Origin of the sequence: Paenibacillus sp. NPDC058177, from assembly GCF_042883835.1 — a bacterium.
GTDB lineage: Bacteria > Bacillota > Bacilli > Paenibacillales > Paenibacillaceae > Paenibacillus_AQ > Paenibacillus_AQ agri.
Genome location: NZ_JBHVVB010000003.1, coordinates 565139 through 622809, shown reverse-complemented (window position 1 = coordinate 622809; position 57671 = coordinate 565139). Strand labels below are relative to the sequence as shown.

The 57671-nt window shown below is 48.4% G+C and carries 48 protein-coding genes, 5 tRNA genes, 1 pseudogene and 2 CRISPR repeat arrays (2 of these 56 running past the window's edge); of the genes and pseudogenes, 45 read left to right on the top strand and 9 right to left on the bottom strand.

What is annotated here, in order from left to right; translation table 11 throughout:
* The 11 genes and pseudogenes from ACFVU8_RS16750 to cas2 form a co-directional block, all read left to right on the top strand.
* Nucleotides 1–35 carry the end of an ABC transporter substrate-binding protein gene (locus tag ACFVU8_RS16750; protein ID WP_387428593.1) on the top strand. 1252 nt of this gene lie to the left of the window's left edge, so the window shows 35 of its 1287 coding nt (coding positions 1253–1287); its start codon lies off the left edge, out of view; it ends in the stop codon at nucleotides 33–35.
* Nucleotides 36–148: 113 nt separating this feature from the next.
* Complete coding sequence (locus ACFVU8_RS16745; RefSeq protein ID WP_175370089.1) at nucleotides 149–1042, top strand: carbohydrate ABC transporter permease; 894 nt, start codon at nucleotides 149–151, stop codon at nucleotides 1040–1042.
* Complete coding sequence (locus ACFVU8_RS16740) at nucleotides 1039–1863, top strand: carbohydrate ABC transporter permease (protein ID WP_387428591.1); 825 nt, start codon at nucleotides 1039–1041, stop codon at nucleotides 1861–1863. Before ACFVU8_RS16745 ends, ACFVU8_RS16740 begins: the two co-directional genes overlap by 4 nt.
* A 361-nt stretch (nucleotides 1864–2224) precedes the next feature.
* A CRISPR array of direct repeats spans nucleotides 2225–4853; the repeat unit is 32 nt; unit sequence GTCGCTCCCTACGCGGGAGCGTGGATTGAAAC.
* 526 nt (nucleotides 4854–5379) lie between these two features.
* Nucleotides 5380–7839, top strand: a pseudogene (gene cas3 / locus ACFVU8_RS16735) (CRISPR-associated helicase Cas3').
* A 398-nt stretch (nucleotides 7840–8237) separates the two neighbouring features.
* Nucleotides 8238–8927, top strand: coding sequence for a hypothetical protein (locus ACFVU8_RS16730; RefSeq protein WP_387428588.1), 690 nt, complete (start codon nucleotides 8238–8240; stop codon nucleotides 8925–8927).
* A 118-nt stretch (nucleotides 8928–9045) separates the two neighbouring features.
* The gene (cas5c, locus tag ACFVU8_RS16725; RefSeq protein ID WP_387428587.1) at nucleotides 9046–9765 is read left to right on the top strand and encodes a type I-C CRISPR-associated protein Cas5c; all 720 of its coding nucleotides are present in this window, start codon (nucleotides 9046–9048) and stop codon (nucleotides 9763–9765) included.
* Nucleotides 9762–11684, top strand: a complete 1923-nt coding sequence (cas8c, locus tag ACFVU8_RS16720) for a type I-C CRISPR-associated protein Cas8c/Csd1 (RefSeq protein ID WP_387428584.1) — start codon at nucleotides 9762–9764, stop codon at nucleotides 11682–11684. The genes cas5c and cas8c overlap by 4 nt, the downstream gene beginning before the upstream one ends.
* A gap of 15 nt (nucleotides 11685–11699) precedes the next feature.
* Nucleotides 11700–12563, top strand: coding sequence for a type I-C CRISPR-associated protein Cas7/Csd2 (cas7c, locus tag ACFVU8_RS16715; protein ID WP_387428582.1), 864 nt, complete (start codon nucleotides 11700–11702; stop codon nucleotides 12561–12563).
* A complete protein-coding gene (cas4, locus tag ACFVU8_RS16710; protein WP_387428579.1) occupies nucleotides 12553–13212 on the top strand; it encodes a CRISPR-associated protein Cas4 in 660 nt (219 codons plus the stop codon). Before cas7c ends, cas4 begins: the two co-directional genes overlap by 11 nt.
* A complete protein-coding gene (gene cas1c, locus ACFVU8_RS16705; RefSeq protein ID WP_387428577.1) occupies nucleotides 13209–14240 on the top strand; it encodes a type I-C CRISPR-associated endonuclease Cas1c in 1032 nt (343 codons plus the stop codon). The genes cas4 and cas1c overlap by 4 nt, the downstream gene beginning before the upstream one ends.
* Before the next feature lie 9 nt (nucleotides 14241–14249).
* Nucleotides 14250–14540 carry a CRISPR-associated endonuclease Cas2 gene (cas2, locus tag ACFVU8_RS16700; protein WP_066367384.1) on the top strand — a complete coding sequence of 97 codons (291 nt, stop codon included), beginning with the start codon at nucleotides 14250–14252 and terminating at the stop codon, nucleotides 14538–14540.
* 168 nt (nucleotides 14541–14708) lie between these two features.
* Nucleotides 14709–16867: direct repeats of the CRISPR family, unit length 32 nt; unit sequence GTCGCTCCCTACGCGGGAGCGTGGATTGAAAT.
* Between the two features lie 343 nt (nucleotides 16868–17210).
* Here the strand turns inward: cas2 and ACFVU8_RS16695 are convergent.
* Complete coding sequence (locus ACFVU8_RS16695; RefSeq protein ID WP_387428574.1) at nucleotides 17211–17792, bottom strand: CGNR zinc finger domain-containing protein; 582 nt, start codon at nucleotides 17790–17792, stop codon at nucleotides 17211–17213.
* A 159-nt stretch (nucleotides 17793–17951) separates the two neighbouring features.
* Between ACFVU8_RS16695 and ACFVU8_RS16690 the strand changes: the two genes are divergently transcribed.
* The gene (locus ACFVU8_RS16690; RefSeq protein ID WP_379465487.1) at nucleotides 17952–18443 is read left to right on the top strand and encodes a DinB family protein; all 492 of its coding nucleotides are present in this window, start codon (nucleotides 17952–17954) and stop codon (nucleotides 18441–18443) included.
* A gap of 552 nt (nucleotides 18444–18995) precedes the next feature.
* Nucleotides 18996–21197: a discoidin domain-containing protein gene (locus tag ACFVU8_RS16685; protein WP_387428572.1), complete on the top strand. Its 2202-nt coding sequence runs from the start codon at nucleotides 18996–18998 to the stop codon at nucleotides 21195–21197.
* A 151-nt stretch (nucleotides 21198–21348) separates the two neighbouring features.
* Here ACFVU8_RS16685 and cmpA read toward each other — a convergent pair whose 3' ends face one another.
* Both cmpA and ACFVU8_RS16675 read right to left on the bottom strand, forming a co-directional pair.
* Nucleotides 21349–21480 (bottom strand): cortex morphogenetic protein CmpA, encoded by a 132-nt coding sequence (cmpA, locus tag ACFVU8_RS16680; RefSeq protein ID WP_139084739.1) that lies wholly within the window; start codon nucleotides 21478–21480, stop codon nucleotides 21349–21351.
* 105 nt (nucleotides 21481–21585) lie between these two features.
* Entirely contained in the window at nucleotides 21586–21948 is a 363-nt protein-coding gene (locus ACFVU8_RS16675) for a hydrolase/acyltransferase (RefSeq protein WP_066367416.1), read from the bottom strand.
* Between the two features lie 119 nt (nucleotides 21949–22067).
* On the opposite strand from ACFVU8_RS16675, the gene ACFVU8_RS16670 reads away from it, so the two are divergent.
* The gene (locus tag ACFVU8_RS16670; RefSeq protein WP_379465542.1) at nucleotides 22068–22532 is read left to right on the top strand and encodes a SprT family protein; all 465 of its coding nucleotides are present in this window, start codon (nucleotides 22068–22070) and stop codon (nucleotides 22530–22532) included.
* A gap of 350 nt (nucleotides 22533–22882) precedes the next feature.
* Nucleotides 22883–29692: an S-layer homology domain-containing protein gene (locus ACFVU8_RS16665; protein WP_387428569.1), complete on the top strand. Its 6810-nt coding sequence runs from the start codon at nucleotides 22883–22885 to the stop codon at nucleotides 29690–29692.
* 74 nt (nucleotides 29693–29766) lie between these two features.
* On the opposite strand, the gene ACFVU8_RS16660 is transcribed toward ACFVU8_RS16665, so the two are convergent.
* Nucleotides 29767–30195 (bottom strand): Lrp/AsnC family transcriptional regulator, encoded by a 429-nt coding sequence (locus tag ACFVU8_RS16660; protein ID WP_387428567.1) that lies wholly within the window; start codon nucleotides 30193–30195, stop codon nucleotides 29767–29769.
* 127 nt (nucleotides 30196–30322) lie between these two features.
* Between ACFVU8_RS16660 and ACFVU8_RS16655 the strand changes: the two genes are divergently transcribed.
* The 5 genes from ACFVU8_RS16655 (at nucleotide 30323) to ACFVU8_RS16635 (ending at nucleotide 33174) form a co-directional block, all read left to right on the top strand.
* Nucleotides 30323–31075 (top strand): MBL fold metallo-hydrolase, encoded by a 753-nt coding sequence (locus ACFVU8_RS16655; RefSeq protein ID WP_387428565.1) that lies wholly within the window; start codon nucleotides 30323–30325, stop codon nucleotides 31073–31075.
* A 1387-nt stretch (nucleotides 31076–32462) separates the two neighbouring features.
* A tRNA-Asn gene (locus tag ACFVU8_RS16650) sits at nucleotides 32463–32538 on the top strand.
* Between the two features lie 7 nt (nucleotides 32539–32545).
* Nucleotides 32546–32637: transfer RNA gene (locus ACFVU8_RS16645), tRNA-Ser, on the top strand.
* 375 nt (nucleotides 32638–33012) lie between these two features.
* A tRNA-Glu gene (locus ACFVU8_RS16640) sits at nucleotides 33013–33087 on the top strand.
* A gap of 4 nt (nucleotides 33088–33091) precedes the next feature.
* Nucleotides 33092–33174, top strand: a tRNA-Leu gene (locus ACFVU8_RS16635).
* Nucleotides 33175–33231: 57 nt separating this feature from the next.
* Here ACFVU8_RS16635 and ACFVU8_RS16630 read toward each other — a convergent pair.
* On the bottom strand, nucleotides 33232–33864 hold the full coding sequence (locus ACFVU8_RS16630; RefSeq protein WP_387428563.1) for a hypothetical protein: 633 nt from the start codon (nucleotides 33862–33864) through the stop codon (nucleotides 33232–33234).
* A gap of 37 nt (nucleotides 33865–33901) precedes the next feature.
* On the bottom strand, nucleotides 33902–34099 hold the full coding sequence (locus ACFVU8_RS16625) for an XRE family transcriptional regulator (RefSeq protein WP_379465481.1): 198 nt from the start codon (nucleotides 34097–34099) through the stop codon (nucleotides 33902–33904).
* A 145-nt stretch (nucleotides 34100–34244) separates the two neighbouring features.
* Here ACFVU8_RS16625 and ACFVU8_RS16620 point away from each other — a divergent pair, with 145 nt between their 5' ends.
* From ACFVU8_RS16620 to ACFVU8_RS16610, 3 genes are all read left to right on the top strand, one after another.
* Nucleotides 34245–34607, top strand: coding sequence for a helix-turn-helix domain-containing protein (locus ACFVU8_RS16620; protein WP_379465480.1), 363 nt, complete (start codon nucleotides 34245–34247; stop codon nucleotides 34605–34607).
* Nucleotides 34608–34690: 83 nt separating this feature from the next.
* Nucleotides 34691–34773: transfer RNA gene (locus ACFVU8_RS16615), tRNA-Leu, on the top strand.
* 86 nt (nucleotides 34774–34859) lie between these two features.
* A complete protein-coding gene (locus ACFVU8_RS16610) occupies nucleotides 34860–35219 on the top strand; it encodes a DUF1304 domain-containing protein (RefSeq protein WP_312876308.1) in 360 nt (119 codons plus the stop codon).
* A 103-nt stretch (nucleotides 35220–35322) separates the two neighbouring features.
* Here ACFVU8_RS16610 and ACFVU8_RS16605 read toward each other — a convergent pair whose 3' ends face one another.
* The gene (locus ACFVU8_RS16605; RefSeq protein WP_175370613.1) at nucleotides 35323–35802 is read right to left on the bottom strand and encodes a glutathione peroxidase; all 480 of its coding nucleotides are present in this window, start codon (nucleotides 35800–35802) and stop codon (nucleotides 35323–35325) included.
* A 182-nt stretch (nucleotides 35803–35984) separates the two neighbouring features.
* Here ACFVU8_RS16605 and ACFVU8_RS16600 point away from each other — a divergent pair, with 182 nt between their 5' ends.
* The 13 genes from ACFVU8_RS16600 (at nucleotide 35985) to ACFVU8_RS16540 (ending at nucleotide 48229) form a co-directional block, all read left to right on the top strand.
* A complete protein-coding gene (locus tag ACFVU8_RS16600) occupies nucleotides 35985–36404 on the top strand; it encodes an organic hydroperoxide resistance protein (RefSeq protein WP_175370614.1) in 420 nt (139 codons plus the stop codon).
* A gap of 264 nt (nucleotides 36405–36668) precedes the next feature.
* Nucleotides 36669–36950, top strand: a complete 282-nt coding sequence (locus ACFVU8_RS16595; protein ID WP_066373018.1) for a hypothetical protein — start codon at nucleotides 36669–36671, stop codon at nucleotides 36948–36950.
* 182 nt (nucleotides 36951–37132) lie between these two features.
* Complete coding sequence (locus ACFVU8_RS16590) at nucleotides 37133–37507, top strand: thiol-disulfide oxidoreductase DCC family protein (protein WP_387428786.1); 375 nt, start codon at nucleotides 37133–37135, stop codon at nucleotides 37505–37507.
* 156 nt (nucleotides 37508–37663) lie between these two features.
* Nucleotides 37664–38839, top strand: a complete 1176-nt coding sequence (locus tag ACFVU8_RS16585) for a CpaE/TadZ family protein (protein WP_387428561.1) — start codon at nucleotides 37664–37666, stop codon at nucleotides 38837–38839.
* Nucleotides 38832–40088: a TadA family conjugal transfer-associated ATPase gene (locus ACFVU8_RS16580; RefSeq protein WP_387428558.1), complete on the top strand. Its 1257-nt coding sequence runs from the start codon at nucleotides 38832–38834 to the stop codon at nucleotides 40086–40088. The genes ACFVU8_RS16585 and ACFVU8_RS16580 overlap by 8 nt, the downstream gene beginning before the upstream one ends.
* The gene (locus ACFVU8_RS16575) at nucleotides 40085–40915 is read left to right on the top strand and encodes a type II secretion system F family protein (RefSeq protein ID WP_387428556.1); all 831 of its coding nucleotides are present in this window, start codon (nucleotides 40085–40087) and stop codon (nucleotides 40913–40915) included. The genes ACFVU8_RS16580 and ACFVU8_RS16575 overlap by 4 nt, the downstream gene beginning before the upstream one ends.
* Nucleotides 40916–40928: 13 nt before the next feature.
* On the top strand, nucleotides 40929–41801 hold the full coding sequence (locus ACFVU8_RS16570) for a type II secretion system F family protein (protein ID WP_387428553.1): 873 nt from the start codon (nucleotides 40929–40931) through the stop codon (nucleotides 41799–41801).
* 14 nt (nucleotides 41802–41815) lie between these two features.
* Nucleotides 41816–42001, top strand: a complete 186-nt coding sequence (locus ACFVU8_RS16565; RefSeq protein ID WP_066373036.1) for a Flp1 family type IVb pilin — start codon at nucleotides 41816–41818, stop codon at nucleotides 41999–42001.
* On the top strand, nucleotides 42001–42669 hold the full coding sequence (locus tag ACFVU8_RS16560; protein ID WP_387428783.1) for a TadE/TadG family type IV pilus assembly protein: 669 nt from the start codon (nucleotides 42001–42003) through the stop codon (nucleotides 42667–42669). Before ACFVU8_RS16565 ends, ACFVU8_RS16560 begins: the two co-directional genes overlap by 1 nt.
* A 99-nt stretch (nucleotides 42670–42768) precedes the next feature.
* Nucleotides 42769–45024, top strand: coding sequence for a hypothetical protein (locus ACFVU8_RS16555; protein ID WP_387428551.1), 2256 nt, complete (start codon nucleotides 42769–42771; stop codon nucleotides 45022–45024).
* Between the two features lie 18 nt (nucleotides 45025–45042).
* Nucleotides 45043–46047: a TadE/TadG family type IV pilus assembly protein gene (locus ACFVU8_RS16550; protein ID WP_387428549.1), complete on the top strand. Its 1005-nt coding sequence runs from the start codon at nucleotides 45043–45045 to the stop codon at nucleotides 46045–46047.
* A 3-nt stretch (nucleotides 46048–46050) separates the two neighbouring features.
* The gene (locus tag ACFVU8_RS16545; protein WP_387428546.1) at nucleotides 46051–46560 is read left to right on the top strand and encodes an A24 family peptidase; all 510 of its coding nucleotides are present in this window, start codon (nucleotides 46051–46053) and stop codon (nucleotides 46558–46560) included.
* 19 nt (nucleotides 46561–46579) lie between these two features.
* Entirely contained in the window at nucleotides 46580–48229 is a 1650-nt protein-coding gene (locus ACFVU8_RS16540) for a DUF6382 domain-containing protein (RefSeq protein ID WP_387428543.1), read from the top strand.
* Nucleotides 48230–48264: 35 nt separating this feature from the next.
* On the opposite strand, the gene ACFVU8_RS16535 is transcribed toward ACFVU8_RS16540, so the two are convergent.
* Together ACFVU8_RS16535 and ACFVU8_RS16530 are read right to left on the bottom strand one after the other, a co-directional pair.
* The gene (locus ACFVU8_RS16535) at nucleotides 48265–49167 is read right to left on the bottom strand and encodes a TIGR01777 family oxidoreductase (RefSeq protein WP_387428540.1); all 903 of its coding nucleotides are present in this window, start codon (nucleotides 49165–49167) and stop codon (nucleotides 48265–48267) included.
* 53 nt (nucleotides 49168–49220) lie between these two features.
* Nucleotides 49221–49685 (bottom strand): DUF2621 domain-containing protein, encoded by a 465-nt coding sequence (locus tag ACFVU8_RS16530; RefSeq protein WP_387428537.1) that lies wholly within the window; start codon nucleotides 49683–49685, stop codon nucleotides 49221–49223.
* A 169-nt stretch (nucleotides 49686–49854) separates the two neighbouring features.
* Here ACFVU8_RS16530 and ACFVU8_RS16525 point away from each other — a divergent pair, with 169 nt between their 5' ends.
* From ACFVU8_RS16525 to ACFVU8_RS16485, 9 genes are all read left to right on the top strand, one after another.
* Nucleotides 49855–50982, top strand: a complete 1128-nt coding sequence (locus ACFVU8_RS16525; RefSeq protein ID WP_387428534.1) for a deoxyribonuclease IV — start codon at nucleotides 49855–49857, stop codon at nucleotides 50980–50982.
* 48 nt (nucleotides 50983–51030) lie between these two features.
* Nucleotides 51031–51930, top strand: a complete 900-nt coding sequence (gene purU / locus ACFVU8_RS16520; RefSeq protein WP_387428532.1) for a formyltetrahydrofolate deformylase — start codon at nucleotides 51031–51033, stop codon at nucleotides 51928–51930.
* 240 nt (nucleotides 51931–52170) lie between these two features.
* Nucleotides 52171–52935: a CpaB family protein gene (locus ACFVU8_RS16515; RefSeq protein WP_387428529.1), complete on the top strand. Its 765-nt coding sequence runs from the start codon at nucleotides 52171–52173 to the stop codon at nucleotides 52933–52935.
* A gap of 13 nt (nucleotides 52936–52948) precedes the next feature.
* Nucleotides 52949–54013 (top strand): CpaE/TadZ family protein, encoded by a 1065-nt coding sequence (locus tag ACFVU8_RS16510; protein WP_387428527.1) that lies wholly within the window; start codon nucleotides 52949–52951, stop codon nucleotides 54011–54013.
* Complete coding sequence (locus tag ACFVU8_RS16505) at nucleotides 54010–55446, top strand: ATPase, T2SS/T4P/T4SS family (protein WP_387428524.1); 1437 nt, start codon at nucleotides 54010–54012, stop codon at nucleotides 55444–55446. Before ACFVU8_RS16510 ends, ACFVU8_RS16505 begins: the two co-directional genes overlap by 4 nt.
* Nucleotides 55447–55458: 12 nt before the next feature.
* Nucleotides 55459–56508: a hypothetical protein gene (locus ACFVU8_RS16500; RefSeq protein ID WP_387428522.1), complete on the top strand. Its 1050-nt coding sequence runs from the start codon at nucleotides 55459–55461 to the stop codon at nucleotides 56506–56508.
* An 11-nt stretch (nucleotides 56509–56519) separates the two neighbouring features.
* Entirely contained in the window at nucleotides 56520–57389 is an 870-nt protein-coding gene (locus ACFVU8_RS16495) for a hypothetical protein (RefSeq protein WP_387428520.1), read from the top strand.
* Between the two features lie 58 nt (nucleotides 57390–57447).
* Complete coding sequence (locus ACFVU8_RS16490; protein ID WP_175370636.1) at nucleotides 57448–57657, top strand: hypothetical protein; 210 nt, start codon at nucleotides 57448–57450, stop codon at nucleotides 57655–57657.
* 6 nt (nucleotides 57658–57663) lie between these two features.
* Nucleotides 57664–57671, top strand: the beginning of a protein-coding gene (locus ACFVU8_RS16485; RefSeq protein WP_175370637.1) for a hypothetical protein. 136 nt of this gene lie beyond the right edge of the window; only the first 8 of its 144 coding nucleotides appear in the window; the start codon lies at nucleotides 57664–57666; its stop codon lies beyond the right edge, outside the window.

Below are 57671 nucleotides of genomic sequence, written 5' to 3'. Positions count from 1 at the left end.
ATGCTCAGGCTCAGGCAGAGACGCAAATCAAGTAAATCACGTAAGTAATTGAGCATATGAGCATTATGTAACCCTTGGGCGCTGCGGCATCGTGAGATCCAAAGCGTCCGGCGGGTTATTTTGCAGCCAGAGAGGAGACCTTGCTACGATGAATGCTAAGAAACGTGGGCTAAGCATGACCGCTAAGTATAATTTGACAGGATGGGGCTTTGTCCTGATTTCTGTAGTTATGATTGGCTCATTCTATTTCTATCCAATGATTCAGGCGCTTTTCTTGTCATTTAAAACAGGAACAGGCACCAACCTCACCTATACAGGGTTTTCCAACTATACGCGCTTGTTCTCGGATACGACCTTCAGAACAGCGCTATTTAACACCTTTATCTATCTAATTGTTCAGGTGCCATTAATGATTCTGCTGGCAATGTTCATCTCTGTACTGTTGAATGACTCCAAGCTTAAATTCCGCGGGTTCTTCCGTACGGCGATCTTCTTGCCTGCTGTAACTTCTCTCGTCGCTTACTCTGTTGTGTTCAAATATTTGTTTGGATCCGATGGCCTGATTAATGCGATGCTGCTGAAGCTGTCGATTATTTCTGCTCCCGTGGAGTGGATTACTGACCCGTTCTGGGCCAAAATTACGATTATTATCGCCATTACATGGCGCTGGACCGGATATAACATGATTTTCTATTTGTCTGCCCTGCAAAATATCGATGGCTCCATTTATGAAGCTGCACGTATTGACGGTGCTTCTGCCTTTAAACAATTCACCCAAATTACAGTGCCGCTTCTCAAACCGGTTATCCTGTTCACTTCTGTTACATCCACGATTGGTACACTGCAAATTTTCGATGAGATCGTGAATATTACTAAAGGCGGACCGGGTAACTCCACAATGTCCATCTCGAACTATATCTATAACCTGTCGTTTAAATACACGGCTGACTTTGGATATGCGGCGACAGTATCCTATGTGATCGTCATTCTTATTGTTCTGCTGTCGTTCCTTCAATTTAAAGTGGCAGGTGATAAGAAATGAGAAATCCAAAACGTATATTCACCTATGTGTTCCTGAGCATTGCTACCTTCATTTCGGTATTTCCGTTCCTGTGGATGATCATCAGTGCAACGAATAAATCTGTAGATGTGACCAAAGGCAGACTTCTGCCGGGCAACTATCTATTCGAGAACTTAACGAAGCTGATCGAAACGACCGATCTATGGACAGCGCTCTGGAACTCAGCTAGAATCTCTGTCCTGACTACAATCCTGTCGATTATCATCGCCTCACTTGCAGGTTACGGCTTCGAGATGTTCCGTAGTAAAGCAAAGGATGTTGTATTTAACATCCTGCTGCTGTCGATGATGATTCCATTTGCCGCCCTGATGATTCCACTGTATCAGATGTTCGCGGGCATCTCTAATACCATCCCCGGGATTGGTATCGATACTGTGGCGTCTGTGATGCTCCCGACCATTACGACGGCATTCCTGATCTTCTTCTTCCGTCAGAACTCCAAGATGTTCCCTAAGGACATGCTGGAGGCCGGACGTATTGATGGTCTGACGGAGCTGGGCATCTTCTTCAAAATCTTCATGCCTACCATGAAAACAACCTATGCGGCAGCAGGTATTATCACCTTCATGTCGAGCTGGAACAGCTACCTGTGGCCGTTGATTGTCTTGCAATCACCGAACCAAAAGACCATTCCGCTGCTGATCTCCACCCTGGGATCGGGTTATGCACCGGACTACGGCCTGATCATGGTGGCAATCGTCATCGCCACCTTGCCAACAGCCATCGTATTCTTCGTGATGCAGAAGCATTTCGTAGCGGGAATGACGGGATCGGTGAAGTAAAAAGCTTGCGAGATTGTAGCAAGTGATGTGATGAAGGCAGCCCCCCACGAGAGTGGGGGGCTGTTTTTGCGTTGGGCGTTGTTCTGGGGAAGCGCAATTTTACTTTTTTTAGGATAAGAAGAGGAATCTATTAATTGTAAAAAGAAATAGTATTAAGCGAAATAATCCCGCTATCAAGTGGGATTATTCTGAGTGCGAATGTATAGCTCCCATGAAAAGTCCGGGTTCTTCGCACCAATATTTTTACAATATTTGTATAAATTATTACTAAGATGCTGGTATGAGAGTGTTTATTGAAGAGATATGGTGCGATTTAGGTGCATAAAAAGGTTTTTTATCCTTTTTATGCTTGAAAATCGCTGTCGCTCCCTACGCGGGAGCGTGGATTGAAACGCTACTCCGGCTACTCCGGTTGCTTCTTCGCCACGTCGCTCCCTACGCGGGAGCGTGGATTGAAACATTATACCCTTTGGTGGGTATGTTTGGCAATGCAAGTCGCTCCCTACGCGGGAGCGTGGATTGAAACGAATGAGGGCTGTCCTGAGTGCAACTACACCGGCACGTCGCTCCCTACGCGGGAGCGTGGATTGAAACTGCTAAAGTGATATTGTCGGTGTAATACTTACGTCGCTCCCTACGCGGGAGCGTGGATTGAAACAATTATCGGCTGGGTGGACGAAGACGGCGGTATCGTCGCTCCCTACGCGGGAGCGTGGATTGAAACAGTATAAAGAGAGTTGAGAGATAACCACCAAGGATGTCGCTCCCTACGCGGGAGCGTGGATTGAAACCGATGGAACGATGGAACTTGATGAGTGTGGAATAGTCGCTCCCTACGCGGGAGCGTGGATTGAAACTGGGATAAGAGTAATTGGCAGCCACTCTGCGCATCGTCGCTCCCTACGCGGGAGCGTGGATTGAAACAACGAAATCATGCGTCGATGGGACACGCTGGATGGTCGCTCCCTACGCGGGAGCGTGGATTGAAACAAAAAGAAAATGAACATGGCAAAACCTAGTTCTTGTCGCTCCCTACGCGGGAGCGTGGATTGAAACCTTCGCCATGCGCTTCAGGAATTTTGTGATGTAGTCGCTCCCTACGCGGGAGCGTGGATTGAAACACTGCAACCTAACAGGGTATAAGGGCAAGGCGGTCGCTCCCTACGCGGGAGCGTGGATTGAAACAGCAATAGCGTGAAGGAAAGATACAACATCTACTGGGTCGCTCCCTACGCGGGAGCGTGGATTGAAACAAAGATTACACGAAAGACACAGGCCATCAGTGTTGTCGCTCCCTACGCGGGAGCGTGGATTGAAACTCCCCCATGGACTTGGTGAGCAGAGCCGCACCCAGTCGCTCCCTACGCGGGAGCGTGGATTGAAACCGGTTAACCAGGGTGTTAACGCCGCCCAGGCTGTCGTCGCTCCCTACGCGGGAGCGTGGATTGAAACCAGAAGGTCAGTAGCGGCATAGCAGCCGTAGGGGTGTCGCTCCCTACGCGGGAGCGTGGATTGAAACACAACCATGTCGATTCATGTATAATGGTGTTGAAGTCGCTCCCTACGCGGGAGCGTGGATTGAAACGCACCTCTTTTTCACACGCGAAAAGGCGATGTATCGTCGCTCCCTACGCGGGAGCGTGGATTGAAACCAAACACACAGTCAGATGCTGCGGATGCCTTGGACGTCGCTCCCTACGCGGGAGCGTGGATTGAAACAACTCGGCTATGTCACCACCGCCGTTAGTAGCAAGCGTCGCTCCCTACGCGGGAGCGTGGATTGAAACTGACCAGCCAACCCTCCCACTTGGAGAGATTAACGTCGCTCCCTACGCGGGAGCGTGGATTGAAACCCGGCTTGCCCGAATAATGACGTCGAATCCTTCCCGGGTCGCTCCCTACGCGGGAGCGTGGATTGAAACATCGGACGTTTTCCCGCGATCCTGGAGGACGTCCCTGTCGCTCCCTACGCGGGAGCGTGGATTGAAACCCCCAGACGCATCAGCCTCTTTTTGATGGCCTCAGTCGCTCCCTACGCGGGAGCGTGGATTGAAACTGCTCTGTGGCATCGTCCACGAAGGATAGAGCCGTCGCTCCCTACGCGGGAGCGTGGATTGAAACTCGGTGTAGACTACATCAAGGTAGACGCCGCCAAGTCGCTCCCTACGCGGGAGCGTGGATTGAAACACACGGTTTCCAACGTAGAATCCTAACGGTATCGTCGCTCCCTACGCGGGAGCGTGGATTGAAACATCGTGCAGGGGACCTCTTTTTCTGTATGTACTGTCGCTCCCTACGCGGGAGCGTGGATTGAAACAATTTACTACTTGCAATTGAATGTAGTTGAATGTATAGTCGCTCCCTACGCGGGAGCGTGGATTGAAACTTTGGTGCGGATACAGCACGAGATCGTACTCTCCGTCGCTCCCTACGCGGGAGCGTGGATTGAAACAGCCGATACGCAGCCAGGAAATAATCAACGAGATCAAGTCGCTCCCTACGCGGGAGCGTGGATTGAAACGGAAGGATAAGGTATTCCCTATCGCTCATCAAATCGTCGCTCCCTACGCGGGAGCGTGGATTGAAATCTTCAAAAACTGCGTGTGCTTAGACTTGAGCTCGTCGCTCCCTACGCGGGAGCGTGGATTGAAATTCCGCGCCTATGATGTCAAGCGCCGACTCAGGTATCGTCGCTCCCTACGCGGGAGCGTGGATTGAAATTTGCAGTGGCAATTTACTTAATTCAGTACTGGTTGTCGCTCCCTACGCGGGAGCGTGGATTGAAATATCAGAACGTGTGACAGTGGTACCATCAAGGGCATGTCGCTCCCTACGCGGGAGCGTGGATTGAAATATTACGGCGTACCAGCTCGCCTGTACCATCACCCGTGTCGCTCCCTATACGGGAGTGTGGATTGAAACATTAACGGCGTTTTGGTGTCAGCCTGGCCGCAGGTGGTCGCTCCCTACGCGGGAACGTGGATTGAAATTTTGCATCGTTGTTGTGTGCTTAATTAAACGGGTCGCTCCCTACGTGAGGAGCGTGGATTGATATGTATCGCCGAAATCAGCTCAGGCAGAGCCAGTGGCCGTCGCTCCCTACGCGGGAATGTAGATTTAAATTCAGTCGGTAAAAAGAAGCTCAGAAGGTGGTCACTACCCATAGAGGAGCATGTCTAGAAAAACTGGTGCCTTACTTATGATCAATATGTCTGGTGTTTCCATACATCGAATCCATGTTTCTTCTTAGCTAACTAGAAATATGGAAATTTTTCTATTTCCTGTTTTTATCCCCGCGGTTTTTCTACGTAACAAATTCAAAGCGCTGCTCACTAAAAACACTTTTACAAAAAAAGTTCATATTTTCCCTAGAGAAATTAGGAAGCAAGCAAGGAATTTGAAAATTATTGGAGAATTAACAGGATATATGTAGTACTAAGTGCTTATGAAGTAGGGAGAAATGAACTGAGCTGCTCGATTAAATTATTGAGTTCATCTTCTATTAGGAGAGATCAAATGGAATATATTGCGCATATCAGAGAGAGTGATAAGAAGATTCAGACGGTTGCTGAGCATTTGCTGGAGGTGAGGAAACTAGCGGAGGGCTTCGGTGAGAAATTGAATGTTAAGCATATTGCTGGTTTGGCGGGCCTGCTACATGATATGGGTAAATTTACAGAGGAATTCAGGACCTATATTCTGGAAGCCGTATTTCACCCGGAGAAACCCTCTAGACGAGGTGAAGTGGATCACTCTACTGCTGGTGGCAAGCTTTTGTTCGAATTATTCCATGATCCTACCATTGGGAAGCCTGGTATGAATAAGGCCATCATCAGAAATCGAATGATTCTGGCAGAGGTAGTAGGGAATGCGATTATCTCTCATCACTCATACCTGCATGATTTTCTGAATCAGGAGCTTGAGTCCAAATACTTGAAACGTGTCTGCAAGAATACGCTCGAAGAATTCGAGCACACGAAAGCCCTCTTTTTCCAGGAAGTGATTAGTGAGACTGCGTTCTATGATTATGTAGATCAAGCTGTGCGCGAACTGAATGCATACTTGCAAGTGAATGCTTCGGATAGCCATGAAATGCGGCTGATGTTTTTGACTAAGTTCATTTTCAGCGCATTAATTGATGCTGATCGGAGTAATACTCGTAGTTTTGAGGATCAGCAGGTAGATGAAGAGATCGACAGGAAAGCTGTATTTTCTGTATTTTACAAACGGTTGATGGTACATATTGATTCTTTAGCGAACAATGAACATGTAAATTAGCCGATTAATCGATTGCGAAGAGAGATGTCAGAGCAGTGTGACCAGTTTGCGACTCGGCCGTCTGGCATCAATACTTTGTCGATTCCTACAGGCGGAGGGAAGACATTAGCCAGTCTTAGATATGCGCTGAGGCATGCTCTGCTCAAGGATAAAAAACACATCATATATGTTGTGCCATACACAACGATCATCGAGCAGAATGCTGAAGAGGTACGCCGTATTTTAAAAGATGAAGCGTATATTCTAGAGCACCACTCCAATGTGGTGGATGAAGAAGATGAGGATGAGCAACAGAATGAATTGGAAGACGGCCTCATCACCACCAGGCAAAAATTAAAGCTGGCCCGGGATAATTGGGATTCACCGATTATTTTTACAACGATGGTGCAATTTCTGAATGCGTTCTATGCGGGAGGCACCCGGAATATTCGCAGACTGCACAACTTAAGCCATTCTGTCATTATCTTCGATGAAGTACAGAAGGTACCTGTGCCCTGTGTCTCACTCTTCAATCAGGCGGTTAACTTTCTAAACACTCATGCAGAGTCAAGTATTGTGCTTTGTACAGCTACCCAGCCAGAACTTGACTTCGTTGAAAATAAGCTGAATATCCAGCCAGATGGCGAGATAATCGGGTATCTGGAGGATGTTGTTCAAGCCTTCAAGCGGGTTGAGATTATGGACAGGGCAACAGGAGAGTCATTTGATACGGATTATTTGGCTGATTTTGTAAAAGTAAAAGCAGATGAAGTACACAGTGTTCTCGTCATTCTTAACACAAAGACGGTGGTCAAGAAGTTATATCAGAAACTTCTGGAGCAAGACCTTTCCATCCCGATTTACCACCTAAGTACCTCCATGTGCGCTGCTCATCGGAATGACATTCTCAGAGAAGTTCGTGAGAGACTGGAACACGAACAACCCGTGATTTGTATCAGTACACAGTTGATCGAGGCAGGAGTGGATGTAAGTTTCAATTGCGTTGTTCGTTCCTTGGCTGGGCTGGATTCTATTGCTCAGGCAGCGGGGCGCTGCAATCGGCATGGTAAGGATGACATCCGGCAAGTCTATGTGATTGATCATGGAGAGGAGAATCTGGACAAGCTTAAGGAGATCAGGATAGGCAAGGAGATTACAGCCAAGATTCTAAAAGACCTCCAGCGCGACCCATCTGTTTATGGCGGAAGTGTGCTGTCTACACAGGCGATGGAGCAGTTTTTTCAAGAGTTCTATACTGCGTTTGATTCGAGTCTGGATTATCCAATTTCTAAATTGGGCAAGAAGATGACGGAATTATTGTGGTCAGCCCGTAAAGCGAGTCCTTACTTTCAAGCGTATTGCAATGAACATAAAGTAGCCCCGCCGCTATTGTTGGTTAACAGCTATCGGACTGCAGCCGATTATTTCGAGGTTATTGCTAGTCATACTACTTCGGTGATTGTTCCTTACGGGGAAGGCAAGGAGATTATAGCCGATCTGAATGGCCAGCACAGTATTGAGGATCTATCCCGCTTGCTACGTAAAGCCCAACAATATACGGTGAATCTTTTTAACCATGAAAAGGATGCGCTCAGTAAAAATCAGGGGTTAGTGGCTTATCTGGATGGGAAGGTACTGGCATTGACGGAAGGTGCTTACCATGAAGATTACGGTATCAATATAGAGAATGATAGCCCGATGGGGCTTCAGATGTGGTGAACGTACAAAAGCCTATCTTCAGTGAAGATAGGCTCTCAAACATACAGTATTACTTCATATAAATTTAAATCCACGCGGTTGCGACTTATTTAGTATAGCCGTAATAAAATTATAAAATCAAGGTTTGTGTTAAAAAAGAGTGCATCTACAATACAAGTGATTATGAGATGAAAGGTGCCTGATATACCGCTAGGGCAAAGTTTGGAGGCTCTATATAATAATACGGACTTTTAAAGTGTATTCTAAATCCTTGGCCATGGATTGGGGCAAGTGTATCATATGATTTTAGTTTTCGTAAAGATTCTTATAAGAAGTTATTGATTTTTTTAAGATTATATTGTAACCTATAATTGTTAATTTATTCTATTATTTGGTTTAGGTGGTGGTGTGACAAGTCTATGTCGAATCCCAGGAAGATTCGCTGTACAAGCTATTGTTTTTCTATCATTGATTTTGATGCTAATCCTAGAGGAAAAGGTACTTTCGAATGCCTGAGAACGCTGATTGAAGGAGAGCAGCATCAGAATCATCTTTGTATGCACCAATCCATTCACGAGCAATTAAAGTATGTCCTGCAAAAAACAACTACGAATCATTCATCTAAAGACAATAAAGCCACTCACCCCATCCTAGAAAACACACATTACACTCAAGAAGAAATAGACATAAGCAAAATCGAACAATCTTACATTCAGAGACGTATGGAATATCAAAAAAGAATCAAGGTTAGTTTGCATATCGTCCAAAGAAATGTGCAGAATTGGCTCAATCGTTATTTTCCTGAATATCAGCAAGTATTTAAAAAATGGGAAGGTAAGACTTCGCTTATTACACTCCATAAATTTCCTACACCTAACGATATTTTGAGATTGGGTCCGACTGCTATCTTGCAATGTTGGAGGAAAGAGGTTAAAGCGGCTGGTATAAATCTAGCAAGGGAATTAGTTATAGCAGCAAAATCGTCTAAGAGATGTACATTTGAACTCGGCCCAGCGAAGGCGGAGCTTAATAGTCTATTGGATCAATATCAAATGCTAAAGAAAAAAATTGAAGAAATTGACCATGAGTTGGATCAATCTTTGAATTAACTTATTGTGATATGAAATCAATCGAATAGTAAATGAGGTGAGTTGTATGGGTGCCAAGGGAGGAGAATCCTGGTACCCACACATTAAAAAGTTGTTGCGAAAGGAGGCCAAGCAACCCATGAGAAATGGAATCGAATTCAAAGTCTACGGCGATTATGCGTTATTTACAGATCCGTTAACCAAACTTGGCGGAGAGAAGCTCACTTATAGTGTTCCTACATATCAGGCGCTAAAGGGGATAGTTGAATCAATATACTGGAAGCCGACGTTGATCTTCATCGTAGACGAGGTTCGAATTATGAACCCTATACGTATGGAATCAAAAGGCGTTCGTCCAATTGAATACGGCGGTGGCAATACGCTTGCCAACTATACCTATCTGAAGGATGTATGTTACGAGGTTAGAGCTCATTTCGAGTTTAATGAGAATCGACCCGAGCTTGAACATGACAGGAACGAGCACAAGCACCATAACATCCTTAAGCGTTCGTTGCAGGCAGGCGGGCGCAGAGATATTTTTCTAGGAACCCGGGAATGTCAGGCGTATGTCGAGCCTTGTGTCTTTGGTGAAGCGAAGGGCTTCTACGATAACTATGGGGAAATCCATTTTGGCACGATGGTGCATGGTATTAATTACCCTGATGAAACGGGGAAATCGCAGATGGAGGTGCGTCTCTGGGACGTGAAGATGAAGGACGGCATCATCTCTTTTGACCGACCGGAAGTTTGCACGAAGGTTCGTACGATCTCGGAGATGCAACCTAAGGTCTTCGGAGCGTCCAATATGGAATCTGCGGATGAACTGCTGGCCCGGATGGAAGCGGAGGAGCCGATATGAGTTGGCTACTGAATCTCTATGAGACCTATCAGGCTAATTTGGATTATGTCGGAGAAATCAAGCGTACATATAACGACCGTGAATATACGCTTCTACCAGTCTCTCATACGACTCAAAATGCCCATATCGAAGTAACGGTTACAGAGGATGGAGAGTTCCATTCGGCAGTGGTTATCGCCAAAGATGATATGAGCACCTTAATCCCTTGTACAGAAGAGTCCGCAAGCCGGGCGGGGTCGAAGGTTGCGCCTTATCCGTTGCATGACAAGCTGAGCTATGTGGCCGGAGACTTTGTTGCTTATGGAGGCAAAATTAAGAAGGAAGAGCCTTATGGAGCTTATATTCGGAATCTTGAAGCATGGGCGAATTCGCCTCATGCCTGTACCAAGGTTAAGAGTATATACAGTTATCTCAGCAAGCGTACACTAATTCGGGATTTGGTGCAGGAGAAGGTGCTGTTTCTGGATGCTGAGGGCCGGCTCATTGAGAAGTGGGACAAGAAGGGTGAAGAGCTGCACGGAGAGAAGCCCAAGCTCTTCTCACTGATTGCTGGTGAACAAGAAAGTGCATTTATCCGGTTCAATGTTCGTCCGCATAGTGGTGTGACCGAAAGTGTGTGGAGAGACGCTGAAGTCTACGATTCTTTTGTGAATTTCTACAGTCAGCAGCTTGGCATAGAGGACTACTGCTATGTATCCGGGGAATTCGTACCAAGCACAGAGCGACATGCGAACAAGATTCGTCATGCGGCAGACAAGGCCAAGCTGATCTCAGCCAATGATACTAGTGGATTTACCTTTCGGGGACGGTTTACGAATAGTACGGATGCAGCAAGCATTAGTTATGAGGTCTCGCAAAAAGCACATAATGCTTTGAAGTGGCTCATTAATCGCCAAGCTAAAGTGATCGACCAGCGTGTGTTCCTTGTCTGGGGTAATCAGGATCTGGATGTGCCTGATCCTATGGACGATTTCTTCAATCTGGATTCTGAAGTAGAGTCTACTAACCCTAGCACCAGTTACACCAATGAAGAATTTGCTAGGGAAGTGGCTAAAGCTCTCGGCGGCTATCGGAACAAGCTTGGGGAGAGAGAGAACACCAATGTCAATATCATGGTGCTGGATTCCGCGACGACCGGGCGTATGGCAGTCCTGTATTATCGCAACATGGACAAGAATCTGTATCTCGATAAGCTGATCGAGTGGCACTCCACTTGTGTCTGGCTTCACCGTTACCGCAAGAATGCCAAGGGAGAATTTGTTATCTCCCCAGGCGCACCTTCCACGAAGGATATCGCTTTTGCCGCATATGGTCCTAACGGGAGTGACAAGGTCATTAAAGGACTGATGGAACGTATACTTCCTTGTATAGTGGATGGACGAGAAATCCCAGAAGATATCGTTAGAAGTGCTATCTATCGGGCATCTAATCCGGTGTCGATGGAGAAATGGGAATGGGAGAAGACGCTTAGCATTACCTGTGCACTTATTAATAAAAAGGAGAAATGCGATATGGCACTGGAAACGGAAAATACAGATCGCAGTTATCTGTTTGGGCGATTGCTCGCAATTGCAGATGTGATGGAAAGAAAGGCGTTGGATGCGGATGAGAAACGTTCTACGAATGCCATCCGGTACATGAATTCGTTCTCAAGGTATCCCGAAAGAACCTGGGGCATCATTCAGTCTGCATTGCAGCCCCATCAGGCTCGTCTGGGTAGCAAGGTTACTTATTATTCAAGTTTGATTGATGAGGTAGCATCAAAGTTCACTTCAGAGACGTTTAACAATACCGCATTAACCGGGAAATACTTACTGGGCTTCTATAGCCAGCGACACGAGCTGTATAAAGGTAAGGACAAAGGAAAAGAAACCAGCCAGTCTTCTGACAATACCGACACTATGGATACTTCCAACTAAAAGGAGAGATAACAAATGACTACATTGGATCATAAAATTGATTTTGCTGTTGTGCTTTCTGTAACCAAAGCTAACCCGAATGGTGACCCGCTGAACGGGAATCGTCCGCGTCAGAATTACGACGGTCTTGGCGAAATTTCAGATGTAGCTCTGAAGCGGAAGATTCGAAATCGACTACAAGATATGGGCGAATCAATCTTCGTACAGTCGAATGACCGTAAGACAGATGCTTATGGCAGCCTTAGAGAACGGGCCGAAGGCAATGCGGAGCTTGAGAAGATTTTCAAGTCTAAGAATGGATCTAGTGAAGAGTTCGCCGCTATTGCTTGCCAGGAGTGGATGGATGTCCGGAGTTTTGGACAAGTATTTGCTTTTAAATCGGATACTAAAGGCTCTGGCGTATCTGTAGGCGTGAGAGGTCCGGTATCTATTCATACAGCGACTAGTAAAAGCCCCATCGACATTACTAGTTTGCAGATCACGAAAAGTGTGAACTCCGAACCTGGCAAAGAGCGTGGATCGGATACGATGGGGATGAAGCACCGCGTGGATTTCGGTGTGTATGTATTCTACGGCAGTATCAATACTCAATTAGCTGAGAAGACTGGATTTACTAACGAGGACGCTGCCAAGATCAGAGAAGCTCTACAGTCGCTGTTCGAAAATGATGTGTCTTCGGCCAGACCGGATGGAAGTATGGAAGTACATAAAGTGTACTGGTGGGAGCATAGTTCCAGACTTGGGCAGTATTCATCGGCTAAAGTGCATCGTTCTCTTGAGGTGAAGGCAACAGTTGATGAGCCGAAGTCTATCGAACACTACGCTATTGAACTCTATCAGCTTGAAGGTCTCAAGGTCGAAGAACTAAATGGACTATAACGATGACGAAGCGTTAATGCTCTCCGGGATACAGCATTTTCAATTTTGCAAACGCCAGTGGGCATTAATTCATATTGAACAACAATGGGAAGAGAATGTGAAGACCGTTGAAGGACAGCATCTTCATCGCAATGCGGATCAGCCTTTTACAAGGGAGAAGCGAGGGGATAAGCTCGTTGTCCGTGCAATGCCAGTAAGATCTGGGGAACTGAATATTTCTGGTATATGTGACGTGGTAGAGTTCGTAAAAGATGACGACGCAGGTGTCCCCATTAATGGTGCTGACGGTAAATACCTTGCCTTCCCGGTCGAATACAAACGGGGCAAGCCCAAGGTTAATGAAGAGGATATCTTACAATTGGCCGCACAAGCGATGTGTTTGGAAGAAATGCTGCTGTGTGATATACCAACAGGATATATTTTTTACAATGAGATCAAGCACAGAATTGAAGTGCAGCTTACTCCAGATCTCAAATATAGGGTTAAGGCGATTGTGGAGGAGATGCAAGACTACTACCGTCGTAGACATACTCCTAAAGTTAAAACAGGCCCTTTTTGCCAAAGCTGTTCTCTTCAACATATTTGTTTGCCCAAGTTAATGAATAAACAGACAGTAAAAAGCTACGTTGAAGGGAAAATCAAGGAATGAAAAAACTTCAGAATACGTTATATATCACCCAGCCTTCGGTCTATTTATCATTGGATGGAGATAACATTGTCCTTCTGAAGGATGAGGAGAAGCTAGGCAGAGTCCCTCTTCATAATCTGGAGTCAATTGTCGCTTTTGGTTATGTAGGGGCTAGTCCCGCGTTAATGGGCTATTGTGCGGAGCGGAACATTTCGCTGATGTTCTTGACGATGAACGGAAGATTCCTTGCCAGAGTGATTGGGCCAAGCAAAGGGAATGTAGTGCTGAGAAAAAAGCAGTATCTTCTCTCAGAGGATGAGCAGTCGTCTGCGCGGATCGCCCGGAATTTTATTATAGGTAAAATCTACAATCACAAATGGATGCTGGAGCGCATGACACGGGATTATCCGATGCGCATTGATGTTGAGCAATTTAAGGAGATTTCGGGCCATTTATCTTCTATTATGCTTGAGGTGAGGGCTTGTGAAGAGCTCGATCGTTTGCGGGGATTGGAAGGGCAGGCTGCGGTTAGCTATAACCGACTGTTTGATCAGATGATTTTACAGCAGAAAGAAGATTTCTATTTTCATTCCCGCTCCCGGAGACCTCCACTGGACAATGTGAATGCTATGTTGTCTTTGGCTTACACTCTACTGGCTCATGATACTGCTTCGGCGCTGGAGGCTGTCGGGCTGGACGCTTATGTAGGTTTTATGCACCGGGATAGACCGGGCCGGGCATCGCTAGCGCTGGATTTGATGGAGGAATTGCGGGGAATTGTGGCAGATAAGTTTGTGCTTTCACTGATTAATAAGAAACTGGTGCATAAAGAGGATTTTGTGAAAAAAGAGAACGGAGCGGTCATTATGACCGATGAAGCTCGAAAGAAATTTCTCACTGCGTGGCAGACCAAGAAGCAAGAAAGCCTTACTCATCCTTATCTGGGGGAGAAAATAACCTGGGGGCTCGTCCCGCACGCGCAGGCTCTTTTGCTGGCTCGTCATCTACGGAATGACCTGGACGAGTATCCTCCATTTCTTTGGAAGTAGGTGTACGATTTGCTGGTATTAATTACTTATGATGTGAAAACATCCAGTAGTGGAGGCCAAAGCCGATTGCGAAGAGTCGCCAAGGTCTGTCAGAATTACGGGCAGCGAGTCCAACATTCCGTATTTGAGTGTATTGTCGATGCGACGCAATTCGCTGAACTGAAGATTAAGCTGAAAAATATCATCGATGAAACGGAAGACAGTTTGCGATTCTATCAACTGGGCAATAACCATAAGAACAAGGTTGAACATGTCGGGATCAAGGAATCCCTCGATCTTGAAGGCCCCTTGATTCTGTAGTGCGAATGTGAAGCTCCCATGAAATCCCCGGGTCCTCCGCACCAGATTTATTACATTATTTGTATAAAAACAATGAAGAAACTGAGTTTAAGATGTTTCTTGTGAGAGGAACAAGGGATTTTTGGTTCATAAAAATGTCATTTACCCTTTTTATGGGTAAAAATCGCTGTCGCTCCCTACGCGGGAGCGTGGATTGAAATCGGCAATAGCCATTCCGACGCCGCCGATTGCAGGTCGCTCCCTACGCGGGAGCGTGGATTGAAATCCGTCCCGCGACATTACTGTGTTCACCGTGGCTGTCGCTCCCTACGCGGGAGCGTGGATTGAAATCCTGGTCACAACATGATCACCGGTGCGAACATCGCGTCGCTCCCTACGCGGGAGCGTGGATTGAAATCTTTTGTTGTTCATAAAGAGTGTAATCAAGGCCCTGGTCGCTCCCTACGCGGGAGCGTGGATTGAAATTCCAGCATGCCCACAACAATTGAAAAGTCACCTCGTCGCTCCCTACGCGGGAGCGTGGATTGAAATCACCTAAACCAAGGTGTATCAACTACAAATGCGCGTCGCTCCCTACGCGGGAGCGTGGATTGAAATCGACAAAGGCGCTGCAACGTCCTCCATAAACTCCAGTCGCTCCCTACGCGGGAGCGTGGATTGAAATTTGAAAGGTAATTCCGTAACGATTCCCAACATCGGTCGCTCCCTACGCGGGAGCGTGGATTGAAATGATCATGCCAACACCCCTTTCTTTTTTCGAAACAGTCGCTCCCTACGCGGGAGCGTGGATTGAAATCTGAATAATATTTTCAACCCGGTGGTGCAGTTTTGTCGCTCCCTACGCTGGAGCGTGGATTGAAATCGGATCCTGATAAGCACCTAAAACCGATTGCAGTCGCTCCCTACGCGGGAGCGTGGATTGAAATATTGGTTACAGTTTTCGGTGTTCCGGTAATGTTCGTCGCTCCCTACGCGGGAGCGTGGATTGAAATAGCAGACTGAGAGGCCGCCGTAGCTACCAACGTCGTCGCTCCCTACGCGGGAGCGTGGATTGAAATCAGAAGGTCTGGTGTGTCACATTTACACCTCCTGCGTCGCTCCCTACGCGGGAGCGTGGATTGAAATGTTTTGGCCTCGCGAGTTAAGGCGGGTCAATGTAGGTCGCTCCCTACGCGGGAGCGTGGATTGAAATCCACGAATGGTCCGCTCTAACCGTCTTAACTCTGTCGCTCCCTACGCGGGAGCGTGGATTGAAATACCGAACATCGGCTTCATCCACCCACATTGGGTGCAGTCGCTCCCTACGCGGGAGCGTGGATTGAAATGTAGCCTCCCCCTATCATTGCTATCCTCCGTAGTCGCTCCCTACGCGGGAGCGTGGATTGAAATAATCTGCCGTGCGATGCTCAGGAAGAAGTGTAGGTCGCTCCCTACGCGGGAGCGTGGATTGAAATAGATGCGATAAGAGCAGGTAGTATCCTCTTCAAGTCGCTCCCTACGCGGGAGCGTGGATTGAAATACCTGAGTAATCCGATTTCGGTCGATCCACCTTCCGTCGCTCCCTACGCGGGAGCGTGGATTGAAATTATGGTGCTGACGGTGGAGCCGCCGACGGAGGGGCGTCGCTCCCTACGCGGGAGCGTGGATTGAAATGCCTTCGTGTTTAATCAGCATTTTGTCAATGTGTCGTCGCTCCCTACGCGGGAGCGTGGATTGAAATTTCAACCAGAAGATCTGAGCCGTCACGTCCGGCTGTCGCTCCCTACGCGGGAGCGTGGATTGAAATATTGGGGGAAGACCAATATAAACAGGGAGTGAATGAGTCGCTCCCTACGCGGGAGCGTGGATTGAAATTTATCTAAGGGTAACATGGAACTCTTTACGACTACGTCGCTCCCTACGCGGGAGCGTGGATTGAAATTACCTGTTATGGTGAAGTCCATAATCCTGGAGCAAGGTCGCTCCCTACGCGGGAGCGTGGATTGAAATGGGACCCTGCTACCCGGCGAGGGATGGGTGCAGGGCGTCGCTCCCTACGCGGGAGCGTGGATTGAAATTCGGCTGGGTCGCGGTGCTCATAGTTGATGGCACAATGTCGCTCCCTACGCGGGAGCGTGGATTGAAATTATAATGAGACAACTGACAAGGACATTGGCATGCTGGTCGCTCCCTACGCGGGAGCGTGGATTGAAATAAAGACTGCTAAATATGTTTGCACCAACTGTGATAGTCGCTCCCTACGCGGGAGCGTGGATTGAAATGATCAACTCAATGTGTTTGGTACGATTGTTATCAGTCGCTCTCTACGCAGGAGCGTGAATCAACATTCTATGAGACCACCAGGGAAATAAAGGGAAAAACACCTGTTAAATCTCCTCAAAACGGTTGATGCTCAGAATTAACTGGAAAAACACCCGTTATTTCTGAGCGTTTTGCCTCTGAACAGCCTGCAGGTGAAATTTAACTGGAGAAAATACCGTTAATATCTAAATAAAGTTTTTTCACTCCAACAAACCACTTTATAAAGCCAAAGGTAGGCTATGTGTTACAGTTGCCCGGCTTTGGCAATTGTCCTTAAATGCTAGTAACGAGCTAGCCGACATCACTTTAACTTGGTTCTCCCCAACACTTCCTCTTAACCATCCCCTACACCCTACACAGCACCCGAACCTACCTATCCAATGTCTCCCCACCCTCCATCTCAGCCTTCCTCCGCGCACGAAAGCGGCGCACTTTCATAAGGTTGCCGCAGGCTTTGTCGTCGCAGTATCGTTTGGAGCGGTTGCGGGTATCATCATAGTAGACCCAGAGGCAGTCGCCGTTCTCGCAGATGCGGAAGCGGGAGGTTTCTTTTTCAAATAACGCCGTGGCAAAAGAAGCCGCAATCTCCGCCATCACCTGATCCCAGTGGTTGTAACGTGGCAATAAGTTCATCTCATAACGTTGATGTTCTGCATTCCAAGTAACTTTTCTGGTTACAGGCCCGGGCGCCATGTAGTGGTTCAACTGTTCCAGCAGTGCTGGGTCTCGTGGTTGTTCTTGCACAATACTTTGCACAGCGGCCCAGAGGTGGGAGCGAAGCTGCTTTAATTGTTCCGTCTCGGCTTGATCTGGCAGAGCATCGGTCTCTAGACGATGTTGCTGCAACCATGCAGAGACCCATTCCGAATCCTCCAGCATGTCCCGATCCTTGCTGCGGTCTCCGGTCCGCCAATCCCGCCAGTAGCTATTGATGAGATCCTCCCATAACACGATTCATTCCTCTTTTCCGTTCATAGCATTGTTCATATTGTAACAATTAAAAATCGCTTTTACTAGTTACTTGAATAGAATATAGAAATATGCTAAAGTCTTTCAGTAACTTTTATTTTATGATTTAAGTCGTTACATATTACGATTTGGAGGTAGAACATGCAGAATAAAATCAGTGATGTTTTGCTGCAAAATTGGGATTATGCCATGGATGTGGAAGACTGGTCTCCGCCGCTCAGCGATGCGCTGGATGGGGTCAACAGCACGCAGGCGAGCTGGAAACCGCAAGGTGCTGCGGGGAATTCGATCTGGGAGACGGTCAACCATTTGACGTATTATAAGGATCGCTTGCTGCGCAAGCTGAAAGGGCTGCCGAAACAGCCTGAGCTGGAGAGCAACGATGATACCTTCACGGTTACGGAGTCGGGGGAAGAGGCTTGGCAGAAGGCTGTGGAGCAGTTGAAAAGCGTACATGCCCAGCTACGCGAAGTGATTGAAGCGCTGGAAGAGGGTGCTTATGATTGGGGCGGCTCGGGGCATGCTCCCGGCGAAGAGGTGATGAGCCTCATTCTGCATGATGCATATCATACCGGGCAGATTGTGTTGCTTCGTAAGCTTCAGGGTTCTTGGCCCGCACAGCGCAGTTTTTAATCATTGTAGAATTAGAAAGCAATTTTGTAACTGAAATAAGCTTTCTACATTATTCAGGTGAAATTACAACGAACCACAAAAGGCGTACGAACTGACCTCAGTTTAGTGCGTCTTTTTCTTTTGAAGGAATATGGCTCGCGGAGATTTCGAGTGGTTCAGTAGTAGCTCCTCTTTGTATGATAGAACATAGGGTACACTTTTTTTGCACCATTCTAAAAAATACCACGCTTTATCTCAACTTTACTACAGTACAATCGAGCAAGAAATATAATACATTAAAATCACATCTTTGGTATAACTTCCCTTATATCGAATCAAATCTGTTCGGATACAGACCCATCACGAAGGAAAGGAGTCGCTAGAGAAAACGAGAAAACGCTTACAAAAAAACGGAATACAGCTAAACAAAACGTAATCGAATTCATTCAACATCTTCCATCATACAGAGAGGAACACAACGCAAGTAGGAGAGGATAGGCTTGTACATTCACCCAAGATGAGTGAGAGCGTTCAAGGGGAGATCCATGCTGTCCAATCAAGGGAGGGACAATAATGTTAAAACGAATGATATCCGCGATTTCCATGGTGGCTATTGTTGCAGGTCTATGTACAGTTAATCCCGGCGTTACAGCGGCGGCACCGATCAGTGAGGGGAATAATACGATCTTTGGCCCGAATGTCTACGTGTTTGACCCAACCATGTCGACCTCCGATATTCAAGGCATTACTTCCTCCGTATTCAGCCGTCAGGAAAGTAATCAATTTGGCAGCGAAAGAGACGCTTTTCTTTTCAAACCAGGTTCATATAATGTTAATTTCCAAGTAGGTTTCTATACGCATGTGGCGGGGCTCGGGCAGAATCCCGGTGATGTGAGCATCAATGGGGGACTTAATGTGGATGCGGCTTGGCATAACGGCAATGCGACGCTGAATTTTTGGCGTACGATTGAGAATTTGACAATTGCTCCTTCGAGTGGTGAGACGAAGATTGCTGTCTCCCAGGCTGCACCGCTTAGACGTCTGCACGTGAAGGGACAGCTCAGTCTGTTTGATTTCGATAATAGCTGGAATGCTGGTTGGGCAAGTGGCGGGTTCCTCGCAGATTCAGTAGTGGATAGCCAAGTTGTTCCTGCATCGCAGCAGCAGTGGTTCTCCCGGAATAGTCAGTGGTCCAACTGGACTAACGGTGTATGGAACATGGTTTTTGTCGGGACTAACAATCCGCCTGTTGGTGAATTCCCGGAACCGCCTTATACAGTTGTGGAGAAGACACCGGTCATCCGCGAGAAGCCTTATCTCTATATTAATGGGGCCGGACAGTACCAGGTTTTCGTGCCTGCTCTACAGACCAATACCCAGGGAGCTAGCTGGCTGAACGGTTCTACGCCGGGTCAATCCATTTCCATTGATCAATTCTACATCGCACGTCCTGAGACTTCGACGGCAGCGAGCATTAATAACGCACTGACTCAAGGTAAGCATCTGATCTTTACCCCTGGTATCTATCACCTGAACGACACGATTCATATTGCCAATGCGAACACGGTGGTTTTGGGTATTGGTATTCCTACGCTGGTACCGGATACGGGAAAAGCAGCGATTTCGGTTGCTGATGTAGACGGTGTGAAAATCGCAGGGCTCACCATTGATGCTGGTCCGGTGAATTCGCCGGTGCTCATGGAGATTGGGCCTGCGGGCAGCACGGCGAACCATGCCGCCAACCCGACCTCGCTGCATGACATCACCATCCGTACGGGTGGGGCAACGGTCGGCAGCAACGATGTCAGCATGAAGATTAATAGCAACCATGTCATTGGCGACCACTTCTGGATCTGGCGTGCAGACCACGGGGCGGGTGCTGACTGGAACACGAATGTTTCGAAGAATGGACTCATTGTGAACGGTAATGATGTCACACTGTATGGCTTGTTCAACGAGCATCACAATGAATATCAGACACTGTGGAATGGCAATAATGGCCGTACTTATTTCTATCAATCCGAGATTCCTTATGATGTGCCTAGCCAATCCGAGTGGATGAGCTCTGGCGGCGCAATCAACGGATTCGCTTCGTACAAGGTAGCAGACTCGGTGACCAATCACGAAGCTTGGGGTCTTGGGGTGTATTCTTTCTTCAGGGATGCGGCAGTGAAGCTGAACAGCAGCATTGAAGTTCCTGATGTACAGGGTGTAAAAATCCACCACGCCACTTCCATTTGGCTGGCTGGTGTACCTGGAAGTGAAATTACCCATGTGGTGAATAACACTGGGGGTACAGTCTATGCCAACTCCCCGGCAGAAGCGATGCGGCAGACCGTATCGGAATTCTCAGGCAGCGGCAGTGGCGGAGAAACCGGCGCGGCGCTGGACCGGACCGGCTGGACGGCGAGCTCTGAACCTTCCAGCGGAGACATTGCTGCCAACCTGCTGGATGGCAGCATGGATACACGCTGGAGTGCTGGTACGGCGATGCTACCAGGCCAGTTCCTGACCGTGGACATGAAGTCGTCCAAGGTCTTCAGTAAGTTAGTCATGGATTCCACAGGGAGTAACGATGACTATGCCCGTGGTTATGAAGTGTACGTGTCGGCAGACGGTGCAAGCTGGGGCAGTGCCATTGCCAGCGGTACCGGTAACGGTCCGGTGATTACCGTGAACTTCGCGTCGGCCCAGACGGCACGCTACATTAAGGTGGTACAGACGGGTACGGCTTCGAACTGGTGGTCGATCAGGGAGTTGAATCTCTATCATTAATACATTTGATATCACTCGTCAGCTAATACAGCAAGGTTAATCTGTCTGTCTGCATGCAAAAAAGCGGCCCCCGATAATCCGTAAGGATCTCGGGCGACCGCTTTTTGGTGATATCAGCACCTACAGGCTTCATTGAATAGTAGAACAATAGCTAGTAACGGGCTTCACCCGGAAATTCATCGGCGTTGCGGTAAAAGAACCAGCATTCGTTCAGCAGTTTGATCTGACGGCGGTCTTTTTTGTAAAAAGCTTTCATCATCTGATGACAGAGCCACTGCGGCACGGTAATCCCTCCCCTGGCATGCTTCGTAGGTTAGCATATGGGGGAAAGGGCCCAAAGGTGACCGTTATAAGCCAAATGATGTCGTTTTTTTACAAAAGAATCCCCTTAATGTACGCCTTCTTCTTCCTCTTCGTACCACTGCTCCAATTGCGCTTGCAGCGCCCGAATCTCGGTCAGCAGGGAGATCAGCGGGTAATCTTTCTTCTCCTGAACCGAAGCAAAAGCGCTTTCCAGTACATTGATATAATCAAGCCCGGATTGCAGCGAGTAATCCTCGCGCAGCAGTTCCAGGGAATCGCATTCCGCAATCGCCTTTGGCAGATCCGGCACATTGTCGGCAGTCAGCTTGTCGATCTCCTTGTTGAGACGCAAATTCAGCGCGCTGAGCTGATATGCATATTCCTCTGGCATTTCCACGAATTGAAGCTCTTGATGTTGCTGCAAAATTACATACCGCATTTTCGGCATAATCATTCTCCCTCCGTACTTGTCTTCCTTCTTGACAGTTTAGCCTATGCACAAGTTACAATTCAAGTAGAGATATTAACCCCCGTGGAAAGGACTTGGGAGAGAACACTATGGAAAGTATGAGCAATGAAGAGCTGCAGCAGTGGATCGAGCAGGTGTCGCGGGAAAGTTTTGGACTACCGTTCCGGCACAAAGCTTCTTTTAATAGCAGGTTGTCATCTACGGGCGGACGATATTTTATCAAAAGCCATAATATAGAGATTAATCCCCGTCAGCTGGAGACATTCGGTCGCGAGGAGACGGAGCGAATTATCAAGCATGAACTGTGCCACTACCATCTGCATCTGGCCAAAAGGGGATACATGCACCGTGACGCGGATTTCAAAGCGCTCTTAAAGCAAGTGGGTGGCAGTCGCTTTTGTCAGACCTTGCCGGGCACGAAGGCCCGCAAGCCGCTTCCTTATCGGTACAAGCTGGTCTGCACCGCCTGTGCCACGGAATATCCGCGTAAACGAAAGGCTGATCCCAAGCGTTACCGCTGTGGAAAATGTGCAGGTAAGCTTAAGCTGTTCGCTCTAGAGTAACAATGGATGTTATCAGATGCATCCCGCGATTATATTAGCAATTTGTACTACAAGCTTGGGGCTGTTGCGCGGGCGCAGGCCATTCTACAACTTCAGGACATCCTCAACAATGTCAGGGATAATTTTCTTTAGAACCGTACCGTCTGTCGTGGTTATATAACGCCAGACGGTTTTTGTCTAACGGGTGAACAATATTTTAGGAGGTACCTTCTGTTTTTAAGGACAGGTGGGGCAGGTCCGGGAGATGCGTACAAATACACCTTTTTATGGATAAAATCGCACATCGTTTTGTAAGCGTTACCAACCTAAGATGGAGAGGAAGTCCATTTTTGTTAGAGGGGGTACACGATATGAAGCGATTCAGGTCCGCCATGGCGGGTCTGCTGGCAATGCTGCTGATTCTCTCCAGCTTCCCTGCTTACGCGGCCGACGGTGGTTCCGCCGGGACCGGAGGGACCGGGGCATCACAAATTCCTGCAGGTCCGGTACTGATCAAGAACAAATGGAAAAACAATTTTTTGTACGAGACCGCAAGCGGCATCGTCCGTTACGGAATGACCAATCCGGCGGATACATCATCGCATTGGCTGGTCGTGACGGAGAACGGTCTCTCACAGATCAAGAATGTGAAGACTGGACACTATATTACACTTGCAGGAAATGCCGGGAAGGAGGATTCGCTCAAGACAGGTAACATCTCCGGCGGAGGAACAACAGCAGACAAATGGCTGATCGATACTTCGAACCGTGCCGGTTATATGGTCATTCGCAGTGCGACCGCACCGGATGCCAAACTGGTCATCCACCAGGAGAATCAGCTTGGCTATGCTCAGGTTAGTGCAGATATCAACATAACCTTTGAGAGCCCGCAATGGGCTTTTGTCGATCTGGATTCTGCACCTGTCCGGCTGGAAAGCCGAGAACATCCAGGCCATGTCATGTATGAGAGTGACGGTAAGGTGCTGCACGGTGAGAAAGATGCCAAGGATGAAACAGCGCAGTGGTATCTAGAGTCGAGCGACAGCGGGACCCTGATGATCCGTAACCGTGCGACAGGACACTATATTAAGCAGGGCGAACCAAGTTGGTCTAGTGTCCTCTCGGTGGACATTGACCCTAGTAATGTGGGGCTCAGCCAATGGGTGAAGGAGGATGCACCAGGGGGAGATGGAACAGGCTACGTCACCCTACACAATTCCGCTCTAATTGAGGACAATCTCCCGCTATGGCTGAATCCACAGTACCCTGACGACAATGACGTTCGCTCCAACAATTGGCCGGGTAGTGCGGCGAATCACAGCGCCCAGTGGAAAATCGTTCCTGTCTCTGAGCTGCAGCCGATCCGACTGGCAACGTACACAGATGATCAAGTAGCTACAGATTTCTTGTATGAAGGTGATGGGGGTCAGCTTAAACATGGAACCATTGCATCGGATGCAAGTAACAACGGAGAATCATACTTATGGTATGTGGAGGATTACGACGGCAACAAGCGGATTCGCAATGCGGCTACGAATCATTATTTGATCCATGCCGATGGCACAGTTAAGGCTGTTCAGGCAGAGGAGAGTCAGCTTGCTGACCAATGGATTTTCGAGGAATCCGATGATGTGGATGATTATCAGACCATTGGCAATGCCGGTGATCAGGGCACTTATCTGGCTATAGGAGAAGGCGGAAGCGCAGGTGGTTCGTCTAATCCGGCCTCGCTAGCTGCGCAATGGGAGCTCATTGATCCGGCAACACCGGTTTCTGAGCACTATGTCCGTATCCAGAACGGTTGGAAATCCTTCTATTGGTATGAAAACAAGGAGGGTCTGCTGAAATACGGTAATATGCAAGAGGATCAGTCCGACCAATGGCTGGTGGAGAAGTATAACGGACGGAAGCTGTTCAAGAATCGCAAGACTGGTCATTACATCAATATTACCAGCATGCCGGAAGGCCACATTCAGGTCACCACGTTGACGGATAAGAATCAGGTCGATACCGGATTTATTTGGACGAGGAAAAATATGGGCGATAACAACTACGTCATCGCAAATGTGGCTGACAAGCAGCCAGGAGAACTTCCTACCAAATTTATTTCTCTGGAAAATATGACTAAATACGCAGAATACGGTGCCATTAACCCGACTTGGGGCAGCCCGAAATGGCGTTTTGTTCCGGTGACAGAGAAGAAGCATGATGTGTTCCGCTTCAAACTGAACAGTGTGAACGGAGAAGATCAGTATTTGAAAGACGGGCCATTGCCTGAACCCGCACTGGATCTGGCAGCGGTGAAAGCGACTGTTACAGAGGCCACTTATGATCCGGAAAGCGACAATGCAGTTACCCCTGAGAATGATGTGAAGGATGCTCCAGAGCCATCACCTTCCGCGAAATCGGCTACGGCACTTGCAGACGATATGACGGTTGGTCAGGCTACCTACGGTACGCTTGTATCTGGCGATGATTCATTTATCTGGCAGCTGCAAGAAATTCCTGGCGCCAATGGTGCGGTAAAAATCAAGAACAGAGGCACTGGCCGCTATCTTTCCCTCGAGCATTTAGGCGGTGTTATTGAGCAAGATGAACCGGCCGAGGCGGTTCAGACGTTAAAGACGGTTTATGACGTATGGGCCAGCATTAAGTGGGTGGTCGATATCAAGGCATCCGGAGCAGCCACCTTCAAGAGTGCTTGGGCAGGTCATTACCTTTACGGTGCGTCTGATCAGGATGGGCATGCGGTAATCAAAATCAGCAAAACCGCGGATGCAGCGACACGGGACAACTCGCAATTCACTGCTGAACCGGTAATCATTCCTGAACCGCCAGTTCCGTCTTATCCGGTCCGCTTTAAGAATGCGGGTAGCGGGGATTATCTCTATGAGAATGAACACGGCGTAGTATTGTATGGGCAGCCGGCAGCGGATAACGGTTATTCGCACTGGATCATCTCAGCCAAGGATGGCAAGCAGTACATTGTGAACCGGGCAACCGGACACTATTTGACTCTGAGCGAAGAATATTCGTTCCTGGAGAGCGCAGGTGTGGAACCAGCTTCCGGTGGAGCCTCCGGTTGGGCTGTGAAGCTCTCTTCCGATGGGGTTAACTATACCATCCGGAGTTTGTTTGGAGAGCATGACGATGAGTTCGTTAATGTGGAGAATCGAACGGGTTACGCAGAACGCGGACTTTTGCTGGAATCCTCCGAATCTGTACATTGGGCGTTGGAAACAGCAACAGCTGAGTTCAACACCCCTGCGGGCGAACCGCGTAATCAAGATACGGCTACACCGATTCTAAGCGATACCAACACGATTACAATTGCTCCTAAGGGAGTGAATGGCAAGGTACTCGCAGAAAAAGACGGGGCCGTCGTATACGCAGAACCTGCAGATTCAGCAGCACACTCGAAATTTCTAGTACAGGATTTCAACGGGCGGAAGCTGGTCTTGAACCAAGCGTCGAAGAAGTACCTTTCCATCGATGACAATGATCAGATTATACTAACTGCCAATGTGGCTTCAGTGTCCACCCAATGGACCCTAGAGGAGAAGCTTGGTTATCACTTGCTGGTTAATGCCAAGAACGGCAAAGTGCTTTCGCATAGTTCGAGTGAAGTCATTCTTGGGGCGGCAAAAGATGATGCGGCGCTATGGAGTTTTACTCCCGTATCTTCTGATGTTGTATACCCGGGCAAAGATGCCTTCCATGGCGATCAAGTGATTCGTTTTGCTGTTAATGCGGCTACAGCAGGCGAGTATATTGCTACACTTCGCTACAAGAACAATAGTGACAATGCAGCTGCCACGCAGCTGGATGTGAATGGGATTAAGCAAGGTTCTCCGTCCTTCAATGCTTCTTCCACATGGCGGAAGGTGCAGGTGAAGATGAAGCTGCGCGCGGGCATTAATACCGTTGCTCTAAGCAGTGACAGCACATCCTGGGGCGGTATTGAAGCGGACAGTCTAACTGTCCATAACAGTGTGAACAAAACCTATCGCGGAGCAACGCTGCCATACATTACTTACGAAGCGGAAGATGGTGTGACGAACGGTACGCTTATCGGACCTTCCCGTAAGTATCGTAATGTTGCTTCGGAAGCCTCCGGACGCGAGGCCGTAAGTCTGAATAATACTGGTGATTATGTTGAGTTCACATTGGCGAAGCCAGCTAATTCTATTGTGCTGCGCTACTCTATTCCGGACAGTCCAGACGGCAAGGGAGCCGAAGAGACCTTGTCCATGTATGTGAACGGCGCTTTCAAACAGCAGTTGAAGCTGACTTCCAAATACGCCTGGGAGTACGGTAGCTACCCGTGGTCTAACGATCCCGCTCAAGGCAGCGCACACCGCTTCTTTGACGAGATTCATGCACTGACGGGAGACCTTCCGGCTGGAGCGAAGATTACGCTGAAAAAAGACAAGGACGATCACGCATCTTCTTATATCATCGACCTTGCGGATATGGAGCAGGTAGCCCCGGCTCTCCGTCAGCCGACCGGATTCCTGTCGGTAACGGAGTATGGTGCTGTGCCAAATGACGGCAAGGACGACACCGCTGCGTTCAAGGCAGCACTTGCAGCAGCCAAGAGCAAAGGCATGGGCGTCTGGTTCCCGGCCGGCGAATTTGAGGTCGGCGATGGACTGTTGGATTTGGATTCCATACAAATCCGTGGTGCTGGCATGTGGTACACAACGCTGAATGGTGCTAAATTCGTGGGTCATGGCGGCAAGATCGGCGTCTATGATCTGTTGATTGAGGGCGGCATCAATGAGCGGGATGATGAAGCCATAACGAATGCATTCCATGGTGCTTTCGGGCAAGGCTCGGTCATCCAGAATGTATGGATTGAGCATACGAAGGCTGGGCTGTGGCTGACACAGGTATCCGGTGAAAAAGCACGCACAAACGGCCTGCACATGGTTGGCCTGCGCATCCGCAATCTGATGGCAGACGGTATCAACTTCGCTGTTGGCACCGGAAACAGCATGATGGAGCAGACCGACATTCGCTATCCAGGCGATGACGGTATCGCCATGTGGTCGTTCACGGATGAGAAGCTGAAGGATGTCAACGGGGCAGAACGGACACCAAGCGTGAACAATACCGCGCGGTTCAATACGGTATCCCTGCCTTGGCTGGCCGACAACATTGTAGTGTTCGGCGGCAAGGACAACAAAATTCAGGATAACATCGTTAAGGACACGGTTACCAACGGTGCTGGTATTGCGGTATCTACCCGCTTCTCGGCAGAGCCTTTTGAAGGCACAACTGTTGTAGAGCGCAACACCATGATCCGTACCGGCAGTTATGATTCCGGTTATGGTGTGAACCTGGGAGCCTTGTGGCTGTATGCCGGGGAGAATGATATTAAAGGCGATATTAAGATTGAGAACAATATTGCACTGGACAGCACGTATTCCGGGTTAATCGTTCACGGTAGCATGAAAATGAACGGTGTCAGCATTATCAATCATGTTATCGATGGTGCTGGAACGAACGGCATTGACGTGACACCGGATCTGCAAGGTTCACTCCTGGCAGACAACGTGATTATCCGCGGGGAGCGGATGACACTGGTATCGAACCCGACCTCTGGTTTTATCATCAATGAGCTGAATCAGGGCGTAGCCACTGCGATCAAGCCGTTCGCAATTTTACTTGCAGACGGACAGAACGGACCTGTGGTACTGACTGTCGGTGATTCCGCCGAACTTACGGTCAAAGGCAAAGACGGAAGTGATCTGACAGATTCAGCAACGATAACCTTCGTCAAAGCAGACAATAAAGTGGCTTCCTTTGACGGTCATAAGCTGAAAGCTCTTAGTGAAGGAACAGCTCTCTTCACCGTGGCAGCAGAAAATGTGAAAAGAGAGTATTCGATCATTGTAAAGCCGGTCGGAGGCAAACCGGATGACGGTTCTTCCGATGGCGATGATGGTATGGATAACAGTTACATTGATCCGGATGGGGGTAGCAACCCAGGAACGAACTCGGGTTCAAGCAACCCATCGGTTCCGGTTGTGACTCCAACTGCTGCCAATAATGATGCGCAGCTCAAAGCCAAGACGGCTGCAGGGCTGGCAGTGATCGAGATTCCAGCCAATGCTGACGGCACAGCCCGCTTCAGTGCTGAAGCCCTGCGTAATGCGGCAACGGCAAGTCCTAAAGCCGTGCTTGTGATACAAAACGGCGGCTTGGAATATCGCCTTCCGCTCAGCCTGGTAGCAGATGTGCTGAAGGGTGCCGGACATCCGGACGGCACACTGGAGTTCAAGCTGGAGCCGCAAAGCGGTACCACACTTGAACAATTACTCGCCAAAGCGAAGCAACAAGGCTTTACCGTGAAGGGCACTCCGGCAAACTTTGGTCTTAGTGTATCGGATGGCAAAACTTCTGTGCCGGTGTCTGGATTCGGTACAACTCATGTGGACCGCACGCTCATCGTCAAAGAGGTGCTTAATCCACAGACAGCCGTAGCCTTGCTCTACGATCCTGTGAAAGGTACCTTCAGTTATGTACCGGCGGTATTCACTGTAGAGAATGGAGTCACGAAGGTTACCGTGAAGAGCAGCAGTGCGAACGGAATTATCGCAATTGCCCTGCACCCGGTTACCTTCACGGATGTGACAGGACACTGGGCAAAGGCTGAGATTGAGCGCTTGGCTAGTAGACTGATCGTCAATGGACAGTCTGCCGGACAATTCGTACCAAATGGAACTGTTAGTCGTGCCGAGTTCGCAGCTATGCTGGTTCGCTCGCTGGATCTTCAGCCGGGTAAAACAGCCGGAGCTTCGTTCAGTGACGTACCGGCAGCCGCTTGGTACGCAGAGTCTGCTAAAATTGCAGCGCAGCTTGGACTTGTTCAAGGATATGAAGACGGCAGTTTCCGTCCGAATGCTTCCATTACCCGGGAGCAAATGGCTGTGATGGCTGCAAGAGCCCTTAAACTGCTGAATGCAGCTGAGAGTACTGGAAAGGCTGCAGCCTCCTTTAAGGATGCAGATAGTATCTCCTACTGGGCTACTGAAGCGGTAGATCTTCTCACTGCTACTGGCATTATGAAGGGGCAAACTGCAGACAGCTTTGCACCTGGCAAAAATACGAGCCGTGCAGAAGCAGCGGTTATCCTGACACGTGTGCTTGGATCAGCTGGACTGCTGAATAACTGAATCTTTTAAACGTAAAAGCCGCCGAAAAGGAGAGCTACTCTTCCTTCTCGGCGGCTTTATTTTACATAAACGGTCTATTTAATCTGTGAAAGTACCAGACTGATCTTATAGTTGCCATACCCCAACAGTTCATCCAGAAAGGTACTCAGTTCCTCCTGGCTGGTCGCGCGCACGCGCATCCAGTAGCAGCCCTCGCCACTAACCTTGTGGATTTCTTCCACCCGGCGATCCTCTTTAGCAAAGGCCAGGAACACCGGATGAGCCGCATTAGAGGCTAGAAAAACCGTCACAAAAGCTTGGACGTTCTGTCCGATTTTTCCCGGATTCCAGCGTACGGTGTAGCCTTCGATAATCTCCAGCTCCCGCATTCGGCGGATACGTGCGCCAACGGCTTGCCCGGTCATATGAACCTGTTGTCCGATCTCTTTATGGCTGAGTGTGGAGTCTTGGATTAATTGCTGGAGAATGCGGTAATCTACGTCATCTATCAAATGTTGCGGCATTATCGTGTAATCCTTTCTGCATGAAAGTAGATCGGGGCAATCTCTTTCTGCATTAAATGTATTCTTTTAGGGTGTTTATTTATAATTAAATTGTAGCAAAAGATATCGTAAAGAAGAGGTGTTTTGGATGAAAATACAACTAATCCGCAATGCGACTCTATGGATTGAATACGGCGGCGTGACCTTTCTGGTCGACCCGATGCTTAGTGAACAAGGCGTGAATCCTCCGATCTTCAACACGGAAAATGACCGCAAAAACCCGCTCGTGCCGTTGCCGGGTAACGTTCAGCAGTGGCTTCAGCCGGATGCTATTCTTGTAACGCATCTTCACCCCGATCATTGGGATGAGGCTGCGGTGTCGCTGCTCCCGCATAGTATACCTGTATTATGCCAGGATGGAAATCAGGATACCATATCTGCACAAGGTTTTGAACAAGTAACAGTAATCGAGCCTTCCCTTACATTTCGTGGTGTGACCCTTACTCGTACCAGCGGCCAGCACGGCACCGGAGATATCGGGGAGTTGATGGGGAGAGTGTCCGGTTTTATTTTTCAGGCAGAAGGGGAGCCGACGCTGTACATCGCTGGAGATACGATTTGGTGTGAGGATGTCCGCCAAGCCCTTGATATGTATACGCCTGACTGGACCATCGTTAATGCCGGGGGCGCTCGCTTCCTGACGGGCGGACATATCACGATGGATGACCAGGATGTGGTCGACCTGTGTGCGTATGCACCGCATACTTCCATTGTTGCCGTACACATGGATGCCATCAATCATTGTTTGGTTACCCGTGAGAAGCTGCAAGCCAGATTGGAGGAAGAGGGACTGCTTAATAGAGTGGCGATTCCGCAGGACGGAGAATGGTTCGGGCAGTAATTCCGAGTTCCTCGCCATATGGAAAAAGGGGCAGTAGGTGCAAGAGGCTCAAAAGGCTTAATAGGTGCTAAAAGCTCAATAGGTGCAAAAAGTGCTAAAGGTGCTAACTCCGAGCTCATATGAAATCGCGAGGAGATCCACACCCCTTGCTGCCATAGGCTTTTTCCGCTTATTGATCCCAATTGTCGAAGTTTTCGAATGGTGAGAGAAGAAGAAGGTTCGCACTTTCACGCCACAGAGACCTTGTGCAACAAGGGCTCTGTGGCGTAGCTGTCGCTCCTACGTGGGAGCGTGGATTGAAATTTGATGCTGTCGAGGATTTGGACTTTAATATTGTGTCGCTCCCCTGCGAAGGAAGTGTGGATTGAAATCCTGTAAAGCAGCTGACTGTGGAAGACATAAAAGTCGCTCCCTATGCGGGAGCATGGATTGAAATAAGCGATCCCCTCCTCGATCGCCGCATTGCATTTGGTCGCTCCTTGTGCGGGAGCAAGGATTGAAATTTGCACTCAGCGAGTCCTTTTTATAGCGGTCGCAGTTGCTCCCACGTGGGAGCATGGATTGAAATCTGGAATGTGGAGCAGGATGGTTCAAACGTGTTACTAGTCGCTCCACTATACGAGAGCGGCATTTAATATCCAATCTATCAATCTATTTTAAGTAAATTAAGATCCAAACAAAAGAGCAGACGTTGTTCTGGTCAAGTTAGGGCTTCAAGTCACTAAGTTACAAACTTCCTATCCCCTGTACCAGTCTTTTTAACTATGAAAAACGGCTCTGCCCCCAAATTAACAGCATTTTTGTACCTTAAATTTATCGAAAAGAGAAAAAAGAGGGAAATAGCGGCATTTTTGTATCTTATTTTCGGGAAAAGTACGCTGAAAGGCCAATTATGGAAGGATTAACGTACAATATTGCACTTAATTGTCATTTATTCTTAGCTACAGAATATTTAAGGTACAAAAATGCCGTTAATTACACTTTGGAAACGAATTCCGGATTTTATTTGTTATTTTAATGTGTTCTATATAAAAGAATATTAAAACCAGTGTTTTCTTGCGCAGCAGTAGAGCGAAAAGGAAGGAGGATTCTGGAAAAACGATAGTGTTCGCCTTAAAAGACCGATTTCAACCTCTAACTCTTTCTACACTAAAAAAATCGGTTTTTAACAGCGATCGCAAGAACCCTCCGAATTCGTAGCGGCTTGTTCTAGGACATCCAGTCGCTAGCAGCTTTATTGATCATAACACCCCCCCGAACCAGTAGCGCCTAAGCAAAGAAACCACTGTCTCCGCCCCACATGAAACCGATCACAAAAAAATTAAATCAACGCTTGACTGAACCTTGAAATCATGATAAATTATATCTTGTTCACACCTTTTAATGTTCCCTGATAGCTCAGTTGGTAGAGCACTCGACTGTTAATCGAGTTGTCACAGGTTCGAGTCCTGTTCGGGGAGCCATTTTCATGGAGAGATACCCAAGTGGCTATAAGGGGACCCTCTGCTAAGGGGTTAGACTGCGTAAGCGGTGCGAGGGTTCGAATCCCTCTCTCTCCGCCACATATTGTGGCTCACGAAGCGAACATACATAATGAACGTATAGAGGAGTCCTTCGGGACTCTTCTTTTTTGTACTGAAGGCGAAGATTGAGTTGATCAATCGGATGCTTGATTGTATATCTCTGTAGAGGAAGAAAGAGGACACTTGATTGTATGTCTCTGCGGAGGAAGGAAGAAGATGCTTGCTTGATTGTATATCTCTGCAGAGGAAGGGACAGGAGACTTGATTGTATTTTTCGGCGAGGAAAGGCAGTAAAGGAGAGCTCTTTGGAGACCGCGTAACGTCTCCTATATTTTTTTTGAAAAATAGCTTGTCAAAATCGCTAGAGTCTGATATACTCATTTTTGTTGTGAAAAGAACATAACTGAACAGCATGGCCCGTTGGTCAAGGGGTTAAGACACCTCCCTTTCACGGAGGTAACAGGGGTTCGAATCCCCTACGGGTCACCAATATGCGGTAGTGGTGGAATGGCAGACACGCTATCTTGAGGGGGTAGTGGGTGTATACCCGTGGAGGTTCGAGTCCTCTCTACCGCATAGATAAAAGGTAAGAACTTCTTTGCTTTCGCAGAGAAATTCTTACCTTTTTTGAATTTATGGTTGTCCTGAGGTTTCTTTAAAAGCATCGGCGTATTGGGGATACAGCTGCCTAATGCACTCTGGGCAGATATCGTGTGTGAATTGTACATGGAGCTGCATCTGCAAAAAACGTTCTATGGTTAGCCACTCCTCCTGATTGTTGCGAATGGACTTGCAGGACGCGCAGATGGGGATGAACTTGAAGGTTTGCTTCATTGTAGAAAGGTGAGCGGTCAAAGGCTGGATATGGTGTCCTTCGACAACCGGCCCGGCATCCTGGTGAGCGATGGCCCACATTGCTTTTTCGGGAGAAGGAGCTGGCAGGAGGGGAAACGCCTCAAACCGGAATACCCGTCTGCCTTTGGAGATACATAGTATAGTACAATCAGTACTGGCTACAAGGCGTTCTCCGCCCAGCGTAGATTTTAAGACGTTGTGCAAAAGAGTGGGCTCCACAACCCATTCTGGTAGCAGCTCCAAATAATTGCTTCCCACCTTTGCAAGCTGTGAAGGGAGACTGTATTCCTTGCAGCAGGCGCGCCAGCGGTTATTGAGTGACAGGATGGTGCCATGCCGGTCAATGACCAGCGCATTGTGGGGGACAGTGTCGATGGATTGTGTAGCTGAAGGGGATAGGCTTTGTGACAAAGGTTTTCGCTCCTTGTGATCCCAAATGGGTCCGTTGCTAGGATGGCGGCAGGTCCAGTAGCTTCTCAATCTGGCGCCGGTACCGCTCGGCCCTGCGTGTTCCGTGGATCAAATTGGATAGGCGGTAGGGAGGGATGTCATTGATTCGACAGAAGTCCTTCTGATCAAGTCTGAGTTCCGTCAGACGCTGCTTGATCGTCCAACCGTAAGGCGTTATGGGATGCTTGTTGTTCATCTATCTCACCTCTTTATCGATATTCCAGCTGTATGATATAATGGAATAAGACATAATAATAGTTAATTATATACTTTTTTACGTCATTTTCAATAAAAATAACTTAAATAAGTGATTATTTATCAAGGTGGAAGGCGGTCAGCAAATGCAGTCCATATACGAGCGTATTGAGTACTTGATCAAACAAAAAGGGATGACGAAGAAGTCGTTTTGTGAGGAACTGGGGATCAGCACGGGGAATATGGGCGACTGGAAGCGCGGCAAGTCTACCCCTGGCACTCATAAACTTATCGAGATTGGGGCATACTTTCAAGTAAGTCTGGATTGGCTGATTCTTGGCAAAGCTGCACCGGAAATGGTGCGTGAGAGCAGCGAGGATTATTTTTTTGAGCAAATACGGCAATTGAATTGCCACACTGAGTTGCTGCCGGATGAGAAAATATTCATCAAGGAATACCTTGCTTTTACCGAATATCGGAGACGCAAAGCAGCGGAAGAAAATTCTTGAGTGAACATCTTTACATTTGAGGATAAAGAGATTATAATATTGAATGTTGACCTCAGAACAATGCATTACGTTGTACACACCGCGCGGTAGTGGTGGAATGGCAGACACGCTATCTTGAGGGGGTAGTGGGTGTATACCCGTGGAGGTTCGAGTCCTCTCTACCGCATATATTGTAAGATGAAGAAAGCCTTGCGCAGCAAGGCTTTTTTTTGTTAATATCAGGTAGCATAAATTTGGAGGTGGAAAGTTGTGATTATAAGTACGATTCTGGTGGGTCTGGTTGCGGTTATACATATTTATATTTTGTATCTGGAATGTTTCCTGTGGGCTACGCCCAAGGGGATGAAGACTTTCGGCCTGACAGAGCAGGATGCCAAAGCTACAAAATCGCTGGCGTTCAACCAGGGCTTCTACAACGGGTTTCTAGCCGCCGGTTTGATCTGGGGTCTGTTGTATCCAGGGGATGAGGTAGGACGTCATATTCAATTGTTCTTCCTGGCGTGTGTGCTAATTGCCGGGATCGTCGGCAGCCTTACAGCCAAGAAAACGATTCTGTACGTGCAGGCATTGCCGGCATTGCTCGGGATCATAGCTGTTCTGTTCCAGTGGTAATTCAGATTTAAAGAACAGGCTTCATCTAAAAAAGGATACTCCTCCATCGCAGTGTAAAGCTGCAGTGGGGTGAGTATCCTTTTTTGCTATCTGGAAAAAAGTATTATTTGAGCAATTGTTTGATTTCTGCCTCGATCTGGTCCGGTGTTGTCTTCGGGGCAAACCGTTTCAGGACGCGGCCATCCTGGTCAACAAGAAACTTGGTAAAATTCCACTTAATGCTCTTCGAGCCAAGCACTCCCGGTGCTTCTGCGGACAAATACTTGAACAACGGATGGGCTTCATCGCCCTTTACATCCACTTTCTCATACATCGGGAAGGTCACACCATAATTGATTTCACAGAACTCTGCAATTTCATCACTCTCGCCCGGCTCTTGACCTGCAAACTGGTTGCTTGGGAAACCGAGTATCTCAAATCCATGATCCTTGTATTTTTCATACACTTCCTGGAGACCTTTAAACTGGGGGGTAAAGCCGCACTTGCTGGCTGTATTCACGACGAGCAGTACCTTGCCTTTGTACTTGGAGAGGGATTCTTCTTCTCCGCGCAGGGTTTGGGCTTCAAAATCATAAATGCTCATGGATAACGCCTCCTAATTTTAAACCTATAAATATTTATGTCAATTTAATTGTACACTATTTATATTCAGAGTCAAATGTTGATGGTAAGCGATCTGTGACAATTGGTTTCAAATTATGCCCATGGTTTAAAGTTAGGGTGTAAGGTTGCAACAAATACAGCGGTTAAAGGAGAAGATGAGTGATGAAAGCATTGTATACAGCAACAGCAACAGTACATGGTGGCCGGGAAGGCTCGTTCGAATCCTCTGACGGCGCGCTGAAACACAATTTGAGTATGCCAAAAGAATTAGGTGGTCCCGGCGGCTCGGGCACCAATCCGGAGCAATTATTCGCGGCAGGCTACGGCGCCTGTTACGAAAGTGCGTTGGCGAATATCGCCCGGAAGGAAGGCGTCAAGCTCCAAGAGGTGGAAGTGACCTCCAATGTAATGATTGGCAAGGATGATAGTGACGGCGGCTTCAAACTGGCTGTACGTCTGGATGTGAAAATCCCCGGGATTGATAAGGCTCAGGCGGAGGATCTGGCGAAGAAAGCTCATGACTTCTGTCCGTACTCCAAAGCTACCAGAGGCAATATTGAAGTGGAGCTAAATGTGGTATAAAACATAGAGCGCAGCGTCATGATTATAGCTTATGCACAGGTAAGGCCCGGCTTGTACAGCGGGTCTTTTTTACTATTTTAAAAGATGAGGGTGAAGGGCGATTTTTATGGCAATCCTATCTAAATAGGGATTATGGACAGTGAAAGAGATCCAGCGGTGCGTACTTTGGTTGACATCCCCCTTAAAATTCTTTAATATGTCTAAGTATCTGAATATGTCGCGTGTGCAAATAACCAACAAAAATTTAAATAATGGGTGATGAAGATGTCTTACAGACCGAATATTACGAATGTGACCAAGGCCAGCAGCAATGATAAGGAAGGATTGTACGAGTTCATTATCAAGCTTGCTGACGGAACGGAGTGCCGCGCGTTTTATCATCGGTTTCCGGAATGGAAAATGACGAACATCAGCCGCCTGTTGAAAACGCCATGTCCAATTTGTCGCAAAGATTTCATCTGCAAATGTATGGATGCATTTACTGCTGATTTCGAAGAGCAAATGATTGGCGATAATCAGTGGATTGAGAAGGCCATTGCTGAATAATTAAATGAACGGAACTTAGATGGCGCGGAAGCTTTTTTCCGCGTTTTTGTTTGCTTTTTAACAGAATTTATTGGAAAAAATGGGGGAGAGGTGCGTGGATTATGGGTGAGCAAGAGAATTCTGTAGGTCGGCCTGCGACAAAGTTGACTGATGCAAGGCTGCACGATAAATCGGTGGTACTTATGGATGGTGTATGCCATCTCTGCCAGGGACTGGTCCGCTTTATTATTCCTCGTGATCCGAATTCGAGATTTGTATTCGCTCCCCTGCAAAGTGAAATCGCTGCTCAGCTGCTCCGTGATGGAGGCATTGAACCAGGGAAGTTGGATACCGTCGTGCTGGTGGAGAACGGGAGGTATTATACAGAGTCAGCTGCGGCGCTACGGATTGCTCGTGGGCTTCGTTTTCCATGGCCACTGGCTTACGTGTTCACCCTTGTGCCGAGACCTCTGCGCGATATCCTTTATCGTTATGTGGCACGCAATCGCTACCGCTGGTTCGGACGTGATGAGCAGTGCCTGCTCCCGACGCCGGAGATTCGGAAGAGATTTCTGTAACTGATTTGTGAAAAAAAGGATTGCCGCCTGTTTATATATATGCTACTATAGCTGTAAATTAAAGGATAGTAACGGAAGCACCGTTCATTAACCGTATTTCACGGTTTTTGGCGGTGCTTTTTTGCTGTCTTTTTTTAGAGAAAGGAGAGTGATGGCATGGCGGCAAGGATTGTACTGGCCGTGCGGGAGAGTCAATACATTGAACCGTTGCTGCATTATCTTCATCATAGCCGGTATAGCGATCTGCTGCGGATTACGGCGTTCAGTCGGATTGAGGCTTTTGCAGAATTTATACAGGGTGATGATGTGCCAGACGCTGTTGTCGGGGATGCGGCCTTCATTGAAGCCTGGCTGGTCAGTGGACGAAGCACTGTGCGTTGGGCGGTTCTGAGTGAAGATGGAGGACCTGGAAGCTATCATGGGACCAGTAATAAGAGTTTGGCTGGCGGGGAAGTCATTGCCAAGTACCAGTCGTTACCTTCCTTGCTGGAATCAATACTGCAATTATGTGATGTCAGGCGTTCAGACATGTCGTTGTCGGCCAAAGAAGAAACTTTGCTGCTAGGTGTGGTTTCCTGCAGTGGCAGCAGCGGAAAAACGACAATTGCCCTGAATATGGCGAAAGCGCTGGGAGAACAGGGTTTGTCAGTATTTTATCTCAATTTGGAAAGTGTGGACAGCAGTGGTATGATCCTTCGCCCACCGCAAGGGAATGTTCCTGGGCTGGAAAGGCTGCTCTATGATCTACAGGCTGGCCGGAACGATGAAGAGGCTGGAACACCTGAACTGAGACGTTATGTCATTCGGCATGAGGAGCTGCAGAGCGATGCGTTCAGACCCGTGGGCAATCTTAAAGAAATGCTCCAGATGACTTCACAGGATACATTCGACTTGCTGGAGCTGCTTATAGTTACTCGTAGTTATGATATTGTCATCATCGATACCGGGAGCATAGAAGAGGAGCGGGCCAAGGCGGTGCTGCAGCGATGCAGTATTCTGCTATGGGTGATGCGCAACGATGATCTGAGCATACATAAGACGGCTAGATGGCTGTCGCATTGCAGTGCACCTCATTCCGGCCTGCCGCCGAACATTCTTGAGAAGAGCCGGTTTGTCATAAACTTTGGGTCAGATGATATAGAAGTAGGGGGCTTGCCTGAAGGGCTGAGCATGGATACGGTGCTTCCATATATTCCGTCTTGGACATTGCGGCACCGTGAGGAACTGTATCTCAATTCTCCCCAATTCCAGCAAGCAGTTATGGAACTGTGCCGGGGGATCGTAGAGCCTTCTCTGCCGCAAGTTTTTACAGGGAACACCGGTTATGAATGAGGAGATATTCAGAGCGCTGCGCGGTGATATCCGGGCTGGACTGGATGTTACTTCATCTGTTGGGAATCGAGAGCTTACAGCCTATATTGAGCAGACCATTCTGGAGCGGGAGAGTCTTCGCTACTTAACAGCACAGGAAAAGCATGAGCTGGTAAAGCGGCTGTTCGACTCCTTCCGCGGGCTGGATGTACTTCAGCCCCTGGTAGATAATCCGGCGATTACAGAAATTATGATCAATAGCCACAACGATATTTTTATAGAAGAAGAGGGAGTCATCCGCCGTCTACCGCTAGCTTTTGAATCCAGCAGCAGACTGGAAGATATTATCCAGAGCATCGTCTCCGGCGTGAACCGGGTAGTCAATGATTCTTCTCCGATTGTGGATGCAAGACTTAAGGATGGTTCCCGCGTCAATATTGTTCTGCCACCGGTTGCCTTGAAAGGTCCGGCGATGACCATCCGCAAATTTCCGGAAAAGCCTATGACCATGAACGAACTGGTCCGGCGCGAGGCGCTTAGTGAAGAAGCGGCGGAGCTGCTGCAGACTTTGGTTGAGGCCAAATACAATATTTTTATCAGCGGAGGGACGGGTTCGGGTAAAACCACATTCCTGAACGCATTATCTCAATTCATTCCCCCGCAGGAGCGTGTCATTACGATCGAGGATTCAGCGGAACTACAGATTGTCACCGTTCCGAATCTAGTATCTCTGGAGACACGAAACGCCAACACGGAAGGCAAGGGCGAGATTACGATCCGCGATCTGATCCGCTCTTCACTGCGAATGAGGCCGAATCGAATTGTCGTTGGCGAGGTGCGGGGCGCGGAATGCTTGGATATGCTGCAAGCGATGAACACTGGCCATGACGGCAGCTTGTCCACGGGACATTCAAACAGCGCCCGCGATATGGTTAGCCGTATGGAGACTATGGTGCTAAGCGCGGCGGAACTGCCAGTTACGGTGGTCCGGCAGCAGATCAGTTCAGCGATTGATATCTTCGTGCATCTCTCCCGGTTACGTGACCGTTCCCGCCGGGTGATGGAAATCTGTGAGGTCGATGGATTAAAGAATGGGGAGGTACAGCTCAATCGACTCTATGAATTCCGGGAGGTGGGGGAGCGTGACGGACGGGTTCAGGGAGGTCTGACGGCCTGCGGTAATGCACTGCTGCATACCGGCAAACTAAGAATGTCGGGTATCTCTACGCATCCGCTATCGAAGTATACCGAGGGAGTAAGGGAGGGGTGAGAAAGGATTTGATTCAGAGCGGGAATTTCAAGCAGGCTCTTGCTAAGTCACAAACCAGGAAATCTGGCGTAGAGGGAAGGACGGTTCTGCCGGATTACAAGGTCTACATCTTATCTTCTTGGCAAAAGAACACGGCAATCCTAATCGGGAGCTTGCTCCTGTATGGAGTCGGCTATCTCTTTTATCATCATGGGCTCATAGCGCTGGTGCTGGTACCGGGCGGGGCCTATGCTCCGCGGCTGCTGCGGGATTATTTGCATAACCGTCGCCGGATGGGACTCACGCTACAGTTCAAGCAGACACTTTTCTCATTATCCTCTTCCCTCTCAGCAGGCCGCTCCGTAGAGAATGCCTTTCGGGAAGCGGTGCAAGATTTGCACATGCTGGATCCCGAAGGGGGCGGCGATATGATTGCAGAGCTGAACATAATCTGCGCGCGTATGGAGAATGGACAACCGGTGGAAGAAGCGTTGCATGATTTTAGTGCACGGGCAGGCTTGGAGGATGTTGAACGCTTCGCAGATGTGTTCACGGTATGCAAGCGGACGGGTGGTGATTTGGTGGAGGTGGTCCGCCGTACCTCGACAGTTATTGGCGAGAAGCTGGATATCCAACAGGAAATTGCCGTCAGTATTGCTCAGAAGAAATTCGAGGCTAAGGCTTTGTTAATCTCTCCGCTGGCCATGATCATGTTTATGAGTCTGACGGCTGGTGACTATATGCAGCCGATGTATACGGGGCTGGGGATGATTATATCTACATTGGCACTGTCGGGGTTGTTTCTGTGCTATCTGTGGACTTCCAAGATAATGAATATCCCGTTGTGAAGGATGGATAAAGATGAGATGGGTATCTGGTGTGGTCTTGCTTCTATTGATCGTGTTCTGGTGTGTTCTACGTGTGCAAAGTGGCAACCGATATGCCGGATTGCGCACGTTGCCCATGGAGGGACTGAGGCTGAGACGGCTTGGCGAACCGATGATGCTGTTGATAGAGAGACTTGGCATCGGTAGTCGTTTTCCGTTGGTAATGTTCAAAATTCAACGTTCTCTTCAGCGGATTGAGGGTACCAGATACAGCGCAGAACGAACGCTGCTCTTTGCGGGAGAAATGCTCAGCTATAGCTGGCTGCTGGCAGCAGGTGGGAGCGCACTGACGCTTTTAACTGGGGAACAGACGGGGATTGTACTGGGTTCTTTGTTGGCGCTTGTATTGCCGGTTGCTCTAGCGAGTGATTTGCATAAAAAGGTGCGGTTGCGGGAGCAGAATATTTTACTGGAGCTGCCTGAGCTGTTGAATAGCTTGGTACTGCTGGTCGGCGCCGGTGAGACCGTGCAGCGGGCGATTCAGCGTTGTGTGGAGAGCCGCAAAGAAAATACGAAGCACCCGTTATATAAAGAGTTAGTAGCTATGACAGGGGAATGGGAGAGCGGATATTCCTTTCAGCAGTCGCTCGAGAATTTCAGCAAACGCTGTGCTGTGCAGGAAGTGTCGCTATTCACCACAACCGTATTACTGAACTACCGGAGGGGTGGAAGTGATTTTGTGCTGGCGCTCCGCGACCTGTCACGAATGCTGTGGGATAAGCGGAAGGCGGTCAGCCGGACACGCGGGGAGCAGGCTTCCTCGAAGCTGGTTTTTCCGATGGTAGTGATCTTTTTAATCGTTATTGTGCTAGTGGGAACACCGGCGATCATGATGCTCAAAATGTAGAGGAGGAAGATGAAATGTCGTTGATTATGGGGAAGATGAAAAGCTTTTGGAAGGACGAGGGAGGGCTTGGCACCTTGGAGATGATTCTGATTATAGCGGTATTGATTGCTGTGGTATTGGTGTTTAGAAAAGAAATTGTCGAGGTTGTGAAGTCGCTGATCAGTACAGCCGGCAAGAAGAGTCAGGAAGTATTTGATTGATGTTGCTCAGGGATGATCGCGGAAGCTTCACCATCGAGGCTTCCCTCCTGCTACCCATTATTATGTTCATTACAATGCTGCTATTGTTCTTCAGCCTGTACAGTTATCAAAAGACGATGCTACTGCAGGTGGGCTCGGCTTCTGCCGAACGCACGGCTTTTAATTGGGACAATAGCCATAAAGAGAAGACTGGAGCGGTTGCTGCCGGTGAATATGATTCATTGTATTGGCGTATCGGGGAGGATAGTTTGCTTGCATCGTTATTTGGTGGTGAGGGGGGAAGTGGTGGTACACAGATTGAACTTCCGGGGGTAAACGAAGATATAGCTCTATTGCCTGCCCTTAAGTTGGCTAATGCTTCCCGTATGATCCCAGCCAATATGCCAGGGGAGATGGGCTATAAGTATGGCTTTACTGGGCGTAAAGTGAGCCTGGAGTTAAAGCGTTTGCTCTACTTGCCAGTATTGGACGATGTTTTATCGGATGGTGCCAGTCCCAGTATACAAGCCACATCTGTCGTTTCTGAACCGGCTGAGTTTATTCGTACTGTAGACCTGATGCGTTATTACGGCGCCAAGTTTAAAGGACGTCAAGGAAGTGGGGAGACCCAGCAGCCTATGAACAAGCAGGATGCCTCTGCAATGCTTATGAAGCTTGGCAAGAAGTGAGACTGAGCAATCATATTGAGGTTCTGTGACGAGAATGGGCTGGGAATGGGGCTGGATCTGGAACCGGAGAATAGCAGGTATGAAGAAAGGAAGACATGGATGAAGAGAGCGTATAACGGCTCTAACCACGGCTTGAAGCGGAGGAGAGGAGGGTGGTTTGTTCGAACAGACGGTTCGGTATCCATCTTTTTGATCATGGTGTTAGCCTTTGTCTTCCTGTTCGATGCGGTTCTGATTGATTATGCACGGATTGCTGCCGCCAGCACCCAGGGGGAACGTCTTGCCCGAGCAGGAATACGTTCCGTGCTATCGGCTTATGATGTAGAGCTGAGGGAGAAATACGGTTTATTCGCTTCAGGCGGAACGGATGGAAACATGCTGTTATCCAGCGTACTCAATGATAATCTGCACGAAAGCGGGCGGGCTGACGCCTTTAATCTTATTCAGATGGGCGTGGAGAGCTCCACTGTGGAATGGAGTCGACCGCTTGGAGAGTATGATATTTTCCGCCGTCAGATTGTTGAAGAGATGAAATACAAAGCGCCGATCGATTTTGCCCTGGAATTGGGTGGGAAGTTTAAGCCCTTGTCTGGAGCGATGGCAGAGGCTTCGCAGGTGACCAAGGTACTCCGTGCATTGCAGCCGCTTTATGATGAGCGTGAGGAAGCACTGGATCAGATGATAGAACGACGGAAGCAAGCTGCAGAATGTGGCAGAGCAATGCTTCAACTCGTCATGAATCCACCGGGAGACAACCTCCAACCAAGCACTCTTGGTGGGGTATCTACGGCAGCAGATGTAGCAGCGCAATATGATGATTTTGTTTACAAGTATATGTGGGACATGAACCGTGACAGCAAGGAGTCTGCGAAATATACATATCCGTTATCCTGGTATTCACAGCAATCGGCTCTTGTTATTCAGCGAATTCCGCAAGTCATGGATGCTTTCCGTGAACAGCACAATGTCTTCATTGAACAAGCTGAAAGTGCTTTGCTACGGGCAAGCGAACTGAACGATGAAATGAAGGCGGTGCTGGAGCAGTCCAGAAACAGCGGTTCCGATAAGCGTGACCGGGCAAGGGACTGGGATATTCCAGACGGCAGCGGTGATGAAATAGACTCCGATCCGCTACGTAAGCTTCGTGAGCAGGAGGATTCTCTGATTCTTGATCAAGCTGACTTTACAGGTATAGAGGAACATCTGGCTGCTCAAAAGAAAGGCTTTGAATGGCTGGAACCAGCAACTGCTGCATTGCCAGTTGTCCTTGCTGAATCTTCCGGACTATATAGTAATGGTTCAAGAATGATTGAGGCGGTTTTAGCTGCTGCGCGAGCTGTTGGGGACTATCTGGGCAGCTATGGAGCCAGCGGTAGCCTTATTGAGGCTGAGCTTGCTGCACTTGAAGAACACCGAAGCTCAGATAAACAGCGGAAGCAGTGGGAGAAAGAGGCTAAGGTCAAGCTGGGTGATGCCCTGAAGATAATAGATAAAATCCGGCAGCTGAGTGATCAGGCAGGAGAGGCAATGCAGCGGTACGACACTTTGCAGAAGTACTATGAGGAGATTCTTTCTCTAAACAAGGGACAGGACGATGCCGGAAAAGAGGGGCAATCCTCAAACGATCCATATGCTGCTGGAAGCTCTGCGATGACGAATATGGACGGAGTATACGATGTTATGACCAGTGCCCTTACAGGGGCAAGAGACAGGCTTTTTCAAACAGAATATACGGCACTTTATTTTCCGCATTTTGATGTCTCGGTTTTGTCCTCTATGGCTAGTGGAGTGGAAGGCGCGGATGTTGATCGTCTTGCTGCACAGATGGACCCGCATGCCCAGGAACTGGAGTATATTCTGTACGGATTCCATAATCCTGCAGGTAACATTGCTGCCGCTTACGGTGAGATATTTGCCATGCGGCTGGCCATTCGCACCATGGAGGGGTTTGTCAAAAAGGCGGGCATTGGCAATCCACTGGCCGTTCTGGCGGCTGCGCTATTGTACGGTATTGAACAGGCAATTCAAGACATGCTGAAGCTTTGCAAGGACGGTTCGATCCCATTATCAGAGTTTATACCGGCTCAATTGACTTATCGTGATTACCTGCGGCTGTTCCTGATGCTGCATGGCAGTGGCGAATCGCAGTTATCACGTATGCTGGCTGTAATTCGGCTCAATACAGGCATCAATCCTGCTGAGAGAAATACTTATGCTTCCGCCAATATTCGGTTTGGCCTGCGTCTGTGGTTTTTACCGGGGGTGGTTCGGCTGTTGAATTACAGTGGAGTGCTTGCGGGGGATGTGGAAGGAAAGGTCTATTACAGGAAGATACAGGCTGATTCAGCTTACTAGGCGAAGGGAGTGAAGTGAATGAGACGATGGCTCAAAAGGAGAAGTAGTGACAGGAACGAGGGTAGCATGGTGGTTGAAGCGGCAATGGTTCTCCCTATTTTTTTGTTATTCGTTCTGTTCCTGATCTTCATCATTCAGATGAGCCTATACTCTACCGCCTTACAAAGCACCGCCTCGGACACCGTAAAGGTCATCTCCACCCATATCTATCCCGCAGCCCTGGCTGCTCAAAAATGGGATGAAGGCAGCGAAAGTGAAACGAACCCTGAAGGAGGCAATTCGGGAGGCAAACCAGAAGATACAGGCTCACCCTGGGGAATTCCTCGTCTCTCGCTCATGGAATGGGGTGAGGATTATGCGAACGGTCTGCCGCCTCCGCTGAATGAGTGGGCCCTGGCCGCGGCAGAAAAGGGAGAAGGACCATTGCAGAAGCTCCAGTCGGAAGCTTCACAGAGTGTACTGGACCTGGCCATAAAGCCTTTAATAAAGCCATATCTCGCCAGTGACATGTTGGAGTATGAACGAATTCATGTGTCCAATGTTATTATTCCCGATCTGAAGAAGGGGACCCGGCCTTATTTTGGGGTGGAGGTAAGTTATGACCTGCCGATGAAGATTCCTTTTCTGAATCAAAACATTGTGCTGGAGGCCAGTGCCGTGGAACGTCTGTGGATCGGTGATACTGGTGAGGGGCGTAATGGAGATGGGGAAGAGGGCGGTAAAGAAGAGCATTCAATTATCATCCTGGAGAAGCCTGACCCCGGTGTTGTGAACAAGCAGGGCAAGGTTCGGGCCAAGATTCCACCGGGCGCCTCCGCTAACTTGACGGTCATTTATAAGAGTGGCTTGAGCAAAGCGAAGTACTTGGGCTGGAAGCAGGCGGACAAGGACGGATATATCGAATGGGAATGGAAAATTGGCGTTAACACGACACCAGGTTCATGGACGCTTGTTATCCAGACAGATGACGGGCAGTCCCTTGAAGTTAATTTTACAGTTGTGGATGGTAAAAAAGGGGGCTAGGGAATGACCGATTGGGCTTTTTGGGGCTGCCTTCCGTTTTTGGTGGCTGCACTCGTTACAGATATACGATCGATGCGGATACCCAATCGAATTACAGTGTCTGCATGGCTTGGAGGCCTACTCGCTCAGTCGCTCATGAATGGTTGGCACGGTCTTTTATTGTCAGTCATCGGGGCTGCGGGGGGATTTGCAGTGATGTTGCTTTTGCATCTTATCGGGGCTGTTGGAGCCGGGGACGTTAAGCTGTTTGCCGGCATCGGGGCCTGGACTGGCTTTATTTTCACAGCGCAGGTGATTATGTATGCGATCTTGTTCGGGGCGGTCATCGGTTGGATCATTGCCTTGCGGCGCGATGAAGCGTGGATGCGGTTGCGAAAAGTTTTCGGAACAGTGGCGGGCTTTGTAGTGCTGCGCAATCTGGGCATAGCAAAATCAGGCGGCGGGTATCTGCTGAAATTTCCTTTTATGCTGGCCGTGCTACCCGCTGTTGTATGTGCTTATCTATATTATTGAGGCTTGGGGGTGATCATTGTTGTTTGGTTTGACCCGTGATTTCATGCAAAAGGATGGCATCAGCATGTTGCTGGGTGTTTCCGAAGGGCTGCGTGCAGAACGGCTCAATATGGTACAAGTCCGGATGCTTATGAATTCTGAAATTCCGCATCATTTGTGGCTACAGCTCAAAGAGATCGACCTCAGAGTCACTCTGGAATATGGATTATCCCGCAAAAAAATGCTCAGTCATCTATTGAAAGGCGAGAAACTGAGTATGACGTCTTTCTTTGGCCTGTTGCTCCAGGTGGCCCAAGCTATAGAAGAGGGCAGGCTTTATATGCTGAATGCTGAACAGTATGCGCTGCATGAGGATTATATTTTTGTCGAAGGCTCGTTGCAGTCCGGAAAAGTGTATCTGACCTACGTTCCTTTACTAAGTCCAGAGAAAGTAATCTCAACCGGTCAAGGCTTTAGATCCCTAATTATGACGCTTATGGCTTCAGTGAAGGAGCTTGCGGGCGATGGTGTACAGCGATTATTGCAATGCTGCGGAGAAGAGGACTTCTCACCTGCCCGTCTAAAAAAACTGCTGGCTGAGCTTCTGACTGAGGGGGAGGTGGTTAAGCCGTATCCGACAATCGATAGGGAGAGCAATATCCTGCCTTTTCGGAGACTTGAGGAGCCTGAGCCTTCCAGGCTATCTGACGAGCCGTTAAGGTCACGGTCATCAACAGGTAGTTCTGATAAGAAAGCAGGCCTGCAAGATTCCATGAGGGCGACGGCAGAACCTATTTCGGCTCCATGGTCGGGTGGTTATTCCGCTTTTCAGCGGAGCCAGGAAGCCACAAGTTCAGGGTTTACGGAAGAAGAGGAAACACAGCAAGTCTCCTCACCATACAGAACATATATCGTGCTTGGATGTTTACTAGGTGATGCATTGCTGTGGAAATTTCTTTATATGAGTGATCCTACAACATTATGGTTGGCAGTTTGCGGAATCTTAACGTTGTTTCTTGGGATTATATGCTGGCTGGTGTGGACTGGAAAGCTCAAATTAGGCAAGAAGGAAGACGAGGATGAGCCGGACGCAGAAGAGATTGTACGGGGGATGAGCTTCAAGGAACCAGACAGGGATTTTGGAAGGATTTCTGGAAGGAACTCTGCAAAGGAATCTGTGAACGCCGGTTTATCGCCACCGGTGTCAAAGGTAGAACCGTTGAGAATCAGGCAAGTGATGGGCAACAGCCGATCAGGGCTCAACCAGAAGGGTTCTGCTAATGATTTCCCTGCTTCAGGCTCGTTACCGTCCTCGGCAACCGTTTTGCTATCACCGGACAATGCACCGGAGAAGAATGCGGCGATGGATAAGCACAGACGTGCTGCCCCGTATCTGGAACGATGTGATCACAATAATAGCGGTCCGACAGAACGGATCGAATTGGATCGAGCAAGCTTTATTATTGGACGTTCGGAAGAGGTAGCCCAGTATGTAGAAAAGTCCGAGGGTACCTCGCGAGTTCATGCTGAAATACTCAAAAGTCCAACCGGATATGTTATTAAGGATCTTGACTCCAGGAACGGAACATTGCTACAGGGGGAAGCTATGATTCCATATAAAGAGTATCCGCTCATGGAAGGAACTGTATTTACTATTGTTAAAGGCAATTATATCTTTCACACAGCGTAGTCCCTGGATTCAAGATTGCTTGATTTGCGGTACTTCTATCGGGTTTTGAGATCTTGTAGCGCAGATTCCAGTGTAGGATGAATGAAGCTGAATCCGTGCATTAGCGCCTTGGAAGGGAGCACTCGCTGGCCTTCCAGCAGAATCTCCGAAAGTTCGCCTACCGCTGTCTTCAAGAGGAATGCCGGGAGTGGAAACCAGTGCGGTCTTTTATACACCTTGCCGATGGTTCGTCCGAATTGATCATTGGTGACCGGACTCGGGGCTGTAGCGTTGACTGGACCGGAAATATCCGGTGTATGGACACAGAAGTCGATTAACTTCACGATGTCGTCATGATGAATCCAGGACAGCCACTGTTTGCCGCTACCGATTCTGCCGCCAACGCCTAGAAGGTAAGGGAGCTTCATCATTGGAAAGGCTCCGCTTTCGTTGCCGAGTACGACTCCTATACGGAGCTTGACCATTCTAATATTGGGGTAGGCCGCATCTGCAGCATCCTCCCAAGCTTTTACGACTTCTGAAGGAAAATCCATTACATGGGTGGGAGAAGATTCATCAAAAGTATCCTTGAAGGATGTACCATAGATGGCCACGGCTGAGGCTTGAACGATCACGAGTGGCTGATGCTTCAGCACATTCAGCAGCTTGGCTGCCGCCGCTACGGTGACCAGACGGGACTGCATAATCGACTGCTTTCCTTTAGGAGACCAGCGCTGACTTAGCGATGAGCCGGCAAGATTGATGAGTGCGTCGCTGTTCTCGGCGGGGAGAGGATTGGCTGCAAGATCGTCCCAGGTATGATAACTTAGCTTGGCATGAGATGACTTTACTTCAGGCAGCTTACGGCCTACGATCAATACTTCATGACCGGCCTGAAGCCAGTAATCCTTAAGTTTGCTTCCGATAAAGCCTGTGCCGCCGCATATTACGTATTTCATACTGTATGCCTCCATTTGGCCGTCCGGAATGTCACGGGATTCTGTATGATGGGCTACTTGAACAAATGTTTGTAGGGGGAGTAATCGATACCGTTCTTTTCAAGAAAGCTGACGAGAAAACGGTTATCCCGCCGGGGTGTAGCAACGATATATCCCTTAATGCAATGATCGCGTGTGACTTCAGAGGCATTGCTCTCCACAGCTATCTTGCCGATCTCGGCAGCAATGGAGTGTTTGGCGATATCCCGAAAGGGTCCGGGCACCGGCTGAACGAGTTGATCCAGAAAGGCCTTAGATTCGTTGCCCCATAGTGGCCGACTGCGTTCTACCCAATAGTTCTGCCAATCAAGTTTGGACTTCCCGTCGGCTTTGGGAAGCACTTTCAAAAATTTGCGAAACATAAAGTAGCCGCCGATACACATGGAGCCAAGTAGAAGAAAGGTCCAGAAAGCGATGGAGTTCATAAACCAATTGCTCGGTGCTACCGATAACGTTCCAAGCCCTGATTTGATAAACATGTCCTAACCACCTTTAACAATGATTATTATCACAAATTTGTCTATGGTCTAAAGTATAGCGTATTTACCAAGTTTTGCGAAGTCGGAATGCCGGCGGGTATTGCCTAGATTTATTCCCCCGTTCACGGTAGAATATAGTTTAATTCGTGATGGAAAGAGGGAAAAAGGCATGCTGAAAATAGGTTCACATGTGTCCAGCTCGGACAAGGGTCTCCTGACTGCTGCTAAGGAAGCCAACGAGTACGGTTCTAGCTCGTTCATGATATATACTGGAGCGCCGCAGAATACGCGCCGCAAGCCGATTGAAGCGATGTACCCTGAGGAAGGAAAATTGGCTATGAAGGCCAATGGGGTAGAGGAGATTGTTGTCCATGCTCCATACATTATCAATTTGGCCTCGTATAAGGACAATACGTATCAGTTGGCTGTGGATTTTTTACAGGAGGAAATTCGCCGTACACATGCATTCGACGTCAAGAATATTGTACTGCATCCGGGTGCTTATACAGACAAGGATCCGGAATATGGTATTCAGCGGATTGCAGACGGTCTTAATGAGGTGCTTAGCGGTACCAATGAGACGGAAGTCCATATCGCGCTGGAGACCATGGCCGGTAAGGGTACAGAGATCGGGCGCAGCTTCGAGGAGATTGCGTCGATCATTGACAAGGTCGTTCACAACGAACGGTTGACTGTTTGTCTCGATACCTGCCACATTCATGATGCCGGTTATGATATCGTTAGCGATCTGGATGGGGTGTTGCAGCAGTTCGATCAGATCGTTGGTTTGAACCGTCTAGGCGTTATTCATATCAACGATAGTAAGAATCCTAGCGGTGCGCGCAAAGACCGTCACACACCGATTGGCTCGGGCTTTATTGGCTTCGACACCATCAACAAGGTGGTACATCATGAAGCGCTGTCCGGTCTTCCGTTTATCCTGGAGACACCATGGATCGGCAAAGATGCCAAGACACAACGGCCGATGTATGAGGTGGAGATTGCCCTGCTGCGTGGCAACGTATCAGAGCGTTTCGGACCGGAGTTCCTGCAGGAGGTTGAGGAGCTGCATAGCTTCTTTGCCAAGCTGGAGATTGACTCCCGTCAGTATGTGCTCGATATCTGGAATCTGCTTAAGAACGATGCCAAGGCCAAGAAGGCTGACCCGCGTGAACCGCTGGAACGTTTGTATGATCATGTGACGGCTGCCGGATTGTTCCCTGCGCTCAGTGAGGAAGGAATCAATCAACGCTTAATCGCGTGGCTTGCCGGCAAACAAATTCTGGTTAACGCTTAAGCAAAACTTTAGACATGCGCAAGTAGACGAGAGGGTGGAACACAGAACATGGAATTACATGTAAAAAGAGATCATTTTTCAAGCAGTCATCAATATCCGAACCGTGCGCGGATGCTTATTTCCTGTCCGGATGGTCCGGGAATTGTGGCGGCAGTATCACATTTTCTACACCAGCACGGCGCCAACATTGTTCAGTCCGATCAATATACAATGGACCCGGATGGCGGCATGTTCTTCATGAGAGTAGAATTTGATCTTCCGAAGCTAGGGGAGCGGCTGGAAGAACTTCGTACACAGTTCAGTACAGTAGCTGAAAAGTTCAAAATGGACTGGCAAATCTTCCAGGTGAGTCACAAGAAACGTCTGGCTATCTTTGTTTCCAAAGAAGATCACTGTTTGGTTGAGTTGCTCTGGCAGTGGCAGGCTGGTGATCTGGATGCTGAAATTGCCCTCGTGGTCAGCAATCACACGGATATGCAGTCTTATGTGGAATCCTTCGGCATTCCATTCCATCATATCCCGGTTACTGCTGAGACCAAGGCAGCAGCGGAGAAGCGTCAGCTTGAAGTCATCGGAGGCGACATTGATGTCATCATCCTGGCCCGTTATATGCAGATCATTTCACCTTCATTCATCGAGCATTTCCGTCACAAGATCATCAATATCCACCATTCGTTCCTGCCCGCCTTTGTTGGTGGCAAGCCTTACGCACAGGCTTATCAGCGCGGGGTGAAAATTATCGGAGCTACAGCTCACTATGTAACTGAAGAGCTTGATGGCGGCCCGATTATTGAGCAGGACGTTCAGCGCGTTAGTCACAGCGACGATGTGAATGAACTGAAGCGAATTGGCCGTACGATCGAACGTGTAGTTCTGGCCCGTGCCGTTAAATGGCATATTGAAGACCGTATTCTTGTGCACAACAACAAGACTGTCGTGTTTAACTAATACAACTAACTTTTCGGTGGACGCGGCGAGGATGCAACTCTTGCAACCCCTGCGTTCACCGGATTCTTCATCAGCCGGAATGTTCATTCCGCAGAGTCCTCTAGTGTAATTCCTCTTAGATAATCTTATAACTTTCTAAATTCCCTACAGGTAAAAAAGCATTTTACCAGCATTTTGGTTATCCATGCCAAAGTGCATTTTGTCGTGGGCAAAATTAGTATTTTGAAGGAGGCAGAAGGCTTGTCTTTACAGCGGAGGCATTTGCTAAAACGAAATTATTTCTTCGCATTTCTTATTCTGATTACAGGGTTCGGTGGGCTACTTGGCTATGATCTATATTTCAAGCCTTACGTGCTGGCCCAGACGGTAGTGAAGGTAAAGGTGGCAGACGGAAATTTTTTACCAAAAAATTATGAGTTGACCGCTAATGATCTGTATCTGGATTCGGTTCAAACTAAGGACATTCCCGCCGGTGTCATTACAGATATCCGGAAAGTTGAACATAAAATCACAAATGTCAATTTAACCAATGGAAGTATTCTCACGGATTACTTGATTGATGTCAGCGAGCTGGAGCCTACGGCTGATGAAGGAATATTCCCTATTCCGAAGGAGGGGATTTATGCCATCAATGGTTCGTTGCGCAGCCGGGACAAGGTAGATATCTATCTGGTCGAGGGTGATTCTCGCAATACTAGTGCAGTCAGAGATCGCAACGCTGCCAATGGTATAGACAACGCGCCAGGAAACTCAAGTGACGGTAGGGAGACTACGGAGTTACCTGATTCTGGAGCATCGTTGTTCCTAGCCGGAGCCACAGTGAACTATGTGCGCTCGGAGGACAACAATGATGTGCTCGATTCAGAGCATGGCAACACGAATAATCGGTTCACATCGACGGGGAAAGTCGCGTCACCTGAACTGAAACTGAAGAAAAGTGATGGCAGGCGCTTAGGCCAATATTTGGAGCAGGGCAAGAAGCTGTGGATTGTCCGGGTAGAGTAGGGGGAGAACGTACTTGAAAATTTTTAGCTTTGGAATGGATCAACTGACTGTCAATGATATTAAAAATTCAGGATTTACCGTCGTGACACAAAATGTGCTGCCTGATCCGCCCCATACGGAGGGGCACATGCTTCTCGCAACCAGCGAGCAGGTGCCGGTACAGACTTTGCGTGAGCTGCGCCACAGGTACCCGGGAACGACGATTCTTTATGTGTATATGCAGAAGGGGATTCACGGCTATCAGCCGGTGCATATGTTATGCGAAAGCCTGGGGGTTCATTTTATTCCCCCTCGTTCAACCTCCTCAGCGATCATTGAGAAAATTCGTTTTCTTCTGGAAGAGGACGGGGAGAAGCGCGGTAATTTAGTCGGTTTTTTCGGGTCAGGGCCCGGAATCGGCTGCACAAGCGCGGCTAAGCTGTTTGCCTGGAGACTTGCTACGGCAGGTTTACGCGTAATTTTACTAGGTCTTGATTTGTATGATCCAGGGTTTGAGCGGAAAACAACAATCAGCCTGGACAGGCTGCGTCCAAGAATTACCGGCAAGATGCTGCACGCCGAGGATTTCGAACAATTGATCAAGCAGGATGGTTATGTCTATCTGCCGGGGAATTACGATTACTTGAGTGCTCAGGATTATCAGGAAGAGGAGATCGAGTATCTTTTGGCCCGGGCAGCGGAGAATGCCGATCTCGTGATTGCTGATTTTGGCTCTATTCCGGAAAGTGCCGCCTGGTATGTGGGGATGCATCAAAGTACGCTGCGACTGATTGTCACTCACCCCAAGCACGAATACAGGCTGGAACCTTTGCTGGAGTTGGCTGGGCATATGGATCTGGGACCACAGGATTTTCAACTGATCATTAACAGAAGCAATCTGGAAGAGATTACGACACCGAAGAACCTGGCGCACCGGATCGGCAGCGAGATTATGTTGGAACTCCCATATGTTCAGCCGTTTCAGGATAATCTTCCACTGGGCAAAAGAGAGCTTCAGCAGATCGATGACAAGGTGCGCTTCTTATTGGTGGCCCTTGGACTGGCACCCGAGACACGTAAGAAGGGATTGTTCTCATGATTAGTGTTCAGGAGCCATTTTCTCTGAAAAGAAGTGTGATGCGCAGCAGCAAGCCAGGAAAAGAAGATTTCTACGCTTTCCTGCAAAAAATGAAAAATGATATGAATGCAGGATTAGAGCGGGAGGATGATTACTATTTCCAGCTCAATGCCAAGGCGCTGATTGGCGATCCTCAGGCAGTCAGCTATTTCATGAATGAAATCGAGAAGTATTTGCGCAAAACACCGTTTACAGGCCAGGTGCCAGAGGCATACCGGACTGCTGCGGAGGCACTTTTTCACGAATGGAAGGGCTTTGGTCCAGCCTACCGCTGGTTTACCGACCGGGCATATAGCGAGTCTACGGGACTGCAGATGATTGGAAAACAGATCTTTTATAACCACAAGGGACAGTTCGTACCTTATCCGTACGAGATGCCTTCTCTGGATCGGGTGGAACAGCTGAAGCGATCTTTACTGAAGAGCGATCCTAACAAAAAGCTGAACAAGGATCACCCTTCGGTGGAGTTTAAAATGGACGATCCACTCTGGCCCGGACGTTTCATCCGGTTGGCAATTTGGGTGTCCCCGCGGGTCTGGGAGGGCTTCACAACAATCTCGCTCAGACGACAGGTTGTGGAGTTCCTTGATCTGGATGATCAGGCGGGCACGGAATGTATCCCGGCAGAGGCTGTGGAGTTGATTCGGGCATTGGCAGGGACATTCCGCAACACAATCATCGCAGGCGCTGTCGGTTCGGGTAAAACAACGTTTGCCAATACGATTGTCGGTGAGCAATTGCTCGGTTCATCCTCTTGTATGGGAGTAGTCATGATTGAGAAGCATCCGGAATCGACTCTGCCGTATCAGATCAAGGGTCATCGGATTATTCCGATCCAGGCCGCTAATGAGGAATTGATGGAGGTAGGCGTGGAATCGCTGCGGCATGACCCGAATATCGTCTACATGACCGAGATGAGATACAACGAATGGGAGTTCTATCTTTGGAGCGGCGAAAAGGGTTATGACGGCATCACCGGTACGTTTCACACAGTTGATTCAGAAGATATTCCGTATCAGGGGGCTTTTGCTGTATCGACTCGCATTGGGGGAAGTCTGGAAGGACATCTGATTTCTGCCCTGAAGGCCTGTGAACTGGTCTTTATTCTAGAGAGCGTTTCGAACGGGAAGAAGCGGTTGTCCCGTATCTCGGAGGTATTTTACGATGAGGCCCGTAATTCGGTTTTTGCCAATGATCTGATGCGCTGGGACGAGGAGCGGAGAGAGTGGACATACAACGATAAGCTGACAGAAGCGCTGATGACCAAGATGGTCAAGAAAAACGCCACCGCCGCCAAAATACTGCTCAAAGAGCTAGGACATCTGGCCCATCTCAAACCGATGGCGCAGCCGCTGAAGGAAAGCTTGAAATCGAGGATTGTTCTTAACAAGTAAGGTGGTGAATCTATGAATCTGTTGCAGTATTTACTACGGTTTGCTCTGCATGTTCTTGTGGTATGGGCATTATGGCTGATGATTAAACCGCTCGTGGAGCAGCATTTACGGCAATTTGGGGAAAAGTTGGATCAGAAGCTGCACCGAAAAGCCAGCATGTTTGGGCAAAAGGTCAGCAAGTTCCGAAAGAGCTTGTGGATCTACCGCCATCTGGATCATCTGCTTTATTTTGCGCAACGGAAGTACGAGCCTGGAATCAGTGTGATGCGTTTTATGTTTGGTTCCGGCATTGTGTTTACGGCTGTTTTCTTATCCGGTCTATTGACACTAAGCGAGCTTCCCGGTCGATTGAGCTTCGCTAACCCGTTTATGGAGGGGGTCACGTTTAAACAGGGATTACCCATTCAGGGGGCCTGGAGGTTTCCGTTATTTTCGGCCATTATTTCTGCGCTGATACCTTACTTTCGGTTAAGGTATGTCCATGCGCAGCGCAAGGTGCGCGGGAGTTATGATCTGCTGGATGTGGTGAAAATATCGACTAAATTCACACATCTATCGGTAGATTCCATTTTGAACAAAACAGCTGATTTTCTCACAGAAGATAATGTGCTGAAGACCCCGCTCAAGCTGCTTGGCGCCGCCTTTTCCAATTACAGCAATGAAAGAGAGTTGAATGAGGAGGCTGCACGCTTCTCTTCCGCAATTGGAACAACCTTCGCCGTTGAGTTTGTATCAGATTTGTTGTATTCGGAGAAGGAAGGCACACGTTATCTGAAAAACTCGCTCATGATGCTGAACCGTTCGATGGAGCAGCAGCGGGAGACCATTATCTCGGTAAAAGCAAATAGTCGGGACGCAATCAGCCTGGGGCTGTACGGTAATCTGGTGGTGCTATTTTCTTCTGTGGGAACCTTCATCTACATGCTGAAGCCTGATGTGTACCTGCGACTGCAGTTCGAGACTCCGATCGGCCTGACCTTTTTGATGATTATCATTACGGGACTTTTTGTCTCCTTTGTCATCAGCACGGTTCTTGCCAGACCTAAACTGGACTACCATTAAGGTGATGAACTATGGATAGATTATTTTTATTGCTTGCCACTTTGGGAGTTGCGTACGTTGCGTTGTTAGTTTTTGTGAGCAGTAGCAGTAAGCAGGAACGCTATCTTCTAAGACTTGGCCTAAAGTGGAATAAGATTGGTGAGCGTGTGCAAAACGACCGTCTACAGCAGCTGTTGGACCATAGCGGATTACCTGTATCGGCCCGGAAAATCACCCTGTTTCGTTACTCTGCCGCGCTTATCTATCTGCTACTTCAGGTTATCGGGGATTTCATTCGAGCCTCTCCATTCTCACTTTATGATCCATTGATTGCAGGCCTCATTCTTGTGGTTACTAGTCCTGTACGTTATCTTCCGTTCGGCTGGCTGCTGTCATGGTATCACCAGAGAACGATGGTGCAAAAGGATGGCGAGCTAATCTCCTTCATTCGTCTCTATGAGAATAATAGGCTACGCAAGCATGGGTATGTCCAGCTGTCTGCTTTTTGCGGAGGTTCTGCCGATCATTTTCAGTATATCCGTCAGGATCTGCACGAGTTGTCAGAGCGCGCGGTCGATGAAGGGGTGGAACCGGCTATAGAATGGTTTTGCGGAAGGTTTCCGGCGAACCACAGCTTTATTAACGATATTCGTTCCATTTTGTTAGCTACCGAAAGCATGGACGACGATGTGGAAGCCGCTAATTATTTGCGAGAACAGGGGAAAATCATCTCGAAAATCTCCAGTGATCAGTATTTGCGGAAATGGTCCTTTATCGGGGATATTTCTACGATTGTGAACGTTATTCCGTCGATCGCCACGTTTTTGATGATTGTTTGTCTGGCGATGCAGTACATCATGCTAATAAAAGGGAATTTTGGTGGTCTAGGGATGTTCCAGTGAAAAATTGTCATATTCAAGAATCGGATAAAAATATACAATTAAAAGGGAGATATTAACAATGAAAAAAGATGCTATTTCTACAGGTATGTTTATCGCTATCGGATTTTTGTGCGTTGCTATCGTTATCGCCATCCTGGTTCCTGTCGTCCGTGATGTTGTTAACAATGCGCGTGACAGTAAACCAGACATCCCTAAAGTAATGAATGTACAACCGTCAGGACAGATTCAAAGTGCTGCAACCCATTTGTTGACAGACAGCCAAGTGTAACCAGATATGAAAAA

Excerpts from the sequence above, each read along its gene's own strand:
- ACFVU8_RS16745 (WP_175370089.1), top strand. The coding sequence starts at position 149 with ATGAATGCTAAGAAACGTGGGCTAAGCATGACCGCTAAGTATAATTTG.
- ACFVU8_RS16740 (WP_387428591.1), top strand. The coding sequence starts at position 1,039 with ATGAGAAATCCAAAACGTATATTCACCTATGTGTTCCTGAGCATTGCT.
- ACFVU8_RS16730 (WP_387428588.1), top strand. The coding sequence starts at position 8,238 with ATGTCGAATCCCAGGAAGATTCGCTGTACAAGCTATTGTTTTTCTATC.
- cas5c (WP_387428587.1), top strand. The coding sequence starts at position 9,046 with ATGAGAAATGGAATCGAATTCAAAGTCTACGGCGATTATGCGTTATTT.
- cas8c (WP_387428584.1), top strand. The coding sequence starts at position 9,762 with ATGAGTTGGCTACTGAATCTCTATGAGACCTATCAGGCTAATTTGGAT.
- cas7c (WP_387428582.1), top strand. The coding sequence starts at position 11,700 with ATGACTACATTGGATCATAAAATTGATTTTGCTGTTGTGCTTTCTGTA.
- cas4 (WP_387428579.1), top strand. The coding sequence starts at position 12,553 with ATGGACTATAACGATGACGAAGCGTTAATGCTCTCCGGGATACAGCAT.
- cas1c (WP_387428577.1), top strand. The coding sequence starts at position 13,209 with ATGAAAAAACTTCAGAATACGTTATATATCACCCAGCCTTCGGTCTAT.
- ACFVU8_RS16690 (WP_379465487.1), top strand. The coding sequence starts at position 17,952 with ATGCAGAATAAAATCAGTGATGTTTTGCTGCAAAATTGGGATTATGCC.
- ACFVU8_RS16685 (WP_387428572.1), top strand. The coding sequence starts at position 18,996 with ATGTTAAAACGAATGATATCCGCGATTTCCATGGTGGCTATTGTTGCA.
- ACFVU8_RS16675 (WP_066367416.1), bottom strand. The coding sequence starts at position 21,948 with ATGCCGAAAATGCGGTATGTAATTTTGCAGCAACATCAAGAGCTTCAA.
- ACFVU8_RS16670 (WP_379465542.1), top strand. The coding sequence starts at position 22,068 with ATGAGCAATGAAGAGCTGCAGCAGTGGATCGAGCAGGTGTCGCGGGAA.
- ACFVU8_RS16665 (WP_387428569.1), top strand. The coding sequence starts at position 22,883 with ATGAAGCGATTCAGGTCCGCCATGGCGGGTCTGCTGGCAATGCTGCTG.
- ACFVU8_RS16660 (WP_387428567.1), bottom strand. The coding sequence starts at position 30,195 with ATGCCGCAACATTTGATAGATGACGTAGATTACCGCATTCTCCAGCAA.
- ACFVU8_RS16655 (WP_387428565.1), top strand. The coding sequence starts at position 30,323 with ATGAAAATACAACTAATCCGCAATGCGACTCTATGGATTGAATACGGC.
- ACFVU8_RS16625 (WP_379465481.1), bottom strand. The coding sequence starts at position 34,099 with ATGAACAACAAGCATCCCATAACGCCTTACGGTTGGACGATCAAGCAG.
- ACFVU8_RS16620 (WP_379465480.1), top strand. The coding sequence starts at position 34,245 with ATGCAGTCCATATACGAGCGTATTGAGTACTTGATCAAACAAAAAGGG.
- ACFVU8_RS16605 (WP_175370613.1), bottom strand. The coding sequence starts at position 35,802 with ATGAGCATTTATGATTTTGAAGCCCAAACCCTGCGCGGAGAAGAAGAA.
- ACFVU8_RS16600 (WP_175370614.1), top strand. The coding sequence starts at position 35,985 with ATGAAAGCATTGTATACAGCAACAGCAACAGTACATGGTGGCCGGGAA.
- ACFVU8_RS16595 (WP_066373018.1), top strand. The coding sequence starts at position 36,669 with ATGTCTTACAGACCGAATATTACGAATGTGACCAAGGCCAGCAGCAAT.
- ACFVU8_RS16590 (WP_387428786.1), top strand. The coding sequence starts at position 37,133 with ATGGATGGTGTATGCCATCTCTGCCAGGGACTGGTCCGCTTTATTATT.
- ACFVU8_RS16585 (WP_387428561.1), top strand. The coding sequence starts at position 37,664 with ATGGCGGCAAGGATTGTACTGGCCGTGCGGGAGAGTCAATACATTGAA.
- ACFVU8_RS16580 (WP_387428558.1), top strand. The coding sequence starts at position 38,832 with ATGAATGAGGAGATATTCAGAGCGCTGCGCGGTGATATCCGGGCTGGA.
- ACFVU8_RS16570 (WP_387428553.1), top strand. The coding sequence starts at position 40,929 with ATGAGATGGGTATCTGGTGTGGTCTTGCTTCTATTGATCGTGTTCTGG.
- ACFVU8_RS16565 (WP_066373036.1), top strand. The coding sequence starts at position 41,816 with ATGTCGTTGATTATGGGGAAGATGAAAAGCTTTTGGAAGGACGAGGGA.
- ACFVU8_RS16560 (WP_387428783.1), top strand. The coding sequence starts at position 42,001 with ATGTTGCTCAGGGATGATCGCGGAAGCTTCACCATCGAGGCTTCCCTC.
- ACFVU8_RS16555 (WP_387428551.1), top strand. The coding sequence starts at position 42,769 with ATGAAGAGAGCGTATAACGGCTCTAACCACGGCTTGAAGCGGAGGAGA.
- ACFVU8_RS16550 (WP_387428549.1), top strand. The coding sequence starts at position 45,043 with ATGAGACGATGGCTCAAAAGGAGAAGTAGTGACAGGAACGAGGGTAGC.
- ACFVU8_RS16545 (WP_387428546.1), top strand. The coding sequence starts at position 46,051 with ATGACCGATTGGGCTTTTTGGGGCTGCCTTCCGTTTTTGGTGGCTGCA.
- ACFVU8_RS16535 (WP_387428540.1), bottom strand. The coding sequence starts at position 49,167 with ATGAAATACGTAATATGCGGCGGCACAGGCTTTATCGGAAGCAAACTT.
- ACFVU8_RS16530 (WP_387428537.1), bottom strand. The coding sequence starts at position 49,685 with ATGTTTATCAAATCAGGGCTTGGAACGTTATCGGTAGCACCGAGCAAT.
- ACFVU8_RS16525 (WP_387428534.1), top strand. The coding sequence starts at position 49,855 with ATGCTGAAAATAGGTTCACATGTGTCCAGCTCGGACAAGGGTCTCCTG.
- purU (WP_387428532.1), top strand. The coding sequence starts at position 51,031 with ATGGAATTACATGTAAAAAGAGATCATTTTTCAAGCAGTCATCAATAT.
- ACFVU8_RS16505 (WP_387428524.1), top strand. The coding sequence starts at position 54,010 with ATGATTAGTGTTCAGGAGCCATTTTCTCTGAAAAGAAGTGTGATGCGC.
- ACFVU8_RS16500 (WP_387428522.1), top strand. The coding sequence starts at position 55,459 with ATGAATCTGTTGCAGTATTTACTACGGTTTGCTCTGCATGTTCTTGTG.
- ACFVU8_RS16495 (WP_387428520.1), top strand. The coding sequence starts at position 56,520 with ATGGATAGATTATTTTTATTGCTTGCCACTTTGGGAGTTGCGTACGTT.
- ACFVU8_RS16490 (WP_175370636.1), top strand. The coding sequence starts at position 57,448 with ATGAAAAAAGATGCTATTTCTACAGGTATGTTTATCGCTATCGGATTT.